This is a genomic window from Niveispirillum fermenti (genome assembly GCF_052474395.1).
This window is the reverse complement of the sequence record NZ_CP156678.1, coordinates 286,912-344,582: the sequence shown is the minus strand read 5'-3', so window position 1 is coordinate 344,582 and position 57,671 is coordinate 286,912. Positions and strand designations below refer to the sequence as shown.

41 protein-coding genes (2 of these 41 only partly in view) are annotated in these 57,671 nt (G+C 68.5%); 21 read left to right on the top strand and 20 right to left on the bottom strand.

The window, feature by feature from the left end; genetic code table 11:
• Positions 1-459: the 3' portion of a metallophosphoesterase family protein gene (locus ABC728_RS01355; RefSeq protein ID WP_416618677.1), read on the top strand. Its footprint begins 375 nt before the window's first position; the window shows 459 of its 834 coding nt (coding positions 376-834); the start codon falls outside the window, past its left edge; it ends in the stop codon at positions 457-459.
• 81 nt (positions 460-540) lie between these two features.
• Positions 541-2,010 carry a hypothetical protein gene (locus ABC728_RS01350; RefSeq protein WP_416618678.1) on the top strand — a complete coding sequence of 490 codons (1,470 nt, stop codon included), beginning with the start codon at positions 541-543 and terminating at the stop codon, positions 2,008-2,010.
• A gap of 25 nt (positions 2,011-2,035) precedes the next feature.
• Here the strand turns inward: ABC728_RS01350 and ABC728_RS01345 are convergent, their stop codons facing one another.
• The 5 genes from ABC728_RS01345 to ABC728_RS01325 all read right to left on the bottom strand — a co-directional run bounded on the left by ABC728_RS01345 (position 2,036) and on the right by ABC728_RS01325 (position 6,263).
• Complete coding sequence (locus ABC728_RS01345; protein WP_416618679.1) at positions 2,036-3,640, bottom strand: DEAD/DEAH box helicase; 1,605 nt, start codon at positions 3,638-3,640, stop codon at positions 2,036-2,038.
• A 252-nt stretch (positions 3,641-3,892) separates the two neighbouring features.
• On the bottom strand, positions 3,893-4,387 hold the full coding sequence (locus ABC728_RS01340) for a YbaK/EbsC family protein (protein WP_416618680.1): 495 nt from the start codon (positions 4,385-4,387) through the stop codon (positions 3,893-3,895).
• Between the two features lie 22 nt (positions 4,388-4,409).
• Positions 4,410-5,216, bottom strand: a complete 807-nt coding sequence (gene proC, locus ABC728_RS01335; protein WP_445376302.1) for a pyrroline-5-carboxylate reductase — start codon at positions 5,214-5,216, stop codon at positions 4,410-4,412.
• Positions 5,217-5,287: 71 nt separating this feature from the next.
• Positions 5,288-5,791: a type III secretion system chaperone family protein gene (locus ABC728_RS01330; protein WP_416618682.1), complete on the bottom strand. Its 504-nt coding sequence runs from the start codon at positions 5,789-5,791 to the stop codon at positions 5,288-5,290.
• A 211-nt stretch (positions 5,792-6,002) separates the two neighbouring features.
• Entirely contained in the window at positions 6,003-6,263 is a 261-nt protein-coding gene (locus ABC728_RS01325; RefSeq protein WP_416618683.1) for an accessory factor UbiK family protein, read from the bottom strand.
• A 160-nt stretch (positions 6,264-6,423) separates the two neighbouring features.
• Between ABC728_RS01325 and lgt the strand changes: the two genes are divergently transcribed.
• The 13 genes from lgt (at position 6,424) to ABC728_RS01260 (ending at position 23,123) form a co-directional block, all read left to right on the top strand.
• Entirely contained in the window at positions 6,424-7,251 is an 828-nt protein-coding gene (lgt, locus tag ABC728_RS01320; RefSeq protein ID WP_416618684.1) for a prolipoprotein diacylglyceryl transferase, read from the top strand.
• Positions 7,248-8,426, top strand: a complete 1,179-nt coding sequence (locus tag ABC728_RS01315) for a class I SAM-dependent methyltransferase (RefSeq protein ID WP_416618685.1) — start codon at positions 7,248-7,250, stop codon at positions 8,424-8,426. The genes lgt and ABC728_RS01315 overlap by 4 nt, the downstream gene beginning before the upstream one ends.
• Positions 8,423-9,187 carry a peptidoglycan editing factor PgeF gene (pgeF, locus tag ABC728_RS01310; RefSeq protein ID WP_416618686.1) on the top strand — a complete coding sequence of 255 codons (765 nt, stop codon included), beginning with the start codon at positions 8,423-8,425 and terminating at the stop codon, positions 9,185-9,187. Before ABC728_RS01315 ends, pgeF begins: the two co-directional genes overlap by 4 nt.
• Before the next feature lie 391 nt (positions 9,188-9,578).
• Positions 9,579-11,234 carry a flagellar basal-body MS-ring/collar protein FliF gene (fliF, locus tag ABC728_RS01305; protein ID WP_445376301.1) on the top strand — a complete coding sequence of 552 codons (1,656 nt, stop codon included), beginning with the start codon at positions 9,579-9,581 and terminating at the stop codon, positions 11,232-11,234.
• Between the two features lie 18 nt (positions 11,235-11,252).
• Complete coding sequence (locus ABC728_RS01300; protein ID WP_416618688.1) at positions 11,253-11,999, top strand: hypothetical protein; 747 nt, start codon at positions 11,253-11,255, stop codon at positions 11,997-11,999.
• A gap of 45 nt (positions 12,000-12,044) precedes the next feature.
• Positions 12,045-12,377, top strand: a complete 333-nt coding sequence (fliN, locus tag ABC728_RS01295) for a flagellar motor switch protein FliN (RefSeq protein WP_416618689.1) — start codon at positions 12,045-12,047, stop codon at positions 12,375-12,377.
• Positions 12,378-12,387: 10 nt separating this feature from the next.
• Positions 12,388-13,269, top strand: a complete 882-nt coding sequence (locus ABC728_RS01290) for a motility protein A (RefSeq protein WP_416618690.1) — start codon at positions 12,388-12,390, stop codon at positions 13,267-13,269.
• Positions 13,270-13,327: 58 nt separating this feature from the next.
• On the top strand, positions 13,328-14,893 hold the full coding sequence (locus ABC728_RS01285; protein ID WP_416618691.1) for a sigma-54-dependent transcriptional regulator: 1,566 nt from the start codon (positions 13,328-13,330) through the stop codon (positions 14,891-14,893).
• Between the two features lie 73 nt (positions 14,894-14,966).
• On the top strand, positions 14,967-17,078 hold the full coding sequence (gene flhA / locus ABC728_RS01280; RefSeq protein ID WP_416618692.1) for a flagellar biosynthesis protein FlhA: 2,112 nt from the start codon (positions 14,967-14,969) through the stop codon (positions 17,076-17,078).
• Positions 17,079-17,232: 154 nt separating this feature from the next.
• Positions 17,233-18,240: a flagellar biosynthesis protein FlhF gene (locus ABC728_RS01275; RefSeq protein ID WP_416618693.1), complete on the top strand. Its 1,008-nt coding sequence runs from the start codon at positions 17,233-17,235 to the stop codon at positions 18,238-18,240.
• Positions 18,237-19,031 carry a MinD/ParA family protein gene (locus ABC728_RS01270; RefSeq protein ID WP_416618694.1) on the top strand — a complete coding sequence of 265 codons (795 nt, stop codon included), beginning with the start codon at positions 18,237-18,239 and terminating at the stop codon, positions 19,029-19,031. Before ABC728_RS01275 ends, ABC728_RS01270 begins: the two co-directional genes overlap by 4 nt.
• A 19-nt stretch (positions 19,032-19,050) precedes the next feature.
• Positions 19,051-21,753 carry a hypothetical protein gene (locus ABC728_RS01265; RefSeq protein WP_416618695.1) on the top strand — a complete coding sequence of 901 codons (2,703 nt, stop codon included), beginning with the start codon at positions 19,051-19,053 and terminating at the stop codon, positions 21,751-21,753.
• A gap of 56 nt (positions 21,754-21,809) precedes the next feature.
• Positions 21,810-23,123, top strand: coding sequence for a DUF3422 family protein (locus tag ABC728_RS01260; RefSeq protein WP_416618696.1), 1,314 nt, complete (start codon positions 21,810-21,812; stop codon positions 23,121-23,123).
• Between the two features lie 10 nt (positions 23,124-23,133).
• Here ABC728_RS01260 and ABC728_RS01255 read toward each other — a convergent pair whose 3' ends face one another.
• The 6 genes from ABC728_RS01255 to ABC728_RS01230 all read right to left on the bottom strand — a co-directional run bounded on the left by ABC728_RS01255 (position 23,134) and on the right by ABC728_RS01230 (position 40,921).
• Positions 23,134-25,077, bottom strand: a complete 1,944-nt coding sequence (locus tag ABC728_RS01255) for a CHASE2 domain-containing protein (protein WP_416618697.1) — start codon at positions 25,075-25,077, stop codon at positions 23,134-23,136.
• 113 nt (positions 25,078-25,190) lie between these two features.
• Entirely contained in the window at positions 25,191-25,877 is a 687-nt protein-coding gene (locus ABC728_RS01250; RefSeq protein ID WP_416618698.1) for a hypothetical protein, read from the bottom strand.
• 5 nt (positions 25,878-25,882) lie between these two features.
• Positions 25,883-28,894, bottom strand: a complete 3,012-nt coding sequence (locus tag ABC728_RS01245) for a CHAT domain-containing tetratricopeptide repeat protein (protein ID WP_416618699.1) — start codon at positions 28,892-28,894, stop codon at positions 25,883-25,885.
• Entirely contained in the window at positions 28,894-38,166 is a 9,273-nt protein-coding gene (locus ABC728_RS01240; protein WP_416618700.1) for an MBG domain-containing protein, read from the bottom strand. The genes ABC728_RS01245 and ABC728_RS01240 overlap by 1 nt, the downstream gene beginning before the upstream one ends.
• A gap of 18 nt (positions 38,167-38,184) precedes the next feature.
• Positions 38,185-39,870, bottom strand: a complete 1,686-nt coding sequence (locus ABC728_RS01235; RefSeq protein ID WP_416618701.1) for a ShlB/FhaC/HecB family hemolysin secretion/activation protein — start codon at positions 39,868-39,870, stop codon at positions 38,185-38,187.
• 199 nt (positions 39,871-40,069) lie between these two features.
• The gene (locus ABC728_RS01230) at positions 40,070-40,921 is read right to left on the bottom strand and encodes an MBL fold metallo-hydrolase (protein WP_416618702.1); all 852 of its coding nucleotides are present in this window, start codon (positions 40,919-40,921) and stop codon (positions 40,070-40,072) included.
• Between the two features lie 215 nt (positions 40,922-41,136).
• On the opposite strand from ABC728_RS01230, the gene ABC728_RS01225 reads away from it, so the two are divergent.
• The gene (locus ABC728_RS01225; protein WP_416618703.1) at positions 41,137-41,901 is read left to right on the top strand and encodes a cyclic nucleotide-binding domain-containing protein; all 765 of its coding nucleotides are present in this window, start codon (positions 41,137-41,139) and stop codon (positions 41,899-41,901) included.
• Between the two features lie 39 nt (positions 41,902-41,940).
• Here ABC728_RS01225 and puuE read toward each other — a convergent pair whose 3' ends face one another.
• The gene (puuE, locus tag ABC728_RS01220) at positions 41,941-42,867 is read right to left on the bottom strand and encodes an allantoinase PuuE (protein WP_416618704.1); all 927 of its coding nucleotides are present in this window, start codon (positions 42,865-42,867) and stop codon (positions 41,941-41,943) included.
• A 95-nt stretch (positions 42,868-42,962) separates the two neighbouring features.
• On the opposite strand from puuE, the gene uraD reads away from it, so the two are divergent.
• Genes uraD through uraH form a run of 3 tightly spaced genes read left to right on the top strand, consistent with a single transcriptional unit; the run spans position 42,963 to position 45,264 of the window.
• Positions 42,963-43,502 carry a 2-oxo-4-hydroxy-4-carboxy-5-ureidoimidazoline decarboxylase gene (gene uraD, locus ABC728_RS01215; protein ID WP_416618705.1) on the top strand — a complete coding sequence of 180 codons (540 nt, stop codon included), beginning with the start codon at positions 42,963-42,965 and terminating at the stop codon, positions 43,500-43,502.
• Positions 43,499-44,923 carry an NAD(P)-binding domain-containing protein gene (locus tag ABC728_RS01210; RefSeq protein ID WP_416618706.1) on the top strand — a complete coding sequence of 475 codons (1,425 nt, stop codon included), beginning with the start codon at positions 43,499-43,501 and terminating at the stop codon, positions 44,921-44,923. The genes uraD and ABC728_RS01210 overlap by 4 nt, the downstream gene beginning before the upstream one ends.
• Entirely contained in the window at positions 44,911-45,264 is a 354-nt protein-coding gene (gene uraH / locus ABC728_RS01205) for a hydroxyisourate hydrolase (protein ID WP_416618707.1), read from the top strand. The genes ABC728_RS01210 and uraH overlap by 13 nt, the downstream gene beginning before the upstream one ends.
• A 17-nt stretch (positions 45,265-45,281) precedes the next feature.
• On the opposite strand, the gene ABC728_RS01200 is transcribed toward uraH, so the two are convergent.
• From ABC728_RS01200 to ABC728_RS01175, 6 genes are all read right to left on the bottom strand, one after another.
• Complete coding sequence (locus tag ABC728_RS01200) at positions 45,282-47,321, bottom strand: glycoside hydrolase family 97 protein (RefSeq protein WP_416618708.1); 2,040 nt, start codon at positions 47,319-47,321, stop codon at positions 45,282-45,284.
• A 133-nt stretch (positions 47,322-47,454) separates the two neighbouring features.
• Positions 47,455-49,122: a urocanate hydratase gene (hutU, locus tag ABC728_RS01195; RefSeq protein WP_445376316.1), complete on the bottom strand. Its 1,668-nt coding sequence runs from the start codon at positions 49,120-49,122 to the stop codon at positions 47,455-47,457.
• Positions 49,122-49,955 carry an N-formylglutamate deformylase gene (hutG, locus tag ABC728_RS01190; RefSeq protein ID WP_416618710.1) on the bottom strand — a complete coding sequence of 278 codons (834 nt, stop codon included), beginning with the start codon at positions 49,953-49,955 and terminating at the stop codon, positions 49,122-49,124. The genes hutU and hutG overlap by 1 nt, the downstream gene beginning before the upstream one ends.
• A gap of 4 nt (positions 49,956-49,959) precedes the next feature.
• The gene (hutH, locus tag ABC728_RS01185; RefSeq protein ID WP_416618711.1) at positions 49,960-51,501 is read right to left on the bottom strand and encodes a histidine ammonia-lyase; all 1,542 of its coding nucleotides are present in this window, start codon (positions 51,499-51,501) and stop codon (positions 49,960-49,962) included.
• Complete coding sequence (gene hutI / locus ABC728_RS01180) at positions 51,498-52,706, bottom strand: imidazolonepropionase (RefSeq protein WP_416618712.1); 1,209 nt, start codon at positions 52,704-52,706, stop codon at positions 51,498-51,500. The genes hutH and hutI overlap by 4 nt, the downstream gene beginning before the upstream one ends.
• Positions 52,696-52,860, bottom strand: a complete 165-nt coding sequence (locus ABC728_RS01175) for a hypothetical protein (RefSeq protein ID WP_416618713.1) — start codon at positions 52,858-52,860, stop codon at positions 52,696-52,698. Before ABC728_RS01175 ends, hutI begins: the two co-directional genes overlap by 11 nt.
• Before the next feature lie 182 nt (positions 52,861-53,042).
• Between ABC728_RS01175 and ABC728_RS01170 the strand changes: the two genes are divergently transcribed.
• Both ABC728_RS01170 and hutC read left to right on the top strand, forming a co-directional pair.
• Positions 53,043-54,398 (top strand): formimidoylglutamate deiminase, encoded by a 1,356-nt coding sequence (locus tag ABC728_RS01170; protein WP_416618714.1) that lies wholly within the window; start codon positions 53,043-53,045, stop codon positions 54,396-54,398.
• Positions 54,395-55,120, top strand: coding sequence for a histidine utilization repressor (gene hutC / locus ABC728_RS01165; protein ID WP_416618716.1), 726 nt, complete (start codon positions 54,395-54,397; stop codon positions 55,118-55,120). The genes ABC728_RS01170 and hutC overlap by 4 nt, the downstream gene beginning before the upstream one ends.
• On the opposite strand, the gene ABC728_RS01160 is transcribed toward hutC, so the two are convergent.
• Both ABC728_RS01160 and ABC728_RS01155 read right to left on the bottom strand, forming a co-directional pair.
• Positions 55,121-56,338 (bottom strand): MFS transporter, encoded by a 1,218-nt coding sequence (locus ABC728_RS01160; protein WP_416618717.1) that lies wholly within the window; start codon positions 56,336-56,338, stop codon positions 55,121-55,123.
• Between the two features lie 198 nt (positions 56,339-56,536).
• On the bottom strand, positions 56,537-57,671 hold the 3' end of the coding sequence (locus tag ABC728_RS01155) for a TonB-dependent receptor (RefSeq protein WP_416618718.1). Its footprint extends 1,307 nt past the window's final position; the window shows 1,135 of its 2,442 coding nt (coding positions 1,308-2,442); the start codon falls outside the window, past its right edge; it ends in the stop codon at positions 56,537-56,539.

Below are 57,671 nucleotides of genomic sequence, written 5' to 3'. Positions count from 1 at the left end.
CGCCCCGACCATGTGCCGGCGGAAAAGGTGCTGGATTGGGCTTGGGAACATCGGCTGCGCAGCGCGGACGAACGGCGCCTCTCGCCCGCGCCGCATGCCAGCCGCCAGGACTGGTGCGCCCATCTGGTCGAACAGGCCGCCGCCCGGCTGGAGCGCGAGCGGCCGCCGGGCATGCCCACCGTGCTGATCAATCATTTCCCGCTGCGCGCCGATCTGGTGACGCTGCGCCGCATCCCGCGCTTCAGCCCCTGGTGCGGCACGGTGGCGACCACCGACTGGCACCTGCGCTTCGGCGCCCTGGCCTGTATCCATGGGCATCTGCATGTCCCCGGCACACATTGGCGCGATGGTGTGCGGTTCGAGGAGGTTTCCCTGGGCTATCCGCGGCAATGGATGCCGCATGACCGGGGGCCGGAACGGGCCCTGCGCCAGATTCTGCCGGCCCCGCCCGTTTCGTGAAGGCAGCCGCGGATTGACATTTGTACGCCAGCAGAAAACCTGTCAGAAACATACCGTTGGTTGCATAGGGATGGGGCGTGCATGGCCAATCTTTTCACGGTGTCGATCAGCAATCCCTTGAACCTGATCCCTGATCTCGTGCCATTGATCCGGCAGGGCACGGAATTCGCGCTGGCCACATTGGCACGCTATCTCGACTGGAACGGCAGCATGGATGTGGAGGTGCGCATCCGCGCCGCCACGGACCCCCAGCATCCCTATCCCCATATCGATGGCATCCTGCCGGCCTATCCCGCCGTCACCTTCGACGGCACGGGCCAGGGCAACCTGGCAACCCTGCAGGAGGCGGCGACCGGCATCGATGCCAACGGGATCGCCGCCGACGCCGCCTTCACGATCTTCCTGGGTGCCGATGGCACGATGCGCAATTACGGGTTTCCCGTCTGGCTGGACCCCTCGCCGCAGCATGGCGTGACGCCGGACCTGCCGGCCGGACATCATGACTACGCCTCGATCGCGCTGCACGAGTTGATGCACACTTTCGGCTTCTATTACTGGCCGGCCGCCCGCACGGAATTCGTGCGCCAGACGGAAACCATCGACGGCGTGACCTATTTCATGGGCGAGAATGTGAAGGCGCTGCTGGGGCCGCGCGGCCTGCCGCTGGCGGCCGGCAACACCGATCATTACGGCAACAGCACCATCGACTACCAGCCCGTCACACGCGGCATCATGTACCAGTTCGGCTTTTACGAGCAGAACCGCTGGGAACTGGGGCGGCTTGACCTGGCCGTGCTGAAGGATCTGGGCTGGACGGTCAAGACCATGGAGGGTCTGGCCCTGGTCGATCTGGACGACCGGATGCCCTGGGTCATCGGTACCGACCGGTCTGAGCGGCTTTACGGTGATTTCCACGACAACAGGCTGGAAGGCGGGGCCGGCAACGACACGCTTTATGGCGGGGCCGGCAATGACACGCTGATCGGCGGCGACGGCATCGACGTGGCCCTGTTCACCGGCGGTGTCTTCATCCGCGGGGCGGACGGTACCATCAGTGTGACAGGCCCCGACGGCACCGACCGCGTGGAAGGGGTGGAGGTGCTGATTCTGGACGGCCTCACCTTCTTCACCAGCCCGGCCGGCCGGCCATTGGCCGGCGCCCCGGTGGACGAGGCCATGTATCTGGCCGCCAATCCCGACGTGGCCGCCGCCGTGGCCGCCGGTGCCCTTCCCGACGGCGCCACCCACTGGCACAGTTGGGGACGCCTGGAAGGCAGGGCGCCCAACCTGCTGTTCGATGCCGGCTATTATGCCGGGCGCAATGCCGACCTGCAGGCTGCCTTCGGCAATGACAGCGCGCAACTGCTGAACCACTGGCTGGTCATGGGCATCCATGAGGGGCGGCGCGGCTCCGCCTTCTTCGATCCCGCAGCCTACCTGGCACTGAACCCCGATGTCGCGGCGGCCGGCGTCAATCCCATGGCGCATTACCTGGCCTACGGCATCATGGAAGGCCGCGCCATCGGTGCCGATATGGACTGGTTCGCCTGAAACCCGGCCTTGCGGCCGGGCCGCGTCACCCGCGGGCGGGACGGCGCAGGAAGTCGGGCGTCCAGTCGCCACCGCCATCCGGGGACGACGACGGCGACGACTTGCCACCGGCCGCGGACCGGGCGTTCGCCGGACGCGCGCTGGCAGAACGGGAAGGCCGGTTGTCCTGCCCCTGCGGGCCGGCGCCGCCGGGCTGCGAGCCGGGGCGCTTGCCCGATTGCGGCTGGCCGGCGGGGCGGGACGGGCGGCCCGCCGCTTCCCCCTGCTTCGCCTGGGGACGGGACGGCTGGCCCTGTTGCGGCTTGGCCTTGGGCGGACGGGATGGCTGTCCGGCGCGCGCAGGCGCGGCCGGGCGGCCCGTCTCCTCCCCGGCGGCCCGGGCTGCCTCGGGCTTGCGGCCTTCACGCCGGGGCGGGCGCCCCTCCTGCGGCTTGGGCTGCTTCTTGCGCGGCTGCGGCTGGGCCGGCCGCTCGGGCTTCAGTTGCGGCAGCACGGCGGCGGCCTCCGGCGCCATTGCGTGGCGCGGAATGGCCTGGCGCGTCACCTTCTCGATCGCCTTCAGCAGCGGCCGGTCGGCGGGGCAGACCAGCGACACGGCCGTGCCCGCGCGTCCCGCACGCCCCGTCCGTCCGATACGGTGGACATAGGCGTCGGGCACTTCCGGCAGGTCGAAATTGAAGACATGGGTGATCAGGTCCACATCGATGCCACGCGCCGCGATATCGGTGGCCACCAGCGCCTTGGTCTGGCCGGCGCGGAAGGCGTCCAGCGCCCGCTCCCGCGCGTTCTGCGACTTGTTGGCGTGATAGGCGTCGGCCCCGATGCCGGCCCCGGCCAATTGCGCCGCCAGTCGGTTGGCGCCATGCTTGGTGCGGGTGAAGATGATGGCCGTCTCCACGGCCGGATCGGACAGCAGCTTGACCAGCGTCGGCGCCTTCTGCCCCATTTCCAGATGGATGACGGACTGGTCGATCCGTTCCACGGTGGTGGCGGGCGGCGTCACCTCCACCCGCACATGATCGCGCAGCAGCCCTTCGGCCAGGCTGGAGACCTGATCAGGCATGGTGGCGGAGAAGAACATCGTCTGGCGCTGCTTCGGCAGCTTGGCGACAAGCTTCTTCACGGCCGGGAAGAAGCCCATGTCCAGCATGCGGTCGGCCTCGTCCAGGATGAACAGTTCCACCGCGTCCAGCCGGCACTTGCCCTGGTCCATCAGATCGATCAGCCGGCCCGGCGTGGCGATCAGGATGTCGATGCCGGCGGCCAGCGCCTTGATCTGGGGGTTCAGCGAAACGCCGCCATGAACCACGGCCGTGGCGAAGGAAAGCTGGATGCCCAGCAGGTCGAACACGCCGCCGACCTGCAAGGCCAGTTCGCGCGTGGGCAGCACCACCAGGGCACGCGGATGGCCGGGCCGGGCGCGGCGCGGCGCGCTGGCCAGCGCCTGCAGCACGGGCAACGCGAAGGCCGCCGTCTTGCCCGTGCCCGTCTGGGCCAGACCCAGCACGTCGCGTCCTTCCAGCGCGGCGGGCAGGGCCGCCGCCTGGATGGGGGTGGGCTTCACATAGCCTGCGGCCGTCAGGCCCGCAAAAAGGGAGGGAATGAGACCGAAGGAAGAGAAATCTTGCATGGAAGTAAGGACATCCTGGAACACAAACCGGACACATCCCGGCCGCCGGCCGTGCGGCATGCGCGGCCGGGCATCAGCACCGCCGGAACGGCGGTGGCCCCGACAGGGGGGCGACAGGTTCCAGAAAGCGACTGACCTTGCCCAGAATGCAGCGCCAGGCCACCCCAGAACAAGCGGCGAAGCCGGGGGGCTGGGGTGCGCCGGGAACGCGAGAAGGCGGGCGCACAGGGACGCTCCGCCGCCTTGCCGCGATCACACCACGTCGCCCACCACGCCGCCCACCAGGCGGGCCAGCGTGTCCGGCGCGATGGGAAAGACCGCGTTGGGCGTGCCCGCGGCGGCCCAGACGGTGGTGAAGTTCAGCAGGTCGCGGTCGAACAGGGCGATGGGCGGCACGGCATGGCCGATGGGCGGCACGCCGCCGATGGCATAGCCCGATTTCTGCCGCACGAAATCGGCATCGGCCCTGGCCAGCCGTTCCCCGGCCATGGCGGGCCCCAGCAGGCGCGCCACCGTCGCCTCGTTCACGCGGTTGGTCCCAGCGGCCACCACCAGCACCGGGCGCCCCGTCTCCCGCGTGCGGAAGATGATGGATTTGGCGATCTGCGCCACCTCGCAACCGATGGCGGCCGCCGCCTCCGCGGACGTCCGGGTGGAGGCGGCGAATTCCAGCACATGGATGGGATGGCCCAGATCGTTCAACAGGTTCTGGATTTTCTGCGCACTCGGCCCGAGCGGTCCCACCATGTTCCTTGCGCCTTCCTTCGCGTCAGCCGGCCAGTTCGCGCGACCGGGCCGTGCCGGCGGCGATGGCGCGGGTCAGCAGGTTATGGAGGCCCCCCGGCCCCTCCTGCATCAGCACGTCCAGGGCGGCTTCCGTCGTGCCCTTGGGGCTGGTGACGTTGCGGCGGAGCTGTTCGGCCAACTCATGGCTCTGACGCAGCAATTCGCCCGATCCCGCCACCGTGGCACGGGCAAGCTGCATGGCCAGGTCGGCCGGCAGGCCCGCGGCCACGCCGCCGCGCGCCATGGCCTCCACCAGCAGGAAGACATAGGCAGGACCGCTGCCCGACAGGGCCGTCACGGCATCGATCTGCGCCTCATCATCGACCCAGGCCACCTCACCCACGGCCGACAGCAGAGTACGGGCCAACTGGCGCTGGTCTTCTCCCACCCGGGCGTTGGGCACCGCCGCGCTGATGCCGCGGCCCACCGCGGCCGGCGTATTCGGCATGGCCCGCACGATGGCGGCCTCCGGCCCCAGATGCCTTTCGAAATATTCGATCGGCTTGCCGGCGGCGATGGACAGGAACAGCGCGGAGCCGGCATAGCGGGCATAGGCCGGCAGTGCCTGGTCCATCATCTGCGGCTTCACGGCCAGGATCACGGCATCGGGCCGGAAGCCGGCCGGAATGGCCGCCGCGTCGGTCACCACCTGTACATCGGCCGGCAGGCCACGGGGCTGGCCGTGCGGTTCCACCACGACCATGGCCGCCGCCGCGCCCGCCGCCTTCCACCCGGCCAGCATGGCGCCGCCCATCTTGCCGCAACCGACCAACAGCAAATTCGCACTCATCCGGTGTTTCCCCCTGTTGCCGGGCGGGGGTGCGGAGGGTATCCCCTCGCGGCCCGTCCCCGCACGGTCGTTCAGGCCTCGCCCACCGTGTCCAGGATGGCGGCGGAAACGGCCTCGCTTGCCGATTTGCCGCCCCAGATCACGAACTGGAAGGCCGGATAGAAACGCTCGCATTCCGACAGCGCGATGTCCACCAGGTCTTCCAACTGTTCGGAACTGGCCGCGCGGGCACCCCGCAGCAGGGTGGTCTGGCGGAACATAGGGGTGCCCTGCTCCAGGCAGACATCGAAATGGCCCAGCCAGAGCTTGGGATTGATCTCGCCCAGCAATTCGCTGACCGATGCCTTGCGCCCGGCCGGCACTTTCATGTCGAACTGGCAGGAGAACTGCATGGCCGACACGTCCGTCTGCCACATGAAGAACAGGCGGTAGTCGCACCAGCGGCCACCGATCTCCACCACCATTTCCTCTTCGCTGACGCGGTCGAACGGCCATTCATTGGCCACGACCATCTCCTCCAGCATGTCCAGCGGATTATGGGTGGATCCCTGGATCTCGCTATTCAAGGCCGTCATGCCCTACCCCTTTCCCTCAAGCCCTGCCGGGATGCCGGTCTTCCCCCCGTGCATCACGGCGGGCCACAAATCGGGGTGAACCAGATATTGTGGCCCAGATGGCGATGAAGCTACCAGGATTACGGTGCCAGCGGGCTCACACCCGCGCAACCGGAAACCGGCGCCCCCGCCCGTCCTCCATTGTCGATCCGGCGCGACCGGAACCGGTGCGTCAGTCCGCCTTGGCCGCGGAAAGCCTGGCTTCCAGCGCGGCCAGCCGCTCCTCCAGCGCTTCCTGGCGGGCGCGAGCCTCCACGGCCACGGCCTTCATGGCCTCGAATTCTTCCCGGCTCACCACGTCCATCTGGGCCAGGATACGCTCGAACTGCTGGCGAATCTGCCCCTCGACCTCGCCGCGGATGCCGGACAGGGCGCCGGCGGCGCCGCTGGCCACACGGGCAAGGTCATCGAACAGCTTGTTTTCCACCTGCATGGCGGATCCCCTTTCCAAAAAGCGCCGCATTATGGGGACAGGCCCCGGCCCTGTCCATGGCGTTGGCGGCGGGTCGGACCCGCGCCTTGCCGCCATCGTCCCCTACCCCCTATATAGGGTGCGCACGTCCCCGCCGGGGATGGCCGTGACGGATTTTCGCATGCTTTTTGCCATCCCCTTCCCCGATCTGGACCCCGTGGCCCTCTCGCTGGGCCCCGTTTCCATCAAATGGTACGGCCTGGCCTATGCCGTGGGCATCGCGTTCGCGCTCTGGTACTGCGCCCGGCTGGCCCGCAACAGCGGCACGCGCCCCACGGTGGATGATCTGGGTGATTTCGTGGTCTGGGCGGCGGGCGGCATCCTGATCGGCGGGCGGCTCTTCTCCATCCTTTTCTACAATCTGGACGCCTATATCCGCGACCCGCTGGAGGTGTTCCGCGTCTGGCATGGCGGCATGTCCTTCCATGGCGGGCTGACGGGGGTGATCGTGGCCATCATCCTGTTCTCGCTGCGACGCGGCTTCTCGCCCTTCGCGCTGGGCGACCTCGTGGCCTGCGCGGCCCCCGTGGGCCTGCTTCTCGGCCGGCTGGCCAATTTCGTGAATGCCGAACTGTGGGGCCGGCCGGCCGATGTGCCCTGGGCCATGGTCTTTCCCACCGACCCCGCACAACTGCCCCGCCATCCCAGCCAGCTCTACCAGGCGGGGCTGGAGGGGGTGATCCTGTTCATCGCCCTGTTCATGCTGAGCCGCAGCCCCGCCATCCGCGCGCGCGCCGGCACGCTGTCGGGCTGCTTCCTGATCGGCTATGCCCTGGCCCGCATGACAGGCGAACTGTTCCGCCAGCCCGATGCGCAACTGGGCTTCCTGGCCTTCGGCACGACGATGGGCCAGCTTCTGTCCGTCCCCATGCTGCTGGCCGGCATCTGGATCGTGCTGAAAGCCCCCCTTGGCCGGCCCGTGCCCGCCCCACCGGCCGCGACGGCATGACGGCCCCGCTGGAAACGCTGCTGATCCGCCGCATCGCGCAGGCGGGACCCGTCGGCATCGCCGCCTTCATGGCCGAGGCATTGGGCCATCCCCGGCACGGCTATTACATCACCCGCGATCCGCTGGGGGTGGAGGGCGATTTCACGACGGCACCGGAGATTTCCCAGATGTTCGGGGAAATGCTGGGCGTCTGGCTGGCCGATGCCTGGATATGCCAGGGAAGGCCCAACCCCGTACATCTGGTGGAACCGGGGCCGGGGCGTGGCACGCTGATGGCCGACGCGCTGCGCGCCACGGCGCGGGTGCCGGGCTTCCATACCGCAATCCGGCTGCATCTGGTGGAAACCAGCCCCGTCCTTCGCCGCCGCCAGGCGGCCGCCCTGCCGGCCTTCGCCCCGCAATGGCATGACAATCTGGCCGACGTGCCGGAAGGCCCGCTGCTGCTTGTCGCCAATGAATTCTTCGACGCACTGCCCATCCGGCAGTTCATCCGCACCCCGGCAGGCTGGGCGGAACGCAAGGTAGGCCTGGACGCGGCCGGCCGGCTGGCCTTCACCGTCGATCCCGGCCCCGGCGGCGCGCTGCTGACGCCGCTGCACCAGATCCCGGGGATCCCGCCCGGCGCCATCGCCGAGACATGCCCCGCCGGCATGGCGCTGACGGCGGAGATCGGGCGGCGCCTGGCAACCCATGGCGGGGCGGCCCTGATCATCGATTACGGCTATGACGGGCCGGCCATCGGCGACACGCTGCAGGCGGTGCGGGCGCACCGGCCCGTTCCCGTGCTGGACGCGCCCGGCACGGCCGACCTGACGGCGCATGTGGATTTCACGGCCCTGGCGCGGGCCGCCGCCGATGCCGGGGCCACCTGCCATCCCGGCATCGGCCGCAGCGTGGGGCAGGGGGCGCTGCTGCGCGCTCTGGGGATCGAGGCGCGGGCCGCCACACTGGCCGCCCGAGTCACCCCGGCCCAGCAGGATGCGATCGGCGCGGCCCTGGACCGGCTGACGGGACCGGATGCCATGGGCAGACTGTTCCGCGCCATCGCCCTGACGGGGCCGGGAGCCCCGGTGCCCGCCGGCTTTGCCCCCGAACCGGAGACGGCATCGGAACCGGAACCGAAACCGGACCCGGGCCCGGGCCCGGAACCGAGGACGCAAGGAGCATCATCATGATCACGCTGGACCTTCTGGCCGCGCAGGACGGTCTGCGCCACGGCTTCTTCACCCGCGCCGACGGGGTTTCCGCGGGCATCCTGGCCGGCATGAATTGCGGCTATGGTTCCGACGATGACCCGGCCAACGTCACTGCCAACCGGGCGCGGGCCATGGCGCGGCTGGGCCTGCCGGCCGGCGCGCTGACCACGGTCCATCAGGTCCACAGCCCCGATGTGGTCACCGTGGAGGCCCCCTTCCCCCATGCCGGGGCGCCAAGGGCCGACGCGCTGGTCACCGACCGGCCCGGCATCGCGCTGGGCATCCTGACCGCAGACTGCGTGCCCGTGCTGTTCCACGATCCGCAGGCCCGCGTCATCGGGGCAGCCCATGCCGGCTGGAAAGGGGCGGTATCGGGCGTGCTGGAAGCGACGATCGATGCCATGACGGCGCTCGGCGCCGATCCCACCCGCATCCTGGCCGGCATCGGCCCCCATATCGGCCGCGACAGTTACGAGGTGGGGCCGGAATTCCGGGACCGCTTCCTGTCGCTGGACCCGGCCCATCACCGTTTGTTCCGGCCTTCGACCCGCGACGGCCATTGGATGTTCGATATCGGGGCCTATGTGGAAGGACGCCTGCGCACCGCGGGCGTGACGCAGGTGGCGGCGACGGGGCTGGACACGCTGGCGCGGGAAGACCTGTTCTACAGCTACCGCCGCGCCTGCCTGCGCAACGAACCCGACTATGGCCGCGGCCTGTCGGCCATCTGCATAACCTGACGGGGAGCCGGGCGACGATGTACTATCTCTGGCAGCTTCTGGCCTTCTTCATCCTGCTGGCCCTGCTGGCGACCTGCACGATGGTGTGACAATGGCAGGATGAGACGGGTGTGACCGGTCCAGGCTGGCACCACCCTTGCTTCGTGAGGACCCGATGCCGGGCCGTACCGGCATTCGGCGGCGGGCTTTGCATTCTGCATTGTCCGCTGCATGTAACCCAATGAACATTGCATGGGTCGTTGTTTTTATGCCACAGTCCGCGTGAAACGGGCAAAAATTGCCCAGTCGATACCACCGCACTTCATAGAGCGGATGCAAAGCATCTCGTAAAGGCGGGAAAACGCTTGTAGTTTGTGGCCGAAGCGCCCTTGCCCGACAGGAGATGTCACTCGTGGAGTCGTTTCTGCAGACCTTGCGGAATCTCGGCACCCTGCGCCTGGCGGGGATCGGGGCCGCCGTCCTCGTCACCATCGGGGCCATCGTCTTCTTCGCCAGTCAATGGTCGACGCCGAACATGGCGCTGCTGTACAGCGACCTGTCGCCGTCCGATGGCGGCGCCATCGTGCAGCAGCTTGAGCAACAGCAGATCCCCTATCGCGCCTCGGCCGACGGCACCCGGATCGAGGTGCCGGCCGAGCAGGTGGGCCGGCTGCGCATGACCATGGCCCAGCAGGGGCTGCCGTCGGGCGGCAGCGTGGGCAACGAGATCTTCAACCAGCCCGAGGGGCTGGGCACCACGGCCTTCATGCAGAATGTGCAGCAGCTCCGCGCCAAGGAAGGCGAGCTGGTGCGGTCCATCCAGACCCTGCAGCAGGTGCAGCAGGCCCGCGTGCATCTGGTGATGCCCAAGCGTGAACTGTTCGCGCGGCAGGCGCAGACGGCCACGGCGTCGGTCCTGCTGCGCCTGCGGCCGGGACAGACCCTGTCGCGTGAGCAGGTGGTGGCGATCCAGACGCTGGTTTCCACGGCCGTGCCGCAGATGCAGCCGGAAAACGTGTCCATCCTGGACGACAAGGGCAACCTGCTGTCCCGCGGCCTGCGGCCCAACACGCCGGAGGCACTGGCCGCCAGCGCCGAGGAGCGGCGCCTGGCGCGCGAGCGGGAACTGTCCCAGACGATCGAGGAATTGCTGGGCCGTTCCGTCGGCCATGGGCGCGTGCAGGCCCAGGTGTCCGTCGAAATGGATTTCGACCGCATCACCACCAATTCGGAAATCTACGACCCTGACGGCCAGGTGGTGCGCGGCACGCAGTCCGTGACCGAGAATGTGCAGAGCCAGGATCGCGACGGCGTCGATCCGGTGACGGTCGCCAACCAGCTTCCCAATGCCGACCCCACCGGCGCCACGGCCGGCGGCTCGTCGGAAACGCGGAACCGGTCGGAGGAAACGGTCAATTACGAGATCAGCAGAACCACAAAGATCCATGAGCGGGAGACGGGCCAGATCCGCCGCCTGTCCGTGGCCGTGCTGGTCGATGGCACCTATACGACGGCCCAGGACGGCGCGCGCACCTATCAGGCGCGCAGCGATGCGGAACTGGCCCAGCTTCAGCGGCTGGTGCAGTCGGCCGTCGGCGTCGACCCGTCGCGCGGCGACATGGTGGAGGTGGTGTCCATGCAGTTCGCCCGGCCCGATGACGAGCTGGCGGCCATGGACGAGACCTTCTTCGGCATGCCCAAGGCTGACGTGATCCGCATCGCGGAGACGCTGATCCTGGCCATCGTCGCCATCCTGGTCATCCTGCTGGTCATCAAGCCGCTGGTCACCCGCGCACTGGACCGCTCCCCGCAACTGGATGAGGAGCCCGACCTTCTGTCCGATGGGTCGGGCATGCCGCAGCTGGCAGGCCCCGGCGGCGGCGCCCTGTCGCGCGAACTGGCCATGGAGGCGGCACAGGCCAACGAGGAACTGGAGCAGATGATCGACATCAACCGCGTCGATGGCCGCGTGCGCGCGTCCTCGCTGCGCAAGGTGGGCGAAATCGTGGAGAAACATCCCGAAGAAGCCGTGTCGATCATCCGCAACTGGCTCTATCAGGAAAATTGAGGCGGCTAGAGCATCCCCATGGCCACCATCCAGAAATTCCTGTTCGAGGAGGATTTCGACGACGAGTTCGGGGGAAAGCCATCCCTGCCGCCCGCCGCCGAGAAACCCGCGGAACCGCCCCCGCCGCCTGCCCCGCCCCCACCGCCGCCGCCCCCCACCTTTTCGGTGGAGGAATTGCAGCAGCAGGTGCGCATGGCGCGCGAACAGGCGCGTGAGCAGGCCCTGACCGAGGGACGCCAGCAAGGCAGGGAACAGGCCGAGGTGGCCGCCCAGCAGGAGATGTCGGCCGCCCTGCGCGCCGTGGAAAACGGGCTGAAACAGTTGCTGTCCGTGCAGAATGGCGAACGCCAGTCCCGGCAGGAGAACACGCAGCGCCTGGTGCTGGCCATCATGCGCAAGCTGTGGCCGGGCCTGGTGGAACGGCAGGGCCTGGCCGAGATCGAGGGCGTGGTCGCCGCGTTCCTGGCCGAACTGGCGGAGGAGCCCAAGCTGGTCTTCCGGGTGCATGAGCGCTGGTTCGAGACATTGCGCGACCGGATCGGCGACATGGCGCTGCGCCACGGGTTCGGCGGCCAGGTCAATGTGCTGGCCGATCCCAAGCTGGGGGAGATGGATGTGAAGGTGGACTGGACGGCCGGCGGCGCCGAACGCGACGTGGGCAAGCTGTGGCGCGATATCGAGGCGCTGGCGGGCAACCTGCTGGCCGACTTCCCCGGTGGCCCGGAAGAGGTGATCGCGGCCCCGCGGCGGGAGGCGGCGTTATGAGCCGCCTGCGCGCGCGAGCGGCGCGCTTGAGCCACGGGGGTTGAGATGGCGGCCAAGGATGACATGTCGCTGAGCGAGTTCGACAATGGCGGCCGGGGCGGCGGCGGGGGCGAGCTGGAGAGCCTGCCCGTCGTCAAGGACCTGGAATCCGTCTACGACATTCCGGTCCAGATTTCCGCCGTGCTGGGCAAGACCAACATGCAGGTCAGCAGCCTGATGCGCCTGAACAAGGGCGCGGTGGTGGAACTTGACCGCAAGGTGGGCGAAGCCATCGACATCTATGTCAACAACAGGCTTGTGGCGCGCGGCGAGGTCGTGGTCGTCGAGGACCGGCTGGGCGTAACGATGACCGAAATCATCAAGACCGAACGGGCGTGAAGGGCGAGCGATGACCGACCGCAGCGCCATCCGCAACCGCCATCCGGCCCCGCCCCCGGCCGACGCTCCACCGCCCGCAGCCGGTGGCGGCAAGCCGCCGCCCCTGCCGCGCCTGCACCGGCGGCTGGACCTGGCGACCGTGCTGGGCCTGTCCAGCGGGTTCCTTCTGGTGCTGGGCGCGCTGCTGCTGGGCGGGCGCGTGGCGGCCTTCATCGACATCCCGTCGATCCTGATCGTGGTGGGCGGCACGACGGCCGTCACCACCATCTCCTTCTCGCCGTCCGACATGCGGGCGGCGCTGCGGGCGCTGGGGCGGACCATGGTCGCCCATACCAGCGACCCGCAGGCCGCGGCGCGCACAGCATTGTCGCTGGCCGAACATGTGCGGGCCAATGGTCCCCTGTCACTTCAGCCGATGGCCCGCGCAACGCGGGGCTGGCCCGTGCTGAACCGCGCCGTGGAACTGATCGTGGACGGGTTGCCGGCCGATGATGCCGAACGCATCCTGCGCACCGAGATCGAGGCGAATATCGGCCGGGCCCGGACGGCGGCGGCCGTCATGCGCCGCGCGGCAGAGGTGGCACCGGCCATGGGCCTGATCGGCACACTGGTGGGGCTGGTGCAGATGCTGGGCAACCTGTCGGACCCGTCGACCGTGGGCCCGGCCATGGCCGTGGCCCTGATCACCACTTTCTATGGCGCCATCCTGGGGTCCATGGTCTTTTCCCCGCTGGCCGCGAAGATCGACCGCAATGCCGAGCGCGAGGCGATGGTGGACGGGCTTTACCTGCTGGCCGCCGGGTCGGTCGCGCGGCAGGAGAACCCGCGCCGGCTGGAAGTGCTGATCAACACCGTGCTGCCGCCCGAATTGCGGGTAACGGCTTATGAATGATTTCCTTGATACAGGGTCCGCCTTGACCGGCCGGACGGGTGAGTGAGGGGACAGGACGATGCGTCTGCTGATCGTGGGAACGCTCGAAGGCTATATCAGCGCCGCCGGCAAGATCGCCCTGCAGAAGGGGGCGAAGGTCGCGCATACCGACAGCATCGACGGCGCCCTGGCCGCGCTGCGTGCCGGCCAGGGCGCCGATCTGGTGATGATCGACGTGAAGCTGGATGTCCGCAGCCTGGTCGACCGGTTGAAGGCGGAGCGGTTCGCCGTGCCCGTCGTGGCGTGCGGCATCGGCACCGATGCGCAGGCCGCCGTGAAGGCCATCCGCGCCGGGGCCAAGGAATATATCCCCCTGCCGCCCGACGCGAACCTGATCGCCGCCGTGCTGGAGGCGGTGGCCGAGGAAAGCCACGCCATCGTCAGCCGCGACCCGTCCATGGCCGCCACGCTGGCCCTGGCGGATCAGATCGCGCCATCGGACGCCTCTGTCCTGATCACGGGCGAAAGCGGCACCGGCAAGGAGCTGATGGCCCGCTACCTGCATCGCAAGAGCCGGCGGTCGGGCGCGCCGTTCGTGTCGGTCAATTGCGCCGCCATTCCGGAAAACCTGCTGGAATCAGAGCTTTTCGGCCATGAGAAGGGCGCCTTCACGGGCGCGGTGGCCCGGCGCATCGGCAAGTTCGAGGAGGCCAATGGCGGCACGCTGCTGCTGGACGAAATCTCCGAGATGGATTTGCGCCTGCAGGCCAAGCTGCTGCGCGCCATCCAGGAACGGGTGATCGACCGGGTGGGCGGCAATCAGCCGGTCAAGGTCGATATCCGCATCCTGGCCACGTCCAACCGCGACATGCTGTCGGAGGCCAAGGCCGGCCGGTTCCGCGAGGATCTTTATTTCCGGCTGAACGTGGTCAGCCTGGCGCTGCCGCCGCTGCGGGAGCGGCCGGCCGATGTCGCCCTGCTGTCCCAGCATTTCGCCGCGAAATATTCCGAAGCCAACGGCCTGCCCCAGCGCAGCGTCGGCCCCACGGCCATGGCCATGCTGCAGGCCCATCACTGGCGCGGCAATGTGCGTGAGCTGGAAAACACCATGCACCGCGCCGTGCTGCTGTCGCGCGGGACGGAGATCGGGCCGGAGGCCATCCTGCTGACCGGCGCGGAGCCGGGCTATGCCCCCGCACCCGCCGTCCCGCCGCCCCAGCCACCGCCCCAACCCCAATCCCAACCGGGCTACGCGCCCGCCGCGCGGGCGGCCGGGTCCTATGGCAATGCCTCGCATTATGCGCCGCAACCCTACCCGCCCCAGCCCTATCCGCCACAAGCCTACCCGCCGCCGGCAGCCCCCGTGATCCCCGTCGCGGAGCCGGCCGCCGGCTTCATCCCCGGCACGCCTCTCGCGCCCGCCGGGTCGGCCACCCAGGCACTGGTGGGGCGCACCGTGGCGGATGTGGAACGCGATCTGATCATCGACACCCTGAAGCACACGCTGGGCAACCGTACCCATGCGGCCAATATCCTGGGCATCTCCATCCGCACGCTCCGCAACAAGCTGAAGGAATACAGCGAAGGCGGCGTCCCCGTCCCGCCGCCGGCCGGCGGCGGGGATGAGGAACGGGCCGCAAGCTGAGACGGCGCCCGCCCGCCCGACCTGATCACCCACCCTTCCCGGCAACCAGACCGCACCAGCAGACCCATCACGCATGTCGGACCAGTCGCAAACCAACATAGCCTCCGTCCAGGACGCGGTACGCATCGTCGGCCAGTCGCTGAAGCGCGGCGAGGTGGGCTTTGCGATCGCCATCCTGGCCATCGTGGTGGTGCTGATCATCCCACTGCCCACCTTCCTGCTGGATGTGGGCCTGACCATCTCCTTCGCCTTTTCCGTCCTGATCCTGATGGTGGTGCTGTCCATCACCAAGCCGCTGGATTTCAGCAGCTTCCCCACCATCCTGCTGGTCAGCACGATGCTGCGGCTGGCGCTCAACCTCGCCTCCACGCGCCTGATCCTGGGGCATGGGCATGAGGGGCCGCAGGCCGCCGGCCATGTGATCGCCACCTTCGGCCAGTTCATCATGGGCGGCAACTTCATCATCGGCGTGACGGTGTTCGGCATCCTGATGCTGGTGAATTTCAGCGTCATCACAAAGGGTTCCGGCCGCATCGCCGAAGTGGCGGCCCGCTTCACCCTGGACGCCATGCCCGGCAAGCAGATGGCCATCGACGCCGACCTGTCGGCCGGCCTGATCGACGAGGCCGACGCCCGCAAGCGCCGCAAGGAGCTGGAGGATGAAAGCCAGTTCTTCGGCGCCATGGACGGTGCGTCGAAGTTCGTGCGCGGCGATGCCGTGGCCGGTCTGGTCATCACCTTCCTGAACATCATCGTCGGCATGATCGTCGGCATGGCCCAGAACAACATGTCGTTCTGGGAAGCCGGACAAACCTATACGCTGCTGACCGTGGGCGACGGGCTGGTGTCGCAGATCCCGGCCCTGCTGGTGTCGCTGGCCGCCGGTCTCATGGTGTCCAAGTCGGGATCGGCCGGGTCAACGGACAAGGCCGTGCTGGGCCAGCTCACCTTCTATCCCACGGCACTGGGACTGACAGCGGCCGTGGTCATGGCAATCGGCCTGTTGCCCGGCATGCCCAAGATCCCCTTCGGCCTGCTGGCCCTTGGCCTGGCCCTTGCCGCCTACTACCTGCCCCGCACGCGCATGATGCGCGAGGCGGTGGAGGCGGAGCAGGAACAGCAGGCCGCAGCGGCCCCGCCGCCCGTGGCGGAAGAGCCGATCTCCACGGCGCTGGCCATCGATCTTGTGCGCCTGGAACTGGGCTATGGCCTGCTGTCGCTGATCAGCACGGAGGCCGGGCACAGGCTGACCGACCAGATCAAGGGCCTGCGGCGCCAGCTGGCGGGGGAAATCGGCATCATCATGCCGGCCGTGCGCATTCAGGACAACCTGCAGCTTCCCCCCAACACCTATCTGATCCGCATCAAGGAGATCGAGGCCGGCCGCGGCGAGGTGCGACCCAACATGCTGTTATGCATGGACCCCAGGGGCGACCGGATCGGCCTTCCGGGGGAGGCGACGACGGAGCCGACCTTCGGCCTGCCCGCCATGTGGATCGACACGGCCTATCGGGAGGAGGCCTTGTTCAAGGGCTATACCGTCGTCGATCCGCCCACCGTGCTGACCACCCACCTGACCGAGGTGATCAAGGACAATATGAGCGATCTGCTCTCCCATGCGGAGACGCAGAAGCTGCTGGACGAGATGGGCAAGGAACACCAGAAGCTGGTGGGCGACGTGGTGCCGGCCCAGATCACCATCGGCGGCCTGCAGCGCGTGCTGCAGAACCTGCTGGGCGAGCGGGTGTCGGTGCGCGACCTGCCCACCATCCTGGAGGGCGTGGCCGAGGCGACGGCCTATACCCGCAACATGACCCAGATCACCGAGCATGTGCGCGCCCGCCTGGCCCGCCAGATTTCCGACGCCAACACCAACGACATGGGCTATATCCCGCTGGTCACCCTGTCGCCGGAATGGGAACAGGCCTTCGCGGAAAGCATCGTGGGCGAAGGCGACGACAAGCAACTGGCCATGATGCCGTCCCGCCTGCAGCAATTCATCACGGCCGTCCGCCAGACCTTCGAGAAATTCGCCATGCAGGGGGAGGCGCCCGTGCTGCTGACCTCGCCCATGGTGCGGCCCTTCGTCCGGTCCATCATCGAGCGGTTCCGCCCGGCAACCGTGGTGATGTCGCAGAACGAGATCCACCCCAAGGCCAAGATCAAGACATTGGGGCAGATATGACGCGGCGGACCGAACAGGGCACCGGGGGCCGCCGCCCCGCGACCGGCGAAAAGGAGGGCATCCACCTGCCCCCTAGGGCTTTCGCCGGAAAGGCTGCTATACTGGCAATCGATAGTGTCAACAAGGGCTGGAGGGCCGGGAAGGCGGGGTCGGCATGCGTCTGAAATCGTTCCATGCGCCAACCATGCAGGACGCCATGCGGCTGGTCCGCGAGGTGCTGGGCGATGACGCCATCATCGTCGCCACCCGGGAAGAGGAGGGCGTCGGCGTCCGCGTCACCGCCGCCATCGAGGAGGACGAGGGCATCCTGGCCACCTATGCGCCGGTCGCCGCCCCCAACCCGCTGCGCTTCATGGAACCCGCGGGCCCCGACCCGATCGATGTCGTGTCCGATGCCCTGCTGCGCCACGGTGTGCCGGCGGAACTGAATCAGCGCCTGATCGACAGCATCGAGGATTTCGACACGCGCGACCCGCTGACGGCGCTGGCCGCGGCCCTGGATGCCGTCTTCACGTTCCAGCCCCTGCCGGACGGGCGTTCCCCCCGGCCCGTCATGCTGGTGGGTCCGCCCGGCGGGGGGAAGACCCTGACCGTCGCCAAGCTGTGCGCCCGCTGCGCGCTTCAGAAACGGCCCGTGGGCGTCATCTCCACCGACACGATCCGGGCCGGCGGCATCGAACAGCTCCAGGCCTTCACCCGCGTGCTGAAGCTGCGCCTGATCACGGTGGAGGATCCGCTGGCGCTGTCCGACGCGGTGGAGGTGTCCAAGGGGATGGAACAGGTGCTGGTCGACAGCGCGGGCCGCAACCCCTACAACGCCCAGGACATGAAGGACCTGCACGAATTCGTGACCGCGACGGAGATCGAGCCGGTGCTGGTCCTGCCCGCCGGGCTGGACCCGGTGGAGGCGGTGGAGATCGCCAGGGCCTTCCGCCAGGTGGGGGCGCGGCGTCTGCTGTCCACCCGCATGGACATGGCGCGCCGCTATGGCAGCCTGCTGGCCGCCGCGCATGAAGCTGGCCTGGCTTTTGCAGATGTAAGTGCCACGACAAAGGTTGCCGACGGGCTGACTGCCCTGACGCCGACAATATTGGCCAAGATGATGATGCCGGAACTGCAAGCCGAACAGCGGCGAGCCAAGCAAACGGGGACCCACGCATGACCGACCTGTCCGCGATGATGGCCGCCACGACCAATATAACCCCGCTGCGCCAGCGCAACATCCTGGCCGTGGCCAGCGGCAAGGGCGGTGTGGGCAAGACCTTCTTCTCCATCACACTCACCCATGCCCTGTCGAAACTGGGGCGCAAGGCCCTGCTGTTCGACGGCGATCTGGGGCTGGCCAACGTGGATATCCAGTTGGGCCTGATGCCCAAGCGCGACCTGGGCCAGGTGATCGATGGCATGGTGACCCTGGGTGGTGCCACGACGCGCTATGGCGATGGCGGGTTCGACATCATCGCCGGCCGATCCGGTTCCGGCAGCCTGGCCAACCTGCCCCCGGCAAAATTGACCCAGTTGCGTAACGAGCTGACCGATCTTGCCCGGTCCTACGACAATATCGTCATCGACCTGGGCGCCGGCGTGGATCGCAATGTGCGCACCTTCACCACCCCGGCCGGGGTATCGCTGGTGGTCACGACGGACGAACCGACCAGCATCACCGATGCCTATGCCTTCCTGAAACTGTCCTATCAGGCCAACCCCTCGGCCGACCTGCGCATCGTGGTCAATATGGCGCAGACCCGCAACGAAGGGGAAAAGACCTATGAGACGCTGCTGGCCGCCTGCCGCAAGTTCCTGGGCAAGAGCCCGCAACTGGCCGGCATCATCCGCCGCGACATGAAGGTGCGGGAAAGCATCAAGACGCAGACCCCGCTGCTGGTGCGTTCCCCCACCTCCGACGCGGCGCACGACATCATGGCGCTGGCCCAGCGGCTGACGGCCGGCTGATCCGCCGGGGTCGGCCCCCATGTCGATCCCCCAGCCACCCGGTCCGGGTATGCCGGCCGCCGCCACGGGGACGGTCCCGGGTGGCAGCGGGCCAGCCCTGGTGCCGGTCGGCGACGTGCTGGTACGTGCGCTGCCCGACCGGCTGGCCGGGCTGGAACGGCCCGTGACTCTGTCCGGCCAGGTTGTCGAGCAGAAGGACGGGGCAGCCACGATCCGCACGGCGGCGGGCGATATCCGGGTCGAAACACCGATACCGCTGCCCACCGACCGGCCCGTCACACTGCGCATCCCCGCCCAGGTGCCCGGCACACCGCCCCGGGCCACCGCCCTGGCGCCACCGGCCCCGCCGGCACCGCCGCCGGCTGCCGGCCCGATACAGGCGGCTGCCCCACCGCCGGCACCGCTTCCGGCTATCCAGCCTGGGGCCGTCATCACGGCCATCGTCGTGGCCGCGGCCCAGCCGCGCCCGGCCCCTGCCCCCACAGCGGCCCCCACAGCGGCCCCATCCCCGCCGTCGGTCGCCGGCCAGCCCGCTGCCGGTGGCACAGCACAAGCCCCGCCAGCGGTGTCGCCATCCGTACCGCTTCCTCCGGTACAGGCACCGCCATCGCCGGTCCAGGGGGGACAAGTGCCCGGTGCAGCCGTCACTCCGGTGCCGGGCGGCGGGGTCCCGCAACCGGCCCTGTCCCCCCTGGCGGCCCTGCTGGGATCGGAACCGTCGGCCTTGGTGCCCGTCCCGGCCGCGGTGACCAGGGTCCAGACGGGCCAGCCCCCGGCCCCGGCCGCCGCCGATGCAGCCCCACCGCCGCCTTCCGCGCCGGCAACCGCACCCCCGACCGCCGTGCCTTTGCCCGATGCCGCGACAGACGCGGCCCGCCTGGCACGGCTGGCGCGCTTCAACCTGCCATCCACACCATCGAACGGCCCCCCGTCCTTGCCCGATTTCGGGGGTGCCCCCGCACCGGTGCCGGAAGCCCGGCTGCGCGCCACACCCCCGACGGCCTCAGCCACGGCGCCCCCGACAGCCCCGGCCGCAGCCCCACCGACGGCGGGCTCCTCACCGGCCGGACCGGGCCAGACACAGGCACCATCCCTTCCGGCCGGCCCCACCGCCCCATCGGCCACCACACCCGCCGCTGGCGCGGGGACAGCCGGAACGAGGGAGGGGGCCTTGCCCCCCGTGCCGGCGCCAAGCCCGCCGGCACCCCAGGCACGGCCGGCCGCGACCGCTGCCCATCCCCCGACAGCCGATCGGCCCGCCGGCCTTCAGGCGGGGTCGCCGGCCCTGACGGTGCCGCGGGAGACGGCGGCACCGGGCCCGGCCGGCCAGGGCCTACCCGACCGGCAGGCACCGGCACCAGACACAGCCGCACGTGCCACCCCGATGGCTCCGGCGGATGGTGCCATCCCGGCCCGTGTCCGGGGACCGGCGGTGCCGGCCAGCCCGACGGCCCCGCCGACTGCACCGGCCGCACCGCCAGCGGGGGGCGGCACATCCGCGCCGGTCCCTGCCCGAGGGGAACCGGCACCACAGCCATCGGCACAGCCACAACAGACCACTATGCGGGATGCCGGCGCGCGTATGCAGCCGGCCCCGCCGTCCGCGCCACAGCCCGCCCCCGCCGCGCCCGGGACCCTGGCCGAGCCGGCCCCGACCCGCGACGCCCCGCCGCCCCGCGTGCCCGTCGCCCTGCAGGCGACCGGCATGGTGGCCGCAGCCTCGGGGGCCCCACTGTCGGCAACGCGACCACCGGGGGGAGTGGCGCCCGCGGACCCGGCCCCGGCCCGGCCCCTGCTGCCACCGGGCCAGCCCGTGCAGGTCCGTGTTCTTTCCATCGAAGGGGCGATGCCACCGGCCGATACCGGTGCCCCGACCCTGACCGGCACGCTGGTCGGCAACACGGCCCAGGGGCAGCCCGTCGTCACGACGGACCAGGGCACGCTGGTGCTGCGTGCCCGCACCGACCTGCCCCCGGGTACCGCCCTGCTGCTGGCTGTGGATGCACCGGCGAACCGGGCGCTGGACGGCATGCTGGCACCCTTGGACCCCGCGCAGGCGGACGGGGACTGGCCTGCCATGCGCGAGGTGATGGGTGCCCTGCTGGCCGCCGACCCCGCCCTGGCCCGCAGCGTGGCGGCCGCCATCCTGCCACAGCCGACGAAGCGGCTGACCACGACGCTGACCTTCTTCCTGTCGGCCCTGCGCGGCGGGGATGCCGGCGGCTGGCTGGGGCCTGCCGCCACCGAATTGCTGGAGGCGCGCGGCCAGGGGCGGCTGCTGGCCCGCCTGCGCGAGGATTTCCGCGCGGCGGCGCAGCATGCCGCCGAACCCGCCCCGGATGGCTGGCGCGGCATGCCCATCCCGCTGGGCACCCCCGACCATGTCACCCGCGCCCAGCTCCATGTCCGCCACAGCACCGACCAGGATGGCGATGGTCAGGGCACGCAGGATGGGCGTGGGGCGGCACGGCGCTTCCTGCTGGATCTCAGCTTCTCCAACCTGGGTCCCATGCAGTTGGACGGGATGGTCCGCTCCGGCCGCTTCGACCTGATGATCCGCACCCGCACCCTGCTGCCGGCCGACATGCGGCAGACGATCGGCACCCTGTTCCGTGAAAGCCTGGAAACGGTGGGCTATGCAGGCACCATCGGTTTCCAGACCGGCGCGCATTTCTGGACCCGTGTCCGGGGTGGCACACCGTCCCGGCCGCTCGACGTCTGACCAAGATGTCCCATGGCGCGCCCCTGGCCGTCACGGCATAGTCGGTTCCGGCCGCAATGATGAAGCAGGGGAACTTCATGGCGACGGGGGCAGAGGCGCGCGGCGAGGGGCGGGAACATCCCCAGCGTGTCCAGTTGAACGAGGAATTGCATGCGCGGCCGCATATGCGCGTCACGACGCCGGCCCGTCTGACACATATCGCGCACCTGACGGGCGAACTGGGGGCCGATCATGCCCACCTGCTGGACCTGTGCCGGGATGTGGGGCTGCCCCTGCCCGGCGCGGAACTGCGGCAGGTGCAGTTGCTGATCGATGGCCGTACCGTGAAATGGGAACGTCACACCGAATTCACGGCCATCACGGTCGCCGACATGGAACCGGTGGAAGGCGGCGACTGGTCGGCCCTGTCACCGCGCCTGACCGACTGGACATCGCGGCTGCCGGGATTGCGGCTGGTGGCCTGCCATCTGCGGCTGGAACCCGATACGGAACCCCGGCACGGCCCGGAAAGCCTGTCGGCCATCTTCCGGGGCGAATTGCAGGGCAGTGCCGTGGCGGGGGAGGAAGCCCTGGTCTGGACCGATTTCCGCCTGGGCGGCGATGGCTTCACCCGTATCCTGCTGCGCGACAAGGGCCTGTCGCCCAGCCATGCCGGCCGTGTCGTCCAGCGCCTGCTGGAGATCGAGACCTATCGCATGACGGCCCTGCTGGGCCTGCCCCTGGCGCGCGAGGCGGGGCCGGAGCTGGCCGCCCTTGAACAAAGGCTGGAAGGCATCGTGGCCCGCACGGCGACGGCCCGCGACATGGCGGAGGAACACGGCCTTCTGGACGCGCTGACCCGTCTGGCGGCAGAGGCGGAGGGCCTGTCGGCCCGCTGCCGCTACCGCTTCGGCGCCACGCAGGCCTATGCCGAACTGGTGGAGGAGCGGGTTCGGGAATTGCGGGAGGTGCGCATCCCCGGGCTGCAAAGGCTGGGCGTCTTCCTGGAACGCCGGTTCCGCCCGGCCGTCCGCACCTGCGAAGCGGTGGCGCGCCGTCAGGCCGAACTGGCGGCCGGCATCAGCCGGGCCAGCAGCCTGCTGCGCACGCGGGTCGATGTGCAGCGCGCCGAACAGAATGCGGAGATCCTGAGAAGCCTGGAGACCCGCGCCCGCACCCAGTTGCGTATCCAGGAGGCGGTGGAAGGCCTGTCGGTCTTCGCCATCTCCTATTATCTGCTGGGGCTGGTGAAATATGTGCTGGAGGGGGTGCCCGCCATCGGCGGCCTGCCGCCCAAGACCATGCTGACGGCCGTGGCCGTACCCACCATCCTGGCCGCCGTCTGGATCGGCGTGCGCCGGCTGCGTCGGGCCATGGCGGCGGGGGAATGAGGGCCAGCCGTCACTTGTCGCTCATGACCACCAGATCCCGCTGTCCGTCGGCTGCCAGCCGGTCACGGTGCATGACCGTCGGCCCGTCCTGCGGATGGGCCGACGCCAGATGCTGGAAGGCGGTGGCAGCACCGTCATCACCCGCCGCCATGCTTGCATAGGCGGCGCGGTATTCCCCGATGAACGGGCTGGCATCCTCGGCGGCGTCCAGCGGCTGGAACACCGCGATCGGTTCGCTCTTGCCCTTCAGCACCACGCGGCCGATGGGCCGGCGGGGGATGCCGGGGCAAAGGGCCGCGGTTGCCCCGCTCATGGCCACGCGCGTCCCGAAATATTTGTTCAGCCCCTCAAGCCGGGCCGCAATGTTCACGGCATCACCCAGGGCCGTATATTCGAAACGCGCATCGGACCCGAAATTGCCGACGCTGGCCGGGCCGGAATGCACACCGATGCGCGTGACGCCGAAGGGCCGGCCGGCCGCCGTTTCCGCCGCCAGAAATCCTTGCGCGAAACGGTCCAGTTCCAGCGCGCAGGCCGCCGCCCGCTCCGCATGGTCGGGCATGTCGCGCGGCGCCCCGAACAGGGCGAAGACCGCATCCCCGATGAACTTGTCCACCGTGCCGCCATGGGCGAACACCACCCGGACCATCCCGTCCAGGTAACGGTTCATGACATCGGCCAGGGTGGCTGCGTCCATCCCCTCCGAAATGGTGGTGAAGCCGGCCACGTCGGTGAAGACATAGCTCATTTCCCGCCTTTTCGGGTCGATGGACAGTTTGGACGGATCCTTGATCAACTCGTCCAGCAGGGCGGGCGACAGGTACTTGGCAAAGGCCGCCTGCACGAAACGGCGCTGGTCACGCTCCCGCCGGCCACGCCAGATATCGGTCAGCCACAGGCCCAGCAGCACCGACAGCGATGGTCCGATCTGTGGCAGCAGGATGTTGGCATGGGTGAAGGCGGGGCCGGCCAGCAGCCACAGCCCGCCGATCAGGCCCAGCCCCAGCAATGCCCGCAGCCATAGCGCGATCTCCACCATCCCCAGCGCAAGGCCCAGGCCGGATGCCAGCAGCCCCACGGCAATGGCCAGACCCAGACCCCTTTCCGGCGGCTGGCGCCCCTCCAGGATCTGTGACAGCGCATGGGCATGGATGGTGATGCCCGGCAACACCCCGTCATTGCCGGCATAGGCCGTGCGGAAGGGCGTGACATGCCGGTCGCGGTCGGACAGATCGGCCCCCACCAGCACGATGCGGTCCTTGAACCAGGTGGCCGGCAGCAGCGGCACGGCATGGGCCGGGAACTGGCGGAAAGGGGGTGTCGCGGCATCGGGCCGGCCGCGCCAGGCCAGGGCCACGGTTTCCCGCGGGGGCGCATATCCCAGCAGTTCGGCAAGGGCCGGGACCACGCCGGGCTGCCATTCCCCCTCCGGCGTGGGCTGGCCGGGGAATATCCAGCGTACGGTGCCGTCCAGGCTGTCCTTGACGAGATTGGCATATCCGCGCTTCTCCACCGGCACGAAGCCGTTGATGAAGGCCACCTGCCCTTCGGTCAGTCCCTCGGCGGCGCCGCCATGGCTGATGACCAGCGGCACCTTCAGCGCGCGGATCGTGTCATAGAGCGCCTGATCCTTGACAGGCTCCGTCGGCTGGTCCAGCAGCACGTCCAGCAGGATGGCCCTGGCGCCCTTGGCCTCCAGCCCGCGCAGCAGGTCCGACAGGAAGGCCCGGTCGACGGGCGACCGGTAGGCAAAGCGCGCCAGCGTCTCCTCGGTGATGGCGGCGATGACGATATCGGGCTGCTGCGGTGCGGCCGGGGTGCGCGTGGCGACCCGATGGTCGGCGACCCAGTTCTCGATCCCCTGCAGGAAGGGGGCGGCCCGCACCAGGGCGACGGGCAACAACCCGGCCACCAGCAGGATGGACAGGATGATCAGCAGCCTGCGGCTGTCCATGTCGGGTCCCCGTTCTACCACGCCATCCGTTCATGCCCGAACCGGCGGCGCTGCCTTTTCCCTTGTCCTCTCCCAGGAACCACCGGTGGGGGAACCCCGCCGGTGGCCGGGGATCACCCCTGCGCGCCGGCCAGGGCGCGGGCCTGGCGATCGCACTGCTTGGCCGCCAGCCAGCCCACGGTCATGGCCGGCGCCGTCACGGCCGGCGGCAGCAGGTGGAAGGTGACCGCGGCCGCATTGCCATCGATCTCGAACATCAGCGTGCCGCCATCCTGGATGGGCAACTCCGGCAGGGCCAGGCGCTGCTCGCCGGCCGGCCATTCGGCATTGGCCGTCCAGGCCCGGTCGGCCGGCATCAGGGTCAGCCCGGCGGGGCCGGCGGCATCGGCCCGCCACAGCACGATCTCCTGCCCCGGCCGGACACAGGCCGAACCGGAAATGGCGGGATCGACCAGCCAGGGTTCCGGCAGGGGAGCCTGCGGTCCCCCATCACGCACGGCACCCAGACTGGTCGTATCGGTGCCACGGGCCGACAGCAGGCCGGCAAGCTGCTGCGTGGCCCCCGTCCCGGCATCGGCCGGTGCGCCCGTGAAGGGCCCCCGCAGCGTGATCTGCGACCCGTCCTCCCCGATCAGCACCAGACGCGCGCCATCGGGCAGCGACAGGGCCGTCTTGTCGTCGATGGTGGCACCCGCCGCCAGATCGGTGCCCGATGCCTCCACCACCACAAGCGGGGCGGCAAGCGCGGACGGGACCAGCAGCAGGGCGGACAGGGCGAGCATGCAACGGATGGGGAACATGGGGATCAGGCTCCATTGCCGGGGGAAGGGGGTGCGCCCACCAGGGCGAAGGCGGCCCAATTGAAAGGATGCGCCGTTGCCGCATCGGATACCAGCAAACGTTGCGCCCGCGCCAGTGATAAGGCCGGGTCTGCATCCAATTGCGCGAACAGGCCCGTCATCAGCCGCACAGTGGGCCCCGACGGTACCTGCCAATGACTGACCAGCAGCGACCGGGCGCCCGCGAAGAAGAAGCTTTCTGCCAGACCGGACAGCGCCTCGCCCCCCAGCCTTGCGTCACCGCCGGCCGTGTTGCAGGCCGACAGCACCACCAGATCGGCGTTCAGGCGCAACAGCGCGATGTCGGACGCGGTCAATAACCCGTCATCGGCAGCACTGGCCGGCATATGGTCCGGCGGGGCCAGGGCCAGCCCGGGCTGCGACTGGCAGCGCAGTTCGCCCGGCAATAGCCCGTGCGTGGCGAAATAGACCACGCGATACTGGTCGAGCCCGCGTTCGCGCACAGCGGCCTTCGTGACCGCAGCGCCCGTGACCAGATCGCCCGGATCGGCACCCAACCGGCGCCCGACCTCACCGATCTCCCCCGCTGTTTCCGGCAGGGGGGCCAGGGCGCGCAGCAGGGCGGGATCCAGCACGGCATCGGTGCGGCACTCCTCCGCCAGAGCCGCCATCCCGGCCCCGTCGCGCCCCTGGAAGGGCGGCGCCGCGAAGCCGATGAAGGGCCGGGGAGCCGCCGGCCGCCGGCGGGCCCCGTCGGACAGGGCCAGGAAGGCCGGCACCGACGGCACCACCGACAGCGCCATTTCCCGCATCATCCAGGCCGCGGCCCGATAGTCGGGCCTGCCGGCCGCCGGAGGCGCCGTCACCAGCAGGGCGGGGGGCAGGCTGGCCAAGGCGGCAGAGGGCACCAGCGTCAGTTCCCGCACGCCGGCCAGCGCCTGCCCCGCCCCATCGAACAGCCGGCGATGGAGATCATATGACAAGGACAGGTCGAAAGGCGCCAGCACGCCGGCACGCGGCATCACCCCACGCCGAAGTTCCGCCACCATGGCCGTCAATTGCGCACGATCGATCGTGACCGGATACGCAACAATACTGTCATTGCGCAGCACGAAGCCAAAGGATGACGCGCTGCCAAAGGCGAACTGCACCAGCGCCGCGTCACCGGCCAGCCGGGCGGACACCGCATCGGCCGTCGCGGGCAGCGGCCGGCTCAACCGCGCATAGTCGGGAAAGGCGGCCTGAAGCTGGCGCTCCAGGCCGCGGGCCTCCTCCTCAGCCGCCCGCAACTGCTCCTGAAGCACCGCTTCGCGCGCCCGGTCACGCTGTGCGTCGGGCCTTGCCGTTTCCGCAGCGACCTCGATACGCAGCCGGTCGCGGGTGCGCACGGCATCCTGCTGGCGGCGGATCAGCTCGGCTACCGCCGGATCGCTGCTGGCGAAGCGGGTGGCGGCGCGGGTGACCGTCTGCCCCACCACGCCCTCCCGCACATTCTGCACGGCGGCGAACATCTGCGCCTGCAATGCCGCGCGGCGGGCCGGATCGGCCTGCGACTGGCGATACAGCACCGTCAGATAGGGCATGATCCGGTCCAGCGGCAACAGGCTGGGCCCGCCCTCCACATCCTGGATCATGGACAAAGCCTCGGCATAGATGGCGATGGCCGCATCGTCCGTTCCGCCCTGGGCATAGACGCGGCCCAGTTCCAACATGCTGGACGCCACCGGCCAGCCCGCTCCGAACAATTGCCGGTTCGACCCTACTGCGGTCGAGATCAGGGCGGCCCCGCCGGCCGCATCGCCCTTGCCGGCCCGGGCCAGTCCACGGATGCCCAGGATGCGGGCATGCCACCAGGGCGGCAGGCCGCGCGTGCGCTGATAAAGGTTCTCCGCCTCCAGCGCCGCCGCCTCGGCCAGCCCATATTGTTCAAGCCGTAGCGAAACCGTGGCTTCCAGCAGCAGCGAATGGATCAGGTCGCCACGGGCGGCCGCCAGGCTGCCCAGCACGGCACGGTTCGCCCCGCCGCCGGCCGCCGCCTCCAGATCGTCCACGATTCCGCGCCGCACGGCGCTGGCGTCCCGCCCCAGCGACAGGGCGCGGCGCGCATCGCCCGTGTTCGCGGCATGAAAGGCCATATAGCTGCCCAGGCGCGCACGGGCAGCCTTGTCGAAGCTTTTCTGCAGCAGCGCATCGGCACGGCGGAACAGGGCTTCCGCCTCCGGCCCACGTCCCTGGTTGGACACTTCCAGCGCCAGGGCCATCAGTGTCTCGCCGGCACCGGGACTGTCCGGCCCCAACGCGCGATCCTGTATCTCCAGGGCCCGGCGATAGGCCGTCTCCGCCCCGGCATAATCCTCCACGCTGTTGGACAGGCGGCCCAGTTCCGACAGCCGCTCGAACCCGTTCAAGTCACCCCGCCCGAACCTCAGCGCGTCATCGCCCAGCGCGGCCCGCAGCACGGCGGAAAGATCGGACACCCCGGCTCCTTCCGTGACCGGTCCGACCCCCAATACATGATAGACCTGCAAAAGCAGATCGGCCACGGCCGGGATACCATCGCCCTGCATCAGGCGCCGGCCCTTGGCCAGTGTCACACCGACATAGGGCCACCCCCCCTCGCGCAACTGGCAGGAGGCAAGCAGCCCCCGGCTGCCATCCGGTCCGGCGATGGGACGGGGCTCCTGGCAGATGGCCCGCTGAGCCAGCCCACCAGCCCAGGCCGTGCGTCCCGCCTCCAGAGCCAACTGTCGGTCCAGGGTCTCCCCACCCGCGGGCAGCGGGTCGTAAAGCTCCACGATGGCGATCGTGCCACTGGCCTGTTCCCAGGCGCCGCAGAACAGGGAATAGGCCCTGACACCGGCGTCGCTTTCAGCCGGGATGGCGCGGCATTCCTCGCCGATGGCATTGCGCCCCATGGCGATGGGGCCGGCGGCCGGCCCGGACGGCGCAGGTTCGCGTGTGGCGCAGGCCGACAGCATGAAGGCCAGCAACGGGAGAAGTGCCAGGGCGCGCCGCATCACCATACCCGTCCCAGGTTGGGGAACTGCTGTTCCAGGCCGGGTGTGCCGTCCGGCGTCTCGCCCGGCAGGCGCCGCTGCTGCGACAGAAGGCCGGGGATCATCTCTTCCGGTGCGGAATCATCATCCGCAGCCGACCCGCTGGCCGATTGCACGCTCTGGCTGGCCGCGGCCAGGGCGGCGGCCCCGGCATCCAGGCCAGGCGCCCCCGAGGCCGGGGAGGACGAGGCCGTTGCCGCAGGTGGCGCGGCCGGGGCCGCCGGCACGACGGGAGCCGCCACGGCCATACCGGTCAGGCCAGGTGTCTGCGGCGGTTGGGTGATGGTGGTGACAGGCACCTTTTCGGCCAGGGCTGGTGGCAGAACGCCGCCACCGGTCACGGTCAAGGTGCCATCAACATAGGTGACGAGATAGTTTCCGTTCGTGATGCCGCCCGCCCGGATGCCATAGGCACCGGCGGTGGCACCGGCATCGGCCGTGCTGGTGATGGTCAGGCCCGTCAGGCTGGCCGCCGTATCGCCATTGACCAGCCCCTCGTACCGCGCCGTGAACACCGGATTGGCCGTCCCCGCCTGCCGGGTCGCATTGTCGACCAGCACGGTCAGGGCCACAGGCGCGATGGTCAGTTCCGCCCCCTGGAACAGGATGCGATAATTGGCATTGGCCACCAGCGAGCCCTGGGTGATGGCATAGCGGCCCGCATCGCCGCCCGCCGCACGCGACAGCGTACCCGACAGCACGGATGCTGCGCTGTCCTGCCGCCTGAATCCGCTGGCCGTGAACGCCAGCGCAGGGTCTGGCGCGCCATAAAGCCGGCTGGCCGCCTGCGCCGTGATGGTCAGCAGGGCCGGATCGATCGTCAATCGCCCACCCGTAAAGGTCAGTTCGTAATTGCCACCCGCCGTCAGGCTGCCCTGGGTAATGGCATAGGAACCGGCATTCTCCCCCACCTCCCGCGACAGGGCACCCGACAGGCTGTCCCCATTCTTCAGACCGGACACCTGATAGGTCAGGGCCGGATCGGCATCGCCATAGACCTTGCCGGCTGACAGGGCGCTGATGGTCAGCGCCGCCGGGGTGATGGTCAGTGTACCGCTCGTGAAGGTCAGTTCGTAATTGCCACCCGCCGTCAGGCTGCCCTGGGTAATGGCATAGGAACCGGCATTCTCCCCCACCTCCCGCGACAGGGCACCCGACAGGGCGTCCCCGTTCTTCAGGCCGGACACCTGATAGGTCAGGGCCGGATCGGCGTCGCCATAGATCTTGGTCGCGGCGGCAACATTGATGGTAAGGGGGGCCGGGGTGATCTCCAGGCTGCCATCGATGAAGGTCACGATGTAATTGCCACCCGCCGTCAGGCTGCCCTGAGTGACGGCGTAGGTCCCCACATTCTCCCCCACCTCCCGCGACAGGGCGCCCGACAGGCTGTCCCCGGCCACCAGGCCCGAAACGCTGTAGGCCAGGTCCGGATCGGCGTCGCCATAGACCCTGGTCAGGGCGGAGGCGGTGACGGTCAGGGTGGCGGGATCGATGGTCAGCGCGCCGCCGGTGAAGCTGAGCGTATAGTTCGGCCCCCCCGTCAGGTCGCCCTGACCGACGGCATAAGTGCCCACATTCTCCCCCACCTCCCGTGACAGGGCACCCGACAGGCTGTCCCCGGCCACCAGGCCCGAAACGCTGTAGGTCAGGGTCGGGTCGCCCGTGCCATAGGTCTTGGTCAGCCTGTCGGCCGTCACCGTCAGGGCGGCGGGGCTGATGGTCAGGGTGCTGCCGGTGAAGGACAAGGTGTAGTTGGCATTGGCCGTCAGATCGCCCTGGGTGACGGCATAGGTGCCGGCATCACGCCCGCCCGCCCAGGCCAGGGCACCCGACAGCACGGCCCCGCCCGTGTCGCCGCGCCGCAGCCCGTCCACACGATAGCTGAGTTCGGGCACGGCACGGCCATAGACCATTGCCGCCGGCAATGCGGTCACCAGCAGCGGCGCCGGCGTGATGGTCAGCACCCCGGCATCCAGCGTCAGGGTGTAATTCCCCCCCGCCGTCAGGCTGCCCTGCGTGATGGCATAGGTGCCGGCATCCTCTCCCGCCTCCCGCGCCAGGGCGCCCGACAGGCTGTCCCCCGCCACCAGCCCCGATACGCTGTAGGCCAGGTTCGGATCATTGTCGCCATAGACCTTGGTGACCGACGGCGCCGTGATGGTCAGCGCGGCCGGCGTAATGGTCAGTTCCGCACCGGTGAAGTTCAGGACGTAATTGCCACTGGCCGCCAGCGACCCCTGTATGATGGCATAGGTACCGACATTCCCGCCTTCCACCCGGACCAGCCCGCCCGTCAGCGTGTCGCCATTCACTAGGCCCGTGACGCTGTAGGTCAGGTCCGGATCGACGGTGCCATAGATTCTGGTCCGCGCGTCGGCCGTGACCGTCAGTTGCGCGGGATCGACGGTCAGGGTGCCCGCCACCGTGGTGCCCAGCGTATAATTGGCGGCATCGGCCCCGGTGATGGCGATGATGTCCTGGATATAGGAACCTGCGCCCAGGGTGGGGCCCGGCGTCACGGCCCCGCCCCCGCCGCTGACCTGGACCGTGCCCAGCACCTCGTCCCCCGTCAGCACACCGGTCAGGATGCCGGCACCGGCCGCCATGCCCTGGCCATAGGTGCCGGTGACGGCCGTGACGGTGCCTGTGATCGTCTTGCGGGCCACGGTCAGGGTGCCGGTGCTGTTGCCGGTGGCCGCGATCTCGTAATTGCCGGCCGCGGTCCCCGTCAGCCCGCCCACGGCCACGGTGTAACTGCCGGCATTCAGCCGTTCGCCCAGCGTGGCACCCGACAGTTCGGCCGTGCCCGCCACCACGTCACCCGACAGCACCCCCGTGAGCGTGACATCCCCAAGCGTGGCCAGCGTGCCATAGGTGGAACCGGTATCGGCCACGGCATAGGTCAGGCTTTTGCGTGCGATCGTCAGGATGCCCGTGCTGTTGCCCGTGGCCGCGAACGTATAGTTGGCGGCATCCGCCCCCGCCAGCGTTCCCGCCTCCTGGATATAGGTGCCGGCCGCCAGACGTTCGGCCAGGACCGCACCCGACAGGGTGGCACCGGCCGTCACGCTGTCGCCATCGACGATGCCCGTCAATGTGACGCCACCCAGCGTGGCCAGGGTGCCATAAACGGAACCCGCTGCCGCCACGGTATAGGTCAACGGCTTGGGCGCGATGGTCAGGATCCCGTCGCTGTTGCCGGACAGCGCGATGGTGTAGTTGGCGGCATCCGCCCCGCCCAGTCCCGTCACCTTCTGCGTCAGCGTGCCGACGGGCGTGCGCGCAACCGGCGTCACGGCACCGTCGGAACCATGCGTCGTGACCGTGCCGGTCACCACATCGCCATCGACCACACCCGTCAGCGTCGCGCTCCCGTTGCCCGCAACGGTGCCATAGACGGCATTCACATTCGCCACGGCATAGGTCAATGCCCGGCGATCGATGGTCAGCGTGCCCGTGCCATAGCTGAAACCATAGCCGAGATCGGACAGCAGGGTGCCAGCCCCGGCCGTCAGCGTATAGCTGCCGGCACCGCTGCCGGCCCCGGTGATGCTGGCTGTGCCGCTGACTGCCTGGGAAAGCAGGTCGCCCGATACCAGGCCGGTGACCGTATAGGTCAGGCCCGGCACAGTGCCGTCATAGGTGTGCGTCTTGTTGTCGGGCGTCACCGTCAGCACGGGGGCATAGGTATAGACGAAGCGGTTGCCGCTGTTGCTGATGGCGGCAAAGTCGCGACCCGTGAAATCGAAGCTCCGGTTATAAAGCGGCAGGGCGGATACGCCCCCCGTGCTGCTGGTCGACGGTGCCGCGGAAAAGACCAGGAACCGCCCTCCACCCGAAACGGCAAGGGCGCCGGCGCCGGCATTGTTGATGAAGTTGCCATTGGCGGCCAGGACCAGCGCATCGCCCGTCCCGACGGCCGACACGAGAGCCCCGTTTGCGATGGTCAGGGCGCCACCGGTGCTGATCTTCACGGTTCCCGTGGCGGTGACGCCGGTCAACGATCCGACGGTACCGATCGCCACAGCCCCCGAAAGACCGACATCGACCAGCCCCGTACTGGCGGCCAGCACCCCCACGGCATTGGCCGCATGGGCCAGCCGGTAGGTGCCACCCGCGCCGGTCAGTGCCAGTCCCGCAGCACTGATCGCAGCCGTTTGCGTCACAGTTCCTGCGGATATGAACGTGACCGATCCCGATCCAGAACCAACTCCGGTCACGGAATCAATGATGGAAACGGAAAACCCGTCTGCATCACGGAAAGTCAGCCCGCCACTGGTCAGGCTGGCGGCAAGGTTGGTGACATCGTTGCCCGCATTGTCCAGCACGACAGTACCGGCCGCCGTCACGGCCAGGTTGGTCACGGTGAGGGCGGCCGTCTGGCTGATCCCGCTGCCGCTGCGCAGATGCAGCGTGCCGCTTCCCGTGGGCGCCATGGCGGCACTGATGACAATGGCACCGGCCGCCGCGTCGCCGATGCGGATCGTGCCGGCCGTCACCCGGTTCATCTCGGCCGCGGAAATGTCCAGCGTGGTGGTGGACGGGCCCGTCGACCCCAGATCAATCCCGCGCCCCGCCGTCTTCACCGACAAGGTGGCGGTGCCTGTGCCGGCATCCACACTGCCCGTCAAATCCAGCTTGTCGGTGATGAGGCTGATGGATTGGTTCTGTGTGGTGATGGCCCCGGAAATGGTCAACAGTCCGGCCGTGTCCAGTGCGATGGCACCCGCATCCACGCCGCTGCCGGTCGCCAGGGGGCCGGCAATGGTGATGCCGCCCGTACCGGACAGGATGGTCAGGTTGTTCTTGAGGCCGGCACCGGCCACGGTAACGGTCCCCGTCCCGTCGGACCGGCCGATGGTGACCCCGGAGAAGCCGGCCTTCGTGCCCACGCCGGCCCGGATGGCATCCAGATCGCCTTGCTCCAGTTCCAGATCGGCACCGCCGGCCACCCCGTCGCCGACGGCGATGCTGGCGCCGGTGCCGTTGGTGCGCAGGGTCAGCGTGCCGGTGCCGTTGATGCTGATGGCGGTGCCGCCGGACCCGTTGGTCAGAGCCATGTCGTCGGCGGTCAGCGTGACAGCGCCGCCATAGGCGCTGACCCCGTCCCAGCCGATATGCGCGCGGCTGTAATCGCTGCCCGACACGAAGGCGCCGATACGGCCGGCCGTGCCCGTAGCGGTCAGCGACACGCCCCCCCCACCCGTGGAATAGATGGCGCTGGCAGCCGTGGGGTCGTTGCGCAGCAGCACACCATAGCGGGCCGTGCCCGCCGTCGCCTGTTCGCCATTGATGGCCAGGGCCCCCGTGGCCGTGCGGATCGTGCTGCCATCGCCAATGGCCACACCCGCCGTCAGCGCGTTGCCGGCGCCACCCTTGCCGTTCAGGGTGATGGTTCCGGTGCCGGCGGCAATAAGGCTGCTGCCGGAAACGTTGATGCCGATGCCGGCGGCGGTGTTGACGCCGGACGGCGCACCATCGCCATTGACCAGGATATGGCCGCCGGTTCCGGCGTTCAGGATGCTACCGGTGATGTTGACGCCGATGCCGGTCGCCGCGCCGCCAACGGCCGCGCGGGTGGCCGGCGTGGCACCGCTGCCGATGGTGATGTTGCCGCCATTGCTGGACAATGTGGCACCAGTGACCGTCACCTGGCCGGGGGAACCCGCCTGATTGCCGTCGGCAGCCAGCACGATATTCAGCCGGCCGGATCCCGACACCCCGATATTGGCCGCAACGGCGACATCGATATGACTGGACAGGGTGAGCGTGCCGGTTCCCGTCCCGGCATAGGTCGCAGCCTGGCCCAGCGTGACCAGCGCATCCAGTGCATAGAGGCTGACGCTGCCGGTAAATGTGATGCCCGTCGTGTCGCGTACCGTTCCCACCGTCAGGGACGGGCTCGACCGGAAATCGATGCTGCCTGTGTTGCCGGCCAGGGTCGTGACCGCGTTGGACCCATGGGTCAGCGTATAGGTCCCGCCGGCACCCAGCAGCGCCAGGTTGGCGACGCCGATGGCCGCCGTCTGCGTCACGTTGCCGGCGCTGGCCAGTTCGATCATGTCGCCGGCATGGTTCAGCGTACTGGTGATGGTGATGCCGGCCGTATTGCTCATCGATCCCAGGCGCACGACACCGGCCGAGATCTGGGCCAGTTCGGCGATCGACACGGCCATCTTGCCGGCCCCGGCCCCCGTGGCGCCGATATCCATGGCCCGGCTGTCGGAATATTGCCGCAGCCAGACGCGCCCCGTGCTGGTGACGCTGCTGCCCGTCAGCGCGATATCGTCACCCGACAGGGTGATGCTGCCGGCCCCGGCATTCAGCGTGCTGCCATCCAGCGTCACGGATGTGCGGCCGGCCATGTCGATATAGCCGCCGCCGCTGACGAAGCTGCCCGTGCCCGTGGCGCTGAACTGGCCCGCCGTGCCGTGATGGCCGGCCTCAAATGCCATATGGACGGCGCCGCCGGACGCCGTGACGCCGATCCCGCTCCCGAAGGTCAGGTCGCCCTTGGCCCGCAGGGTGAGCAACGGAAAGCTGCTGGTCGTGCCGGTCTTGGCGATGCCGCTGGACACCACCATGCCGCCACCGCTGGTCAGCGTGATGCTTCTGCCGGCATTCAGCACCGCCACAGCCAGGGAGGCGATGTCGGCACCGATATTCAGCGTCTGCGCCGACAGTTCCAGCGTGCCGACATTTGCCGGGCTGAAACTGGCCGAGGCGCTGATGGTGCCGCTGGTCGCCGAACCGATGACCAGCGTGCCGGCCGTGACGCGGTTCAGCTCGGTCTGCGTCAGGCCCAGCGGACCCGCCGCATTATCCGACCCACCGATGACGATGGCCGTGCCCGCCGTCCCGGGTCGCAGCACGGCGGTGCCCGTCGTCTGGATGCTGATACCACCCAGATCGGTGCCGTCCGATACGATCTCCACCTGTCCCGACTGGCCCGCCCCGCCCAGCATGGCACTGCCATCACGTTCGTTGGCAATGCCGATGCTGCCCGCTCCCCCCTTGGCGGTTACGGTCACGGCGCCGCTGCCGGCGCGCACAGCATAGCCGTCATAGATCATGACGCCATAATTCAGGCCGCCACTGCTACCGCCGCCAGCACCGGTCACGCTTATGGCGCCACCATTGCTCGTGATCGCCCGCGTCCCGCCATCACCATGCAATTCGATGCCATAAGCGGCGCCGGCGCCAGAAACCGATGTGCCGGTCAGGGAGATGGCAGCCGCGCCGGTGGCCGTCACGGACAGGTTAATGGCACGCAGGCCGATCGTGTGATCATTGCTGCTGCCGGCACCCGACATGCCCGTCAGGGTGACGGTGCCGGTCTGCGTCTGGATATGGTTATGCCCGCTGCCTTCGAAATTCAGGCCGGCGCCCTGCCCCCCTGTCCCGGTCAGCGTGATGGCGCCATAGGTGGATTGCAGCACCGTGCCGTCGGCGATGCGGATGCCTGACCCGCCGGCGCCCGTGGCCGCCGTACCCGTCAGGGTGATGGCGCCGGCACCGCTGTTCAGGCTGACGCCGGACAGGTCGATCCCCGTGATCGCGCCAGCGCGGCCATAACCGGTGAAACTGATCGTGCCACCATTGCTGGCGAAGCTTTCCGTTCCCGTCGCGGCACTGACGATGCGGCCCGCACCGGTGCCGTACCCCGCCTGGAAATCGATGTTCAGCGCCCCGGCACTGCTGCTCACCCCCGCCCCGGCCCCGATCACGATGTCGCGGCCGGCCCGCAGGGTGAAGCTGGCGCCGGCGCCGCCGGTCTTGTCGATGCTGCTGGAAAGCGTGATGTCCTGGCTGGCCGACAAGGTGACGCTGGTACCGGTGTTCAGCAGGGCGGCGACGGCCGCCGCCGTGATGTAGCTGTCGGCACCGGCGTAATCGGTCACGCTGTCCAGGTCGCCTGCCCCCGACAGGTCGTCACCCTGCGTCCCATCGCCATTGATGTCGGCCGTGCCGCCGATCACGATGTTGGTGGGGTCCAGCAACAGGGTGCCGGCCCGCCCGCCGGCCCCGGCCGTCAGATCGGCCGTGCCGGCGAAGCGCAGGCTGCCCTTGCCCGATACTTCGGCGAACCCGCCATCACCGCCATCGGCCCCGCGAGCGCTGATGGAACCGGCATAATCGGTACGCCCGTCGGACCAGACGATGATACGGCCGCCATCGCCCGTGCCGACAGCGTCGGCCGTGATCCGGCTGCCGGCGTCGATACGGGTCGACCGGGCGCGGTGCAGGTCGCCGCCCCCCTGATAGTCGCCGCCGATGCGCACGGTACCGCCGCCACCCTGTCCGCCGGCATCGATACCGGCCCCGGCCAGTTCCACCCGGTCGCCCAGAATGTCGATGGCACCATTCCGGGCCGTCAGGTCGCCCGTCACCAGCGTCTGGGTGCCTTCGCCGCCAATGATGATGCGGCCATCCACCTCCTGCGCCGACACCGCCTCCACCAGCCCGCCGGCATTGATGGTCGCTGCCATGCCGTCACGTGCCGCCTGCGCCGTCATCAGGACGCGGGTGCCCGCCAGCGTGCCGTCATTGACGACACGGCCCGCCATTTCAGCCGGCAGTTCGAACCGCAACAGCCCGTCGCCGGCCAGATCCAGGGTGAAGTGCTCCACCCCGGCCAGCACGACACGTCCCAGTCGCGCCTCCACCAGACCCCGGTTCTCCACGATGGCGGCGGCCAGCGCGGCATAGCCGCCTTCCGCCACCCGGATGGTTCCTTCGTTGACGATTGCGGCCCCGGCGACCCCCGCCTTGCCGAACAGCAAGCGGCCGGCGGCGAAGTCGGCATTGTCGATGTCGGATGTGGTGGCCAGGAAGGACCCGGCATCGATGCGGGCACCACGGCCGATGATGATGCCGGCCTTGTCGATCACCACCACCTGGCCGTTGGCCGTCAGCGATCCGTCGATGCGGGTGCCCGCCCCGCCGCCGGTGACACGGTTGACCAGCAGGGAACCGGCACCCGGCTGGGTCACGATGACGGACTGGTCACGGCCAATGTCGAAACTGCGCCAGTCGATCAGGGCGCGGTCGGTGGTCTGGTTGATCAGGGTATTGCCGGCCTGCTGGCTGATGCCGGCGCCGCCCACCACGACATTGCCCCCCGTCGGGGCCTGCTGCGCCGCCGCCGGCAGGGTGAAGACGGAGGCGAGCGTCAGGGCGCGGAACCCCCGCGCCCAACGCCTGCCCGACCCTGTCCCCGCCCGTCCGGCCATCGTCCCTTCCCCCTGTTCCTATATCTGCACGGTCAGTTCCACGAACAGCCGCGTGCGCCGGGCATCGGCACCCGGCAGGGGCAAGGCGCGCAAGGTGCGGGCCAGTTCCGCCGTCACGGCCGCCTTGCCGAACAGGCCCAGCCGAAGCCCGCCGCCGGCCGACAGCAGATGGGTGCTGGCCGCCACGCTGTCCCACACCCGCCCGCTATCCAGGAAGCCATACAGGCTCACCCCGTCGACATGGCGGATGCCGGGATCGAATCCGCGCCGCAGTTCCAGCCCGCCGCCGATGCCGTTGGGTCCGGACAGGTCGCCGCCATTGTAACCGCGCCCGAACCGGGCGCCGCCCAGCGCGAACTCCTCCCCCGCCACCAGCGTGTCGGGCGTGTACTGCCCGGCTACTGTCAGGGTGCCCCCGATCCCTTCAAGCAGCCGGAAACCATAGGCCAGTTCCCCCGTCACCTTGGTATACCAGGGATCAACCCCCAGGCGGGACGCCTGCAGATCGTCGCGCCCTGTGGCACCGGCGACATCCAGTCCCTGTGTCACCCCGGCCTGCACCTGGATATCACCACCCAGGAAACCTTGCTGGCTGTATGTGACACGGGCATCCAGGCTGCGCCAATTGTCACGGCTGAACGGAAGGGCCAGCAGTTCCACGCGGGCACGCTGCGCATTCCACCCTGCCTCCAGCGTCAGATTGCGGGCGCGAGAGCGGATGACGGGCAGCGACAGGCGCTGACCGGCGCCATAGGAGGTGGTGGCCACGGCGAAAGGCTTCAGGGCCGCGCCGGGCCGGCCACGGCTGTAATTGCCACTGGTCAGCAGCGACAGGCCGCTGCCCGCCAGGGGCTGCACCCACCGGCCGTTGGCCGAGCGCTGCTCGGAAAATTGCGGTGTGGCCGACAGGGTGACGCCCAGCTGCTCCCCATGGCCGAAGGGCGAATTGGCCGCGACATCGATGAAGCCGGACCAGGGGCCGGCAAATTCCGAGCCGCGATTGCCGATGCCCGCCACCAGCGCATAGGGTATCTCGCTGTAGCCGACCAGCAGTTCGGCGGCCCCGAAACTGTCGCCCGGCCGGATCAGGCCCGTGACATTGACACCGGGCAGGTCATCGACCAGCAGCAGGCCGCGTTCGATCAGGTCCACGCGCGCCGGCCGGGCGGCCAGCGCATCGGCCAGGCGCGCTTCCACCCGCGCCCGTTCACGCGGGCCACCGCCTTCCACCCGCGCCCGTTCCAGATGGCCCTCGATCACCCGGATGGTGATGGTGCGGTCGCGCAGTTCCTGCGCGGGCACGAAAACGCGGGTCAGTCCCAGGCCCATGGCCAGATAGCGGGCCTGGATACGGTCCGCCAGGGCGGCGATGTCGGCCAGCGTCACGGGCTTTGCGATCAGCGCCTCGATATCCGCGGCGAACACAGCCTCGGGGTCGAACACGCTCGCCCCGTCCACGGCGATGCGGGACAGCTCGAACCGCAGGTCGTTGGCACCGGCCGCCGTCGCGCCGCGCCGCTGGGCCGGGATGGAGAATTGAAGCTGCGCCTTGGGCGCACGGCGCATTTCCTCCAGCGGTGCCGGGATGGTCGGCCGGCCGGGCTCCACCGCGCCGGGCAACCGGTCCGGCACACCCTGCGCCGCCGCCCCGGTCGATGCCAGGGCCGCGGCCACGCCCCATGATACTGTCCTGAACCGCATCATCCCCTGGCCATCCCGCGACTACCGCCAATGGTTTAAGCCGGCCGCCCCCCCGGAAGCCAGTATTTTATCAAATGAGGGGCCGGTTGCGGTAATAGGCTGGACCGGGCGCAAAGCTCTCAGGCATCGCAAATCTCGCTTCCACACCATTAAGTTTAAAATATAATAAAAAATAACAACCTTTATTGCCTGCCCTTGGGTGTCACAGCACCTCGCCATCCGGCGTGATGACCTGCCCCTCGCGCGCGACAAGGGCGCCGGGATGCCGGGCGCGGGCCGCCGCGGCGATGCCGTCCAGCATATCGTCGGTGCGTTCGGGGGCATGATGGAAGATCACGGGATGGCGGACCCCGGCGTAATCGGCCAGACGCAGCGCCTCCTCCCAGGTGGAATGCCCCCACCCGACATGCTCGGCATAATCGGCATCGCTGTAGGTTGCGTCATAGATCATGACGTCGGCGCCGCGCACAAGGTCGGCGATGGTCTCGTCCCGGCCCAGGGCGGGATGTTCGGTATCGGTGATCAGGCAGATGCTGCGCCCGGCATAATCGACCCGATATCCCGTGCCGCCATTGGGATGGTTCAGCGGACAGGTGCGCACGATCAGGCCGGGCCGGGGCTCCAGCACCTGCCCGGCCGTGAACTTGCGATAATCCATGCAGCGTTCCAGCCCGCGCAGCGGCACGGGAAACAGCGGCGCCGTCATCAGGCAGCCCAAAACACCGCCCAGGGTCAGGTCAGGCCCCAGATGGCCTTCCCACAGGCTGATGCGGCTACGCTTGTCATGGAACGGCGCGAAGAAGGGAAAGCCGACCACATGATCGATATGCGTATGGGTGAAGAACAGGTCGGCCGTGGTGGGGTCGCCCACCGCCTCCAGCGCCGCCCCCAGCAGGCGGATCCCCGTGCCGGCATCGAAGATCAGCAGGTGCGGCCCGCACCGCATCTCCAGGCAGGTGGTATTGCCGCCATAGCGCAAGGTGTCGGGGCCCGTGGTGGCGATGCTTCCCCGCACGCCCCAGAAACGCACATGGAATGGATGATCGTCCGTCATGTTCCGCCGTTGATCCGCCCCTGCCCCGCTGGATCGATCGCGGACCCAACCCGGGCACTTTCAGTCAATGATTGGAAAACCGCAACAGGATGCTACCGGCACCCATGCCGAAAAGCGGCGGGCTCCCCGCATCAGCGGCCTTGCAGGCGACGATGGCAGCACCTTATCTAGGGTTCAGGCCCGCTGCGCGGGGGGTTCAAGCCGCGGACGGGGGCGTGCCCGACCTGGGGGAAGCGGAATTGGCGGAATTGGACGAGATCAATATTGCGCCCGGCAAACTGATGATCAAGGAAGGCGACAGTTGCGGTGATGCCTTCCTGATTACGGCCGGCCGGGTGGAGGTGTTCCGCGCCATCAACGGTGTGAAGCACCGGCTGGCCGTGCTGGGGCCGGGCGACATCGCCGGCGAGATGGGGCTGATCGACAATGCGCCGCGTTCCGCCTGCATCGCCACCATGGAACAGACCCGCTGCATCCTGATTTCCCGCGACCTGCTGGCCCGGCAGGTCCGCAACAGCCCGCCGCTGGTCCGGTACGTCCTGCATTCGCTGGTGCGCACGCTTCGTGCCATCAACGGCATTCCGGCCGACCAGGGCGACACCATCTTCGCGGCCGACCCCATCGTCTCGGAACGCACGCACAAGCTGTTACGCCGCGACACGTTCGCGCCCGGCCGCACCATCTTCCGCCGGGGGGACGAGGCCCATTGCGCCTACCTGATCCAGTCCGGCCTGGTGGAGGTCTGGCGGGAGACGGTCGATGATCAGGTCCAGGTGCTGGCCCGGGTCGGGGCCGGCAGCGTATTCGGCGAGATGGCCCTGCTGCGCGATGCCAACCGCGCCGCCAACGTCACCGCCGTGGAACTGACGGTCTGCGAGGTGATCCACCGCCAGCGCTTCGATGAACTGCTGCGCACGGCACCCACCCTGATCCGCCAACTCGTCCAGTCCTATGTGACCCGGATCGAAAAAGGGTCCTGACGCGGGAGGGACAGGGGGGCACCGGGCGGCCGCACCGGCTCAACCGGCCCAGGGATGGACACGATGCCAGTGTCGGGCGATATCGACCCGCCGGCACACCCATACCCGGTCATGCGCGCGGATATGGTCCAGGAACCGTTGCAGGCCGCGCACACGGCCGGGCCGGCCGATCAGGCGGGTATGCAGGCCCACGGACATCATCCGGGGCGCCGTCTCCCCCTCGGCATAGAGCGTATCGAACGCATCGCGGGCATAGGTGAAGAAATCGTCACCCTGACCGAAGCCCTGCGCCGTGCCGAACTTCATGTCGTTGACATCCAGCGTGTAGGGGATGACCAGATGCGGTCGCGTCTGGCCATCATAGGTGCCGGGCGGCAGCCAATAGGGCAGATCGTCATTATAGGCGTCGGCATCATAGAGGAATCCCCCCTCCTCAACGACCAGCCGCCGCGTGTTCGGCCCCAGCCGTCCCGTGTACCAGCCGAGCGGGCGCTCGCCCGTCAGGTCGCGGATCGTCTCGATGGCCCGTGTCAGGTCGGCGCGCTCCACCGCCTCGGGCACATCCTGATAGTCGATCCAGCGCCAGCCATGGGATGCGATCTCGTGTCCCGCCGCCACCATGGCGCGGGCGGCGTCCGGATGGCGGGCCAGCGCCATGGCCACGGCATAGCAGGTAACCTGGATGCCATACCGGTCGAACAGGCGCATCAGCCGCCAGAAGCCGGCACGGCTGCCATATTCATAGACGGATTCCACCGACAGGTTGCGCCGGCCCGCCAGCGGCGGCGTACCCACCACCTCCTGCAGGTAGGCTTCCGACCGGTCGTCGCCGTGCAGCAGGCAGCTCTCGCCCCCCTCCTCGTAATTCATGACGAACTGCACGGCGATGCGCGCATCGCCGGGCCATCGCGGATGGGGCGGATGCGCGCCGTAACCGATCAGGTCGCGGGGATAGGCGTCGGCCATGGCGGGATCTCCCTGTCATGCGGTCAATGCGGGGCTGCCCATGATGATACGCATCGTTTCGCTTGCGCACAAAAAAATCCGTGGCACGATGGATTATGGCCGAAGATAAGACCGCGCCCCGCTCCCGCCCTGACCTGCACGCGCTGAATGCCTTTCCGCGTGCCGCTTTCGTGCAATATCTGGCCACGATATGGGAGGACAGCGCCTGGGTGGCCGACCGGACCTGGGATCACCGTCCCTTCGACAATCTTGCCGCACTGCACAAATGCATGACCGATACCGTGCAGGTCGCGGGCAAGACGGCACAACTGGCGCTGCTGCGCGCCCATCCCGATCTGGCCGGCAAGCTGACCCGGGGCGGCGGGCTGACGGCACACAGCACGGAAGAACAGGCCGGCCTGGGCCTAGACCGGCTGGAGGAGACGGAGTTCGCCTGGTTTGACCGGCACAACGCCGCCTATCGCGCCCGCTTCGGCTTCCCCTTCATCATCGCGGTGAAGGAGAACACCAGGGACGGCATCCGCCACGCCCTGGCAACCCGGCTGGACAATGATCCCGCCGTGGAAATGAAAACAGCATTGGGAGAGGTCGCCAAAATAGCCAAATTCCGCCTGGAGGGGCTTTTTGGGACATGAGTGACGATGGTTTGACGGCCCTGGAGGCCCAGGTCGCCCGTGATCTGGCCCTGCTGGACTATCCGGCCCGGCCCTGGGTGCCGCCGCGCACCCATGCCGACGGGCCTGTGTTCGATGTGGTGATCGTCGGCGGCGGGCAGGCGGGTCTTGCCACCGCCTTCGGCCTGATGCGGGAGAAGGTGGGAAACATCCTGGTCATCGACCGCAATCCGGCGGGCCGGGAGGGGCCGTGGATCAATTTCGCCCGCATGGTCACGCTGCGCACGCCCAAGCATCTGGCCGGCCCCGATCTGGGTATTCCCAGCCTGACGCCCCGCGCCTGGTACGAGGCGAAATACGGCGCGGACGCCTGGGCATCGCTCGGCAAGCTGCCCAAGGAGGTGTGGCAGGACTATCTCTGCTGGTATCGCCGCATCCTTTCCATTCCCGTGCGCAACGACCATGAATTGCTGCGCATCGACCCGGAAGAGGAAACGGGGATCCTGCGCCTGACCGTCGATACGCCCGACGGAGAGGACCTGATCCTGACGCGCAAGCTGGTGCTGGCCACGGGCATCGACGGGGCCGGGCGCTGGCACGTGCCCGATTTCATCCGCGGCGTGGTGCCGGAGGACCGCTTCGCCCACACGTCCGAATATATCGATTTCGACCGGCTGAGGGGCCGGCGCATCGGGGTGCTGGGGGCTGGCGCGTCGGCCTTCGACAATGCCGGCACGGCGCTGGAGGCGGGGGTGGCCTCGGTCGATCTCTGCCTGCGCCGGGCAGACATCCCGCGCGTCAACCCCTATCGCTGGATGGAGTTTTCCGGCTTCCTGGGGCATTTCGCGGCGATGGGCGACCTGGACCGCTGGCGCTACATGCGCCACATCTTCGATCTGAACCAGCCGCCGCCGCAGGACACGTTCCACCGCTGCGCCATGCATCCCACCTTCACCTTCCATACCGCCTGCCCCTGGGAATGGGTGCGGATGGAAGGCGAGGATATCCATGTCGGCACGCCCAAGGGCGTGATGATCTTCGACTTCCTGGTCGTGGGCACGGGCTTCATCGTGGAGGCGGCATTCCGGCCCGAACTGGCAGCCTTCGCCAGGGACATCGCCACCTGGGCCGACCGGTTCACCCCACCCAGGGGGGAGGGCAATCCGCTGCTGATCCGCTATCCCTATCTGGGCGACGCCTTCCAGTTCACCGAGCGGGTGCCCGGCTGTGCCCCGCACCTGGCCCATATCCACAATTTCACCTTCGGCGCGACCCTGTCCATGGGGCTGTCGGGCGCATCGATCAGTGGCATGAAATACGGGGTACAGCGGCTGGTGCAGGGGCTGATCCGCGATCTGTGGCTGGCCGACAAGGACCATTTCCTGGCCGATCTGAAAGCCTATGACCAACCCGAACTGGTGAGCACGACATGGCCCGCCTGAGCACCCATGTGCTGGATACCATGGCAGGCAGGCCGGCGGCCGGCCTGCGGGTCCAGCTTTTCAGCCTGGCCGACGGCACGCCGGTGCTGGTCGGGGATACCGTCACCAACCCGGACGGGCGCACCGGCGCACCGCTTCTGTCGGGCACGACGATCCCCACGGGTCCTTACGAGCTGCTGTTCCATGCCGGGACCTATTTCCGGTCGCGCGGGACCCTGCTGGCCGACCCGCCCTTCCTGGACCTGATCCCCATCCGCTTCGCCATCGCCGACACGGACGGGCATTACCATGTGCCGCTGCTGCTGGGCCCGTGGAGCTATTCCACCTACCGCGGGAGCTGAAGCCCTACGGAAACCGGTCAGGGCAGCGGCGTGAAGCGCACGGCCTGGCCGCCACCGGGTGCCATGATGATGGTCAGGCTGTCGGCGGCGGTGACCTCGCGCATGGTCACCGTCAGCGGCTCGGCATTGTGCTTCCAGTCGGCGCCCGGCCCGTCGGCATAAATCTCTGCCCGCCAGGTCCGGCCCTTCTCCAGGAAATCCAGCGGCACGGTCAGGGTACGGGCCTGTTCATCCGTGATGGCGCCCAGATACCAATCCTCGCTGTTGCGGTCCTTGCGCACCTGGGTGACATAATCGCCGATGACGCCGTTCAGGGCGATGGACCGGTCCCAATCCACGGGCACCTGCCGCAGGAAGGGTAGGGCCGGATGGTCCTCGTAATTCTCCGGCAGGTCGGCCACCATCTGCAGCGGGCTGTACAGCACGACGAACAGCGCCAGTTGCTTGGCCACGGTGGTGGAGATGCCATGTTCCACGCCCGGCCGGTCACCGGCAAAGCGGGTCTTCATGATGCCCGGCGTGTAATCCATGGGGCCCGACATCATGCGTGTGAAGGGCAGGATGGTGGGATGGTCGGGCTGGTTCCCGCCCTCCACCGGGCCCCAGGCGTCATATTCCTGACCGCGCGCGCCCTCGCGCGTCATCATGTGCGGCCAGGTGCGGCGCAGGCCGGTATCCTTGATGGGCTCATGCGCGTTGACGGTCACCTTGTTGGCCGCCGCCACGGCCGTCACCTTCTCGAAATGCCGCACCATGTACTGACCATGGTGCCATTCCTTCTTGTCCAGCAATTCCCCGACATAGCCCGTCTTCACCGACCCGACGCCCAGGCGGTTATAATAGCGGAAGGCATCGTCCAACTGCCTTTCGTAATTCACGATATCCGCGGCCGTCTCATGATGGCCGATCAGGGTCACACCCTTGCGCCGGCCATAGGCGGCCACGGCGGCGATATCGAAGCCCTTTACCGGCTCGGTGAAACGGAAATTGCTGCCATCATTGTACCAGTCCGTGTGCCAGCCATAGTTCCAGCCCTCCACCAGCACGCCGCCGAACCCGTTGCGGGCCGCAAAGTCGATCTGGCGCCTGGCCTCCGCCGTCGTGGCCCCCTGGCGGGGTCCCGGCTCCCAGGTGCAGGTGCGGATATGCATGCACCACCAGATGCCGACGAACTTCATCGGCTTGATCCAGCTCGTATCCGCCAGCTTGTTGGGCTCGTTCAGGTTCAAGATCAGGCGGGAATTCAGCAACTGGTGCGGCCTGTCAGTGATCTGCACCGTCCGCCAGGGCGATTTCATCGGTGCCGTGCCATAGACCTTCATGCTGTCGGCCCAGGGAACCAGGTCGGATTTCAAGGTATAGCCGTGGATACCCGGACGCTTCAGCGCCATGGAGGCAAAATCGACCAGGGCCGCCTCATGCACGGTGACGGCGATATCGCCGCCATCCAGGGTGAAGGGCGTGTGGACGACATCGACCGCATCCAGCGCCGATTGGGCATATTGATATTCATACCGGTTGTTCTGGTAGGCGCGGATCCACCAGGCCTTCATCTGCTTGGCGAAGGCGAACTCCGTCACCTCGTCCCGGATGCGGATTTCGGCGATATTGGCCTGGACGGGGATTTCGTACCGGAAACCCAACCCGTCATCGAAGACGCGGAAGGTGACCAGCAGGGTGCGGGCCGGGCCGTCCGCGGCTTCCAGGCGCAGGGACAGTTCGTTGTAATGCTCGCGGATGTCCTTTTCCTCACCCCAGACCTGGGTCCAGGTCGCGTCATGGCTGCGGCGGTCGCTGCCCGTTATGGCCAGCCCGTCATGCAGCGACGGACCGCCATCCAGCCTGAAGCCAAGACGGGATGGCAGCAGCACGGGCTGCCCCCTGTAGGCCACACGATAGACGGGCTCGCCGCCCCGCAGCCCCACCTCAACGACGATATCACCATCGGGCGAGGTCACGGGCGGCTGCCAGACCGGCTCCGGTGGCGTCTGGGCCAGGGCGGCGGGCAGGCCCAGCCCCAGGACGGCGATGCAAATCAGCAGGCTGCGGCGGATCATCCGTTTCCTCCCCGGCTTCACGCGCTTTGTCGGGCGCGAAGCATGGGTCGGGCCGCAAAACAGGGTCAAGCGGCGGGCGGCGGTCCGGGCCATGAATACGTCGTCATTGGCGCCGGACCGTTCCGCCTGCGCCTCATCCCAGGATGCCGGGCAGGTCCAACCCCTTCTGCCGGGCGCAGTCGCGTGCGATCTCATATCCCGCGTCGGCATGGCGCATGACGCCCGTGGCCGGGTCGTTCCACAGCACCCGTTCCAGCCGTCGCGCCGCCGCCTGCGTGCCGTCGGCCACGATGACCACGCCGCTATGCTGGGAAAAGCCCATGCCCACCCCGCCGCCATGATGCAGCGAAACCCAGGTGGCGCCCGACGCCGTGTTCAGCAGCGCGTTCAGCAACGGCCAATCGGAAACGGCATCGGACCCGTCCATCATGGCTTCCGTCTCGCGGTTGGGGGAGGCGACGGAGCCGCTGTCCAGATGGTCGCGGCCGATGACCACGGGGGCCTTCAATTCGCCGTTGGCAACCATCTCGTTGAAAGCCAGCGCCAGCCGGTGACGATCGCCCAGGCCGACCCAGCAGATGCGGGCGGGCAGTCCCTGGAACCGGATCTTCTCCCGCGCCATGTCCAGCCAGTTATGCAGGTGGGCATTGTCGGGCAGCAGTTCCTTCACCTTGGCGTCGGTCTTCCAGATATCCTCCGGATCGCCCGACAGGGCCGCCCAGCGGAAGGGACCGATGCCACGGCAGAACAGCGGACGGATATAGGCCGGAACGAAGCCGGGGAAGGCGAAGGCGTCAGCCACCCCCTCTTCCAGCGCCATCTGCCGGATATTGTTGCCGTAATCCAGCGTGGGCACGCCAGCCGCATGGAAATCCAGCATGGCCCGGACCTGTATCGCCATGGAGGCGCGGGCGGCCTTCTCCACCCCCTTGGGGTCTTCCTCCCGCGACCTGAACCAGCGGTCCAGCGTCCAGCCGGCCGGCAGGTAGCCGTTGACGGGGTCGTGGGCGCTGGTCTGGTCGGTCACGGCGTCGGGGCGCACGCCCCGGCGGACCAGTTCGGGGAAAACCTCCGCCGCATTGCCCAGCAGGCCGACCGACCCGGGCTTGCCGGCCCTGCCATGGTCGCCGATGATGGCAAGCGCCTCATCCAGGCTTTCCGTCGCCCGGTCCAGATAGCCGGTGCGCAGGCGCATGTCGATGCGCGATGGCTGGCATTCCACGGCCAGGCAGGAGGCACCGGCCATCACGGCGGCCAGCGGCTGCGCACCACCCATGCCGCCCAGCCCGCCGGTCAGGAACCAGCGGCCCGACAGGTCCCCGCCATAATGCCGGCGTCCCACCTCGACAAAGGTCTCGTAGGTGCCCTGGACGATGCCCTGGGTGCCGATATAGATCCAGCTTCCGGCCGTCATCTGGCCGTACATCATCAGGCCTTTGGCATCCAGTTCGTGGAACTTGTCCCAATGGGCCCAGTGCGGCACCAGATTGGAATTGGCGATCAGCACGCGCGGCGCGTCGGCATGGGTGCGGAACACGCCCACGGGCTTGCCCGATTGCACCAGCAGCGTCTGGTCATCCTCCAGGCGGCGCAGCGTCTCCACGATACGGTCGAAGCTTGTCCAGTCGCGCGCCGCGCGGCCGATGCCGCCATAGACGACCAGTTCCTCCGGCCGTTCCGCCACTTCCGCGTCCAGATTGTTCATCAGCATGCGCAGCGCCGCCTCGGTCTGCCAGCTTCTGGCCGTGCGTTCCGTCCCGCGGGGGGCGGTGATGCGGCGGGAATTGTCGGTGCGGTTCATCATGATGTTTCCCCCTTGACCGCCCAGCCGATGCAGGCGTTCAGGATGCTGTGGAGGGCCCGGGTCATCGGTGCCGCATAGGCGGCGTCGAAGGCAGGAGGCCAGTTGTCCGGCGTCAGGTCGCCTTCCGGCTCCATGACATAGCCGCGGCAGGCCAGTTCCATCTGCACGGCATGCACGCCATGGGTGGGCCTGCCATAATGGCGGGTGATATGGCCGCCCTTGAAACGGCCATTGGTGACGCGCGTGAATTGTGTGACGTCACACGCCGCCTCGACCACCCGCGTCAGGCCGGGATGGCAGCTTCTGCCGCCGAAGGTCCCGATGTTGAAATGCGGCAGAACCCCGTCAAACAGGCGCGGCACCAGTGAACGGATCGAATGGCAATCATAGAGCACGACCCGTGGATGGTCGGCACGCAACCGCTGCACCTGCGCCAGCAGCGCCGCATGATAGGGCGCGTGGTACAGTTCCCGGCGGCGCAGCACCTCCATGGCATCGGGTTCCTGCCCCGGCTGGTAAAGCGGCTCCCCGTCGAAACTGGTCGACGGGCAGAGGTCCGTCGTCGCCTGCCCGGGATAGAGGGAGGCGCCGTCGGGCGGCCGGTTCACGTCGATCATCGTGCGCGAGATGGTCGTCTGCACGATGGTGGCATCCAGGTCGCGGGCGAAGAAATAAAGCTGGTCCACCCACCAGTCGGCATCCTTGCGCCCCAGCCAGGGACTGACCAGGGTGTCCTCCACCGCTTCCTCGATCTCCGTCCCCGCATGCGGGATCGACAGGATCAGGGGGGCCGTCCCCCGGTGGATGATCAACCAGTCCGCATCATCCATCCCCTCACCTCCCGTCCAGGGCCGGCAGGCCGACCCCGCCATCCGCCACGGCAGACAGCAGGGCACCGCTACGCACCAGCGTCAAGGCCGCCTGGATGTCGGCATGGAAGTAACGGTCGTCGGTCAGGGACGGGACATGCGCGCGCAGCCTGCCGCGCAACGCCTCCAGCACGGCGGAACTGGCCAGGGGGCTGTGGAAGTCGCAGCCCTGCGCGGCGGCCAGATATTCGATGGCCACCACGCTGTCGGCATTCTCCACCATGGCCATCAGCCGGCGGGCGCCATGTGCGGCCATGGAGACGTGATCCTCCTGGTTGGCGGATGTCGGGATGCTGTCCACGCTGGCGGGATAGGCCCGCTGCTTGTTCTCCGACACCAGGGCGGCGGCCGTCACCTGCGGGATCATGAAGCCCGAGTTCAGGCCCGGCCTGGGGGTCAGGAAGGCCGGCAGGCCCGACAGAGCCGGGTCCACCAGCATGGCCAGGCGGCGTTCGGCCAGGGACCCGATCTCGCAAACGGCCAGCGCGATCATGTCGGCGGCGAAGGCCACCGGCTCGGCGTGGAAATTGCCACCTGACAGCACGCTGTCATCCTCCGCGAAGACCAGCGGATTGTCGGAAACGGCGTTGGCCTCCGTCAACAGCGTCTGGGCGGCCTGGCGCAGCAGATCCAGGGCGGCACCCATCACCTGCGGCTGGCAGCGCAGGCAATAGGGGTCCTGGACGCGCACATCATCTTCCCGATGCGAGGCGCGGATGGCGGAACCTTCCATCAGGCGGCGCAGCGTCTCCGCCACGTCGATCTGCCCCTTGTGGCCACGCAGGGCGTGGATGCGCGGATCGAAAGGCGTGTCGGAACCCTTGGCCGCCTCCGTGGACAGCGCGCCGGTGGCCAGGGCCGATCCGTGCAGCCGTTCCGCCTCGAACAGGCCGGCCAGGGCATAGGCGGTGGAAAACTGCGTGCCGTTCAGCAGCGCCAGCCCCTCCTTGGGACCCAGCGCCAGCGGCGACAGCCCGGCCAGGGCCAGGGCCTCGGCCGCCGGCATGCGCCCCCCTTTGGCAAACACCTCGCCATGGCCGATCATGGCGGCCGCCATGTGCGACAGGGGTGCCAGATCGCCCGATGCCCCCACCGACCCCTGCGCCGGCACCAGCGGCAGGATGTCATGCGCCAGCAACGCTTCCAGCAGGTCCAGGGTGGCGGGCCGCACGCCCGATGCGCCAACCCCCAGACTGGACAGCTTCAGCGCCATCATCAGGCGCAGCACGTTTCGCGGCATGGGCTCACCCACGCCGGCCGCATGGCTCAGCACGATGTTGCGTTGCAGCATTTCCAGATCGTCGTCGGCGATGCGCACCGATGCCAGCTTGCCGAAGCCGGTATTCACACCATAGACGGGATCCCCCTTGGCGATGATGCGGGCGATGGTGGCCGCGCTGCGTTCCACGGCGGGGCGGCAGGCCGGGTCCAGCCGGACCCCCGCCCCGCGATAGATGGCACGCCAATCGGCCAGGCCGACCGCACCGGGATGCAGCGTGACGGTCATGAAATCCCCCTGTGGATACGGGCATGCAGGGGGTTGAACCCCATGCGATAGACAAGTTCGGCCGGCCGTTCGATATCCCAGATGGCAAGGTCGCAGGCCTTGCCCGCCTCCAGCGTGCCGATATCGGCCTGGCGGCCAAGCGCGCGGGCGGCGTGGCGCGTGACGCCGGTGAGGCATTCCTCCACGCTCATCCGGAACAGGGTGGCCGCCATGTTCATGGACAGAAGCAGCGAGGTCAGGGGCGCCGTGCCAGGGTTGCAGTCGGTGGCCACCGCCATCGGCACGCCATGGATGCGGAACAGGTCGATGGGCGGCAGATGCGTGTCGCGGGTGAAGTAATAGGCACCGGGCAGCATGACGGCCACGGTCCCGGCCTGGGCCATGGCACGCACCGCCGGCTCGTCCACATGCTCCAGATGGTCGGCCGACAGCGCGCCGCATTGGGCAGCCAGGGCGGCGCCCTGCAGGTTGGAAAGCTGTTCGGCGTGCAGCTTGATGGCCAGTCCATGCGCCTTGGCCGCATGGAACACGCGGCGCACCTGCGCCAGGGAAAAGCCGATCCCTTCGCAGAACCCGTCCACGGCATCGGCAAGCCCATGCTGCGCAACATGGGGGATCATGCTGCGGCACACCAGATCGATATAGGCGTCGTGATTCTCGGCAAATTCCGGCGGAACGGCATGGGCGCCGAGGAAGGTGGTGGCGATATCGACGGGGCGCAGGCCGGCCAGCGCCCGGGCCGCGCGCAGCATCTTCACCTCGTCCTGCAGCGTCAGGCCATAGCCGGACTTGACCTCCACCGTCGTCACCCCCTCGGCCAGCAGCGCATCCAGCCGGGGCAGGGCCTGGCGCAGCAATTCCGCCTCGTCGGCCGCACGGGTGGCCCGCATGGTGGAGACGATGCCGCCGCCGGCCCGCGCGATCTCCTCATAACTCGCACCCTTCAGGCGCAATTCGAACTCATGCGCGCGGTCGCCGGCATGGATCAGGTGCGTGTGGCAATCGATCAGGCCCGGCGTGACCCAGCGGCCTTCCAGGTCGGTGGTCCGGGCGGCATCGAAGGCCGGCGCGTCGGCCGCCGGCCCGGCATGGAGGATGCGCCCATGCTGCGCAGCAATCACCCCATCCTCGATGATGCCCAGCCCGGGAAGGTCGGGGCGCATGGTTGCAAGGCGGGCGCCGGTCCACAGATGGTCAGCGCGCATCGGCCGCCCCCTTCACCCCGTCTTCCCGGCGAAATCCCGGCCCCAGGGGCCAGATGCCCGACCGGACGGCGCCATAAAAGGGCTGGATGACGGGCGCGGCACCGGCCGTCCCCGCTTCCGCGCCCTCGGCAGCCTGACAGGGGGAGACGGTCATCACCGGATGTCCTGAAAACCCGTGCCGCATGTCCGCACCTTACTCCTGGCCATGATCTGTTCATGGGGGCGTCTTCACGCAAGGTCCCTGCCCCCGCGCCCCCCTTCGTCCTTTTTATGTCTATACATAATTCATGTCTATACATTATTCTGAATCCGCGGATTGAATTGGGGGGGATGGGCATGGCCGGGTTCTGGTTTCAGCAGGCGCTGCTGCCGGGCGGATGGGCTGATGGGGTGCGGGTGGAAGTGGGGGACGGGCTGATCTCCACCGTCACGACGGATACGCAGCCGACACCCCCGGATGAACGCCACGCCATCGCCCTGCCCGGCCTGCCCAACCTGCACAGCCACGCCTTCCAACGCGGCATGGCGGGGCTGGCGGAGGTGCGGGGACCGGGTCCCGACAGTTTCTGGACCTGGCGGGAGGTGATGTACCGTTTCGCCCATCGGATCGGTCCGGATGAGATGCAGGCCATCGCCGCCATGGCTTTCGTGGAGATGCTGGAGGGTGGATTCACCCGCGTGGGCGAATTCCATTATGTCCATCACGATATCGACGGCCACCCCTATGCCGACCCCGCCGAGATGGGTGCCCGGCTGGCGGCGGCGGCGGCGGAGACGGGTATCGCGCTGACCCTGCTGCCGGTCCTTTACCAGTGTGGCGGTTTCGGCGGGCAGGCACCGGGCGACGGGCAGAAACGCTTCATCAACGATGTGGACCGGTTCGCCACCCTGGTGCAGGCCAGCCGCAAGGCGCTGTCGGGCCTGCCCGACGGGGTGCTGGGCATTGCCCCCCATTCCCTGCGCGCCGTGACACCGGACAGTCTGGCAGGCGTGCCTGAGCTGGCAGCGGGCGGGCCCATCCACATCCATGTTGCCGAACAGGTCCGCGAGGTCGCCGACTGTCATGCCTGGTCGGGACAGCGGCCGGTGGCCTGGCTGTTCGATCATGCGCCCGTGGATGGCCGCTGGTGCCTGGTGCATGCGACGCACATGGATGCGGCCGAAACCGCACGGCTGGCCGCCAGCGGCGCCGTGGCAGGCCTGTGCCCGATCACAGAGGCGAACCTGGGCGACGGCATCTTCAATGGCCGCGACTATCTGGCGGCCGGTGGTGCCTTTGGCATCGGATCGGACAGCAACGTCCTGATCGATGCTGCGGAAGAACTGCGCAGCATGGAATATGCCCAGCGGCTGGCGCACCGGGCCCGCAACGTGCTGGGCCGCCGGGACGTGCCCTCCACGGGCCGGGTGCTGTTCGATGGCGCGCTGGCCGGTGGGGGCCGCGCGCTGGGACTGACCGCAACAGGACTGGTGAGCGGCGCGCCGGCCGATTTCGTGACGCTGGACGCCGCGCAACCCAGTCTGGCGGCGCGGCGCGGCGACGCGCTGCTCGACGGCTTCATCTTCGCGGGACAGCGCATGGTGGACGGCGTTTGGCGGCGGGGCCGGCGCGTGGTAAGCGGGGGCCGCCACGTCGTGCGCGACGCCGTCGCCGCCCGTTACCGCCTGGCCCTGGGAACCATCCTGTCATGAGTATGGCCGCGAACACCGCCCCGCTTCATGCCCGCATCCGCGCCGATATCGAAGGCCAGATCCTGTCCGGCACCCTGCGCCCCGGCGACCGCATCCCCTTCGAGCACGAGTTGACGGCCCGCTATGGCTGCGCGCGGATGACGGTGAACAAGGCATTGTCCGGGCTGGTGGAAGCGGGGCTGCTGGAACGGCGCCGGCGGGCGGGCACCTTCGTGGCCCGGCCGCATATCCACATGGCGGCCCTGGCCATCCCCGACATCCAGGCGGAGATCGAGAGGCGGGGCCAGCGCTACGGGCTGGAACTGCTGTCGCGCGACGTGCTGCCCGCCACCGCCGTGGACCCGATACGGATGAAGGCGCCGCGCGGCGCCCGGGTGCTGGCCCTGACCTGCCGGCATCTGGCCGACAATGTGCCGTTCGCGGTGGAGGAACGGCTGATCAGCCTGAAATCCGTGCCCGAGGCGGCCACGGCCGATTTCACGTCCATCGCACCGGGTTCCTGGCTTCTCGCCCATGTCCCGTGGACAGAGGCCGAACACCGCATCATGGCAGCGCCCGCCGGCCGGCTGGCCACCGCACTGGGGCTGGACGAGGGGACGGCCTGCCTCGTGCTGGACCGCCGCACCTGGCGCACGGACCAGCCCATCACCCAGGTACGCCAGATCTTCCCCGGCGACCGTTTCGACCTGGTGGCACGGTTCTCCGGTGCCGGCGGGGTCTGATCATCCCGCCCGGGTCCGCCGGTCCAGCAGGAACAGCGTCACGGCGATGACCGCCATCGGCACCAGCGCCATGTAGAACGCCGTCTGCCCGCCCAGCCGGTCGAACAGGAAGCCCGTGACGAAGGAGCCGAAGGTGCCGCCCAGCGCGGAGAACACCACGATCAGGCCCGTCATGGCCGCGTGGTCGTGGCGGGGCAGGGCTGACAGGATGACCGAGTTGATCACGGGGTAGATCGGGGCCATGAACAGCCCGATCAGCGGCAGCATGAAGGCCGCGACGGGGGCCGCGAACCAGTCCGCCTCCGCCATCGGCGTCACCCCCGACGCCAGCGGCAGGGTCAGCAGCACCAGCCCCGCCATGCAGGCCAGGCAGACGGCCAGAAACGGGAACCAGGCCACCCGGCGCAGCGCCACCCCGGCCGACAGCCGTCCCAGCGCGATGGCCGCGGCGAAGATGCTGGTGGCCTGGATCGACATGGCGGCCGGCAGGTGCAGCACTTCCGCATTGAAGGTGGGCAGCCAGGTGCCGATGGCCTGTTCGATCAGCACATAGAGGAAGGCGGACGCCAGGAACACGACAGCGATGGGTGTGGCGGCCAGCCGCAGCATCTGGCCGATGCCGGCCCTGCCCTCCGGCGCCTGCGCCCCGCTTTCATCCAGCGGGGTCGTCGCCCACAGCGCCGCGGTGCCCAGCGCCAGGGCCGACAGGACCCAATAGACATCCAGCCAGCCCGGATCGGCCGGATTCTCATGGTTGACGAACAGGCTGAACAGCCAGTAGCCACCCAGAACCCCCACCATGAACAGCCCTTCGATCAGGTTCGTCAGGCTGGCATGGCCCTGCCGGTCGCGGGTCAGCAGGCCGATGCAGGAATAGGCGGCCACCTTCACCCCGGCAAACCCGACACCGATGCAAAAGAACATCAGCTTCATGGCCCAGAAGGCGGAAAGGAACGGCATGGCAGCCGCCGCCAGCCCTTCCAGCGCCAGGGCGATGATCATGGCCCGGCGATAGCCCAGCCGCGGCAGGAAAGACGCGATCAGGAAGCTGGTGATGGCAATGGGCAGGTCCTTGTATGCCTCCAGCCGCCCGGCCTCCAGCTTGGAGACGCCGAAGCTCTGGATGGATTGCAGGATGACCGTGCCCACCGAATTCAAAAGAATGGCGAAGACGATATAGGTCAACGCCACCGCGACGACAGCCCGCCCATTCCGCATCTTGGCTTTTTCCTTCCCTGGGATGTTCTTGTTGGCTGGCGGGGCCTTTGTCGAAGGGGGAGACATCCCCTTACCATATCCCTGTGATCGTAGCCGATCTCCAGTCCCCGATCGGTTCTGCTCGCCGGGCCCCGGTTACCCTCTTGCCGTCCCCGCAATGGCAAAGGCCCCATCCGCACGGGATGGGGCCTGCACACATCAGAACCGCGTCGCCACCGACATCTTCACGTTCCGGCCGAAGATGGGCCGGCCCAGGAAGACGCCGCCGGTATTGGCCCCGCCGATGATGCGGGTATTGCCTTCCGTCAGGCCAAGCTCGTTCGTCAGGTTGGTGCCGGAAAGCTGGACCGTCACGTTTTCACCGATATCGGCGGAGATGCCGGCATCGACCGTGTTATAGGACGGCAGGCGCTGCGCATTCTCCACATCGGCGAAACGCTTGCCGATGTAATTGTAGCTGGCGAAGACGCGCAGCTTGCCCCAGTCGGTGGGGATGTCATAGCTGGGCGAGAAGGTGAACTGGATTTCCGGCTGGCGCTGCACCTGATTGCCGCTGTTGGCGCCCAGATCCTTATACTCGCCCTTCTGCCAGTTGCCCCGCAGCGCCAGATCCAGATTCTCCAGCGGCGTGACCAGCAGTTCGAACTCGATACCATAGGCTTCGCTGTCGCCGATACGGTTGATCTGCGTCTGGCTGCCATCGGGATTGATGATGAACTGCTGGAAGGGCAGGCCCTTGAAGGTATTGCGGAAGAAGGTGACATAGGCGGCATAGTCGCGCGTGCGCGTCTTCAGGCCGACTTCCTGCTGGTCGATCTTCTGCATCTGGTCCTGCCCGTCGCGCAGATTATCGAATTGCGGGAACTTGAAACCGCTGTTCAGCCGGCCGAAGACCGACATATCCGGCGTCAGGTAATAGTTCACGCCCGCCGTCCAGGAGGTTTCCGTATTCTTATAGGACAGGGTGCGGAAGGTGCCGTTCAGGACGGATGCATTGTTGTTGGCCAGCGTCAGCGGATTGCCGTCCAGATCGACGCCGCCCGACACGTTCTCCAGCGTGGCATTGACCTTCTGCTGCTCCACACGGCCGCCGACATCGATGCGCAGGTCTTCGGTGAGCGCCCATTCATCGGCGATGAAGCCGGCAATGTTCTGGCCGTTATAGATGGCGTTGACCGCGAAGAAGGGGGCCCCCACGAACCCGGCGCGCGTGGCCTGCACGCCATTGTTCAGAGCCACATTGACCAGCTTTGCGTTGGGCGTGGCGGTCATCAGGGCGTTGTTGCCCAGATACCAGACATCCTTCGATGAATAATCGGCGAAATAGGCGCCG

Excerpts from the sequence above, each read along its gene's own strand:
- ABC728_RS01345 (WP_416618679.1), bottom strand. The coding sequence starts at position 3,640 with ATGCAAGATTTCTCTTCCTTCGGTCTCATTCCCTCCCTTTTTGCGGGC.
- ABC728_RS01170 (WP_416618714.1), top strand. The coding sequence starts at position 53,043 with ATGGCCGGGTTCTGGTTTCAGCAGGCGCTGCTGCCGGGCGGATGGGCT.
- hutH (WP_416618711.1), bottom strand. The coding sequence starts at position 51,501 with ATGACCGTCACGCTGCATCCCGGTGCGGTCGGCCTGGCCGATTGGCGT.
- hutI (WP_416618712.1), bottom strand. The coding sequence starts at position 52,706 with ATGCGCGCTGACCATCTGTGGACCGGCGCCCGCCTTGCAACCATGCGC.
- ABC728_RS01315 (WP_416618685.1), top strand. The coding sequence starts at position 7,248 with ATGACGGCCCCGCTGGAAACGCTGCTGATCCGCCGCATCGCGCAGGCG.
- ABC728_RS01330 (WP_416618682.1), bottom strand. The coding sequence starts at position 5,791 with ATGACGGCCTTGAATAGCGAGATCCAGGGATCCACCCATAATCCGCTG.
- ABC728_RS01255 (WP_416618697.1), bottom strand. The coding sequence starts at position 25,077 with ATGGACAGCCGCAGGCTGCTGATCATCCTGTCCATCCTGCTGGTGGCC.
- proC (WP_445376302.1), bottom strand. The coding sequence starts at position 5,216 with ATGAGTGCGAATTTGCTGTTGGTCGGTTGCGGCAAGATGGGCGGCGCC.
- puuE (WP_416618704.1), bottom strand. The coding sequence starts at position 42,867 with ATGGCCGACGCCTATCCCCGCGACCTGATCGGTTACGGCGCGCATCCG.
- uraH (WP_416618707.1), top strand. The coding sequence starts at position 44,911 with ATGGCCCGCCTGAGCACCCATGTGCTGGATACCATGGCAGGCAGGCCG.
- ABC728_RS01160 (WP_416618717.1), bottom strand. The coding sequence starts at position 56,338 with ATGCGGAATGGGCGGGCTGTCGTCGCGGTGGCGTTGACCTATATCGTC.
- ABC728_RS01275 (WP_416618693.1), top strand. The coding sequence starts at position 17,233 with ATGCGTCTGAAATCGTTCCATGCGCCAACCATGCAGGACGCCATGCGG.
- ABC728_RS01290 (WP_416618690.1), top strand. The coding sequence starts at position 12,388 with ATGACCGACCGCAGCGCCATCCGCAACCGCCATCCGGCCCCGCCCCCG.
- ABC728_RS01230 (WP_416618702.1), bottom strand. The coding sequence starts at position 40,921 with ATGACGGACGATCATCCATTCCATGTGCGTTTCTGGGGCGTGCGGGGA.
- hutG (WP_416618710.1), bottom strand. The coding sequence starts at position 49,955 with ATGGATGATGCGGACTGGTTGATCATCCACCGGGGGACGGCCCCCCTG.
- ABC728_RS01265 (WP_416618695.1), top strand. The coding sequence starts at position 19,051 with ATGTCGATCCCCCAGCCACCCGGTCCGGGTATGCCGGCCGCCGCCACG.
- pgeF (WP_416618686.1), top strand. The coding sequence starts at position 8,423 with ATGATCACGCTGGACCTTCTGGCCGCGCAGGACGGTCTGCGCCACGGC.
- ABC728_RS01340 (WP_416618680.1), bottom strand. The coding sequence starts at position 4,387 with ATGGTGGGACCGCTCGGGCCGAGTGCGCAGAAAATCCAGAACCTGTTG.
- ABC728_RS01175 (WP_416618713.1), bottom strand. The coding sequence starts at position 52,860 with ATGACCGTCTCCCCCTGTCAGGCTGCCGAGGGCGCGGAAGCGGGGACG.
- hutC (WP_416618716.1), top strand. The coding sequence starts at position 54,395 with ATGAGTATGGCCGCGAACACCGCCCCGCTTCATGCCCGCATCCGCGCC.
- uraD (WP_416618705.1), top strand. The coding sequence starts at position 42,963 with ATGGCCGAAGATAAGACCGCGCCCCGCTCCCGCCCTGACCTGCACGCG.
- ABC728_RS01245 (WP_416618699.1), bottom strand. The coding sequence starts at position 28,894 with ATGCGGCGCGCCCTGGCACTTCTCCCGTTGCTGGCCTTCATGCTGTCG.
- lgt (WP_416618684.1), top strand. The coding sequence starts at position 6,424 with ATGCTTTTTGCCATCCCCTTCCCCGATCTGGACCCCGTGGCCCTCTCG.
- hutU (WP_445376316.1), bottom strand. The coding sequence starts at position 49,122 with ATGAACCGCACCGACAATTCCCGCCGCATCACCGCCCCCCGCGGGACG.
- ABC728_RS01200 (WP_416618708.1), bottom strand. The coding sequence starts at position 47,321 with ATGATCCGCCGCAGCCTGCTGATTTGCATCGCCGTCCTGGGGCTGGGC.
- ABC728_RS01285 (WP_416618691.1), top strand. The coding sequence starts at position 13,328 with ATGCGTCTGCTGATCGTGGGAACGCTCGAAGGCTATATCAGCGCCGCC.
- ABC728_RS01240 (WP_416618700.1), bottom strand. The coding sequence starts at position 38,166 with ATGGCCGGACGGGCGGGGACAGGGTCGGGCAGGCGTTGGGCGCGGGGG.
- flhA (WP_416618692.1), top strand. The coding sequence starts at position 14,967 with ATGTCGGACCAGTCGCAAACCAACATAGCCTCCGTCCAGGACGCGGTA.
- ABC728_RS01235 (WP_416618701.1), bottom strand. The coding sequence starts at position 39,870 with ATGATGCGGTTCAGGACAGTATCATGGGGCGTGGCCGCGGCCCTGGCA.
- ABC728_RS01350 (WP_416618678.1), top strand. The coding sequence starts at position 541 with ATGGCCAATCTTTTCACGGTGTCGATCAGCAATCCCTTGAACCTGATC.
- ABC728_RS01270 (WP_416618694.1), top strand. The coding sequence starts at position 18,237 with ATGACCGACCTGTCCGCGATGATGGCCGCCACGACCAATATAACCCCG.
- ABC728_RS01210 (WP_416618706.1), top strand. The coding sequence starts at position 43,499 with ATGAGTGACGATGGTTTGACGGCCCTGGAGGCCCAGGTCGCCCGTGAT.
- ABC728_RS01260 (WP_416618696.1), top strand. The coding sequence starts at position 21,810 with ATGATGAAGCAGGGGAACTTCATGGCGACGGGGGCAGAGGCGCGCGGC.
- ABC728_RS01300 (WP_416618688.1), top strand. The coding sequence starts at position 11,253 with ATGGCCACCATCCAGAAATTCCTGTTCGAGGAGGATTTCGACGACGAG.
- ABC728_RS01325 (WP_416618683.1), bottom strand. The coding sequence starts at position 6,263 with ATGCAGGTGGAAAACAAGCTGTTCGATGACCTTGCCCGTGTGGCCAGC.
- fliN (WP_416618689.1), top strand. The coding sequence starts at position 12,045 with ATGGCGGCCAAGGATGACATGTCGCTGAGCGAGTTCGACAATGGCGGC.
- ABC728_RS01250 (WP_416618698.1), bottom strand. The coding sequence starts at position 25,877 with ATGTTCCCCATCCGTTGCATGCTCGCCCTGTCCGCCCTGCTGCTGGTC.